Annotated in this window: 50 protein-coding genes (2 of these 50 only partly in view); 29 read left to right on the top strand and 21 right to left on the bottom strand. The window is 53.1% G+C overall.

What is annotated here, in order from left to right:
• The 8 genes from ACT3TR_RS11695 to exaC form a co-directional block, all read left to right on the top strand.
• Positions 1–72: the end of a TRAP transporter small permease gene (locus tag ACT3TR_RS11695; protein ID WP_096278328.1), read on the top strand. The gene continues 408 nt to the left of window position 1, outside the view; only the last 72 of its 480 coding nucleotides appear in the window; the start codon falls outside the window, past its left edge; the stop codon is at positions 70–72.
• The gene (locus ACT3TR_RS11690) at positions 62–1,366 is read left to right on the top strand and encodes a TRAP transporter large permease (protein ID WP_096278330.1); all 1,305 of its coding nucleotides are present in this window, start codon (positions 62–64) and stop codon (positions 1,364–1,366) included. The genes ACT3TR_RS11695 and ACT3TR_RS11690 overlap by 11 nt, the downstream gene beginning before the upstream one ends.
• A gap of 460 nt (positions 1,367–1,826) precedes the next feature.
• Positions 1,827–2,807: a TAXI family TRAP transporter solute-binding subunit gene (locus ACT3TR_RS11685; protein WP_096278333.1), complete on the top strand. Its 981-nt coding sequence runs from the start codon at positions 1,827–1,829 to the stop codon at positions 2,805–2,807.
• A 132-nt stretch (positions 2,808–2,939) separates the two neighbouring features.
• Positions 2,940–5,552 (top strand): TRAP transporter permease, encoded by a 2,613-nt coding sequence (locus ACT3TR_RS11680; protein ID WP_444625122.1) that lies wholly within the window; start codon positions 2,940–2,942, stop codon positions 5,550–5,552.
• 11 nt (positions 5,553–5,563) lie between these two features.
• The gene (locus tag ACT3TR_RS11675; RefSeq protein WP_096278335.1) at positions 5,564–5,992 is read left to right on the top strand and encodes a universal stress protein; all 429 of its coding nucleotides are present in this window, start codon (positions 5,564–5,566) and stop codon (positions 5,990–5,992) included.
• Between the two features lie 285 nt (positions 5,993–6,277).
• Positions 6,278–6,790: a molybdopterin-dependent oxidoreductase gene (locus tag ACT3TR_RS11670; RefSeq protein WP_255249091.1), complete on the top strand. Its 513-nt coding sequence runs from the start codon at positions 6,278–6,280 to the stop codon at positions 6,788–6,790.
• Positions 6,780–9,044, top strand: coding sequence for a hybrid sensor histidine kinase/response regulator (locus ACT3TR_RS11665; protein WP_096278339.1), 2,265 nt, complete (start codon positions 6,780–6,782; stop codon positions 9,042–9,044). The genes ACT3TR_RS11670 and ACT3TR_RS11665 overlap by 11 nt, the downstream gene beginning before the upstream one ends.
• 108 nt (positions 9,045–9,152) lie before the next feature.
• Positions 9,153–10,673 (top strand): acetaldehyde dehydrogenase ExaC, encoded by a 1,521-nt coding sequence (gene exaC / locus ACT3TR_RS11660; RefSeq protein WP_096278342.1) that lies wholly within the window; start codon positions 9,153–9,155, stop codon positions 10,671–10,673.
• Between the two features lie 77 nt (positions 10,674–10,750).
• Here the strand turns inward: exaC and betT are convergent, their stop codons facing one another.
• Positions 10,751–12,799, bottom strand: coding sequence for a choline BCCT transporter BetT (gene betT / locus ACT3TR_RS11655; RefSeq protein ID WP_096278344.1), 2,049 nt, complete (start codon positions 12,797–12,799; stop codon positions 10,751–10,753).
• A gap of 200 nt (positions 12,800–12,999) precedes the next feature.
• Positions 13,000–13,410 carry a hypothetical protein gene (locus ACT3TR_RS11650; protein WP_444625123.1) on the bottom strand — a complete coding sequence of 137 codons (411 nt, stop codon included), beginning with the start codon at positions 13,408–13,410 and terminating at the stop codon, positions 13,000–13,002.
• 163 nt (positions 13,411–13,573) lie between these two features.
• Between ACT3TR_RS11650 and ACT3TR_RS11645 the strand changes: the two genes are divergently transcribed.
• Entirely contained in the window at positions 13,574–14,524 is a 951-nt protein-coding gene (locus ACT3TR_RS11645; protein ID WP_444625124.1) for an alpha/beta fold hydrolase, read from the top strand.
• On the opposite strand, the gene ACT3TR_RS11640 is transcribed toward ACT3TR_RS11645, so the two are convergent.
• From ACT3TR_RS11640 to ACT3TR_RS11625, 4 genes are read right to left on the bottom strand one after another with little or no spacing between them, the layout of a single operon-like run.
• Positions 14,521–15,228 carry a response regulator gene (locus ACT3TR_RS11640; protein WP_444625125.1) on the bottom strand — a complete coding sequence of 236 codons (708 nt, stop codon included), beginning with the start codon at positions 15,226–15,228 and terminating at the stop codon, positions 14,521–14,523. The two genes, ACT3TR_RS11645 and ACT3TR_RS11640, sit on opposite strands and share 4 nt — an antisense overlap.
• 34 nt (positions 15,229–15,262) lie before the next feature.
• Positions 15,263–16,669: an ATP-binding protein gene (locus tag ACT3TR_RS11635; protein WP_444625126.1), complete on the bottom strand. Its 1,407-nt coding sequence runs from the start codon at positions 16,667–16,669 to the stop codon at positions 15,263–15,265.
• The gene (locus ACT3TR_RS11630; RefSeq protein ID WP_444625127.1) at positions 16,669–19,773 is read right to left on the bottom strand and encodes an efflux RND transporter permease subunit; all 3,105 of its coding nucleotides are present in this window, start codon (positions 19,771–19,773) and stop codon (positions 16,669–16,671) included. Before ACT3TR_RS11630 ends, ACT3TR_RS11635 begins: the two co-directional genes overlap by 1 nt.
• Positions 19,770–20,984, bottom strand: a complete 1,215-nt coding sequence (locus ACT3TR_RS11625; RefSeq protein ID WP_444625128.1) for an efflux RND transporter periplasmic adaptor subunit — start codon at positions 20,982–20,984, stop codon at positions 19,770–19,772. The genes ACT3TR_RS11630 and ACT3TR_RS11625 overlap by 4 nt, the downstream gene beginning before the upstream one ends.
• 172 nt (positions 20,985–21,156) lie before the next feature.
• Here ACT3TR_RS11625 and ACT3TR_RS11620 point away from each other — a divergent pair, with 172 nt between their 5' ends.
• Positions 21,157–21,744, top strand: a complete 588-nt coding sequence (locus ACT3TR_RS11620) for a TetR family transcriptional regulator C-terminal domain-containing protein (RefSeq protein WP_444625129.1) — start codon at positions 21,157–21,159, stop codon at positions 21,742–21,744.
• On the opposite strand, the gene ACT3TR_RS11615 is transcribed toward ACT3TR_RS11620, so the two are convergent.
• Entirely contained in the window at positions 21,741–22,544 is an 804-nt protein-coding gene (locus ACT3TR_RS11615) for a helix-turn-helix domain-containing protein (RefSeq protein ID WP_444625130.1), read from the bottom strand. The genes ACT3TR_RS11620 and ACT3TR_RS11615 overlap by 4 nt on opposite strands.
• A 175-nt stretch (positions 22,545–22,719) precedes the next feature.
• Here ACT3TR_RS11615 and ACT3TR_RS11610 point away from each other — a divergent pair, with 175 nt between their 5' ends.
• Positions 22,720–23,601 (top strand): alpha/beta fold hydrolase, encoded by an 882-nt coding sequence (locus ACT3TR_RS11610; protein WP_444625131.1) that lies wholly within the window; start codon positions 22,720–22,722, stop codon positions 23,599–23,601.
• A gap of 56 nt (positions 23,602–23,657) precedes the next feature.
• Here the strand turns inward: ACT3TR_RS11610 and fabF are convergent, their stop codons facing one another.
• Complete coding sequence (fabF, locus tag ACT3TR_RS11605; RefSeq protein WP_444625132.1) at positions 23,658–24,929, bottom strand: beta-ketoacyl-ACP synthase II; 1,272 nt, start codon at positions 24,927–24,929, stop codon at positions 23,658–23,660.
• Positions 24,930–25,017: 88 nt separating this feature from the next.
• Here fabF and ACT3TR_RS11600 point away from each other — a divergent pair, with 88 nt between their 5' ends.
• Positions 25,018–25,656, top strand: a complete 639-nt coding sequence (locus tag ACT3TR_RS11600) for a TetR/AcrR family transcriptional regulator (protein ID WP_441685745.1) — start codon at positions 25,018–25,020, stop codon at positions 25,654–25,656.
• Between the two features lie 175 nt (positions 25,657–25,831).
• Complete coding sequence (locus ACT3TR_RS11595) at positions 25,832–28,015, top strand: OsmC domain/YcaO domain-containing protein (protein ID WP_444625133.1); 2,184 nt, start codon at positions 25,832–25,834, stop codon at positions 28,013–28,015.
• A gap of 58 nt (positions 28,016–28,073) precedes the next feature.
• Here the strand turns inward: ACT3TR_RS11595 and ACT3TR_RS11590 are convergent, their stop codons facing one another.
• The gene (locus ACT3TR_RS11590; protein WP_444625134.1) at positions 28,074–28,976 is read right to left on the bottom strand and encodes a LysR family transcriptional regulator; all 903 of its coding nucleotides are present in this window, start codon (positions 28,974–28,976) and stop codon (positions 28,074–28,076) included.
• 100 nt (positions 28,977–29,076) lie between these two features.
• Between ACT3TR_RS11590 and ACT3TR_RS11585 the strand changes: the two genes are divergently transcribed.
• From ACT3TR_RS11585 to ACT3TR_RS11575, 3 genes are all read left to right on the top strand, one after another.
• Positions 29,077–29,292 carry a DUF2798 domain-containing protein gene (locus tag ACT3TR_RS11585; RefSeq protein WP_444625135.1) on the top strand — a complete coding sequence of 72 codons (216 nt, stop codon included), beginning with the start codon at positions 29,077–29,079 and terminating at the stop codon, positions 29,290–29,292.
• Positions 29,293–29,465: 173 nt separating this feature from the next.
• Positions 29,466–30,929: an alanine/glycine:cation symporter family protein gene (locus ACT3TR_RS11580; protein ID WP_444625136.1), complete on the top strand. Its 1,464-nt coding sequence runs from the start codon at positions 29,466–29,468 to the stop codon at positions 30,927–30,929.
• 39 nt (positions 30,930–30,968) lie between these two features.
• On the top strand, positions 30,969–31,988 hold the full coding sequence (locus tag ACT3TR_RS11575) for an asparaginase (RefSeq protein WP_444625137.1): 1,020 nt from the start codon (positions 30,969–30,971) through the stop codon (positions 31,986–31,988).
• 119 nt (positions 31,989–32,107) lie between these two features.
• Here the strand turns inward: ACT3TR_RS11575 and ACT3TR_RS11570 are convergent, their stop codons facing one another.
• Complete coding sequence (locus ACT3TR_RS11570) at positions 32,108–32,893, bottom strand: IclR family transcriptional regulator (RefSeq protein WP_444625138.1); 786 nt, start codon at positions 32,891–32,893, stop codon at positions 32,108–32,110.
• A 308-nt stretch (positions 32,894–33,201) separates the two neighbouring features.
• On the opposite strand from ACT3TR_RS11570, the gene ACT3TR_RS11565 reads away from it, so the two are divergent.
• Both ACT3TR_RS11565 and attM read left to right on the top strand, forming a co-directional pair.
• Positions 33,202–34,365: an iron-containing alcohol dehydrogenase gene (locus ACT3TR_RS11565; protein ID WP_444625139.1), complete on the top strand. Its 1,164-nt coding sequence runs from the start codon at positions 33,202–33,204 to the stop codon at positions 34,363–34,365.
• A 66-nt stretch (positions 34,366–34,431) separates the two neighbouring features.
• Positions 34,432–35,223, top strand: coding sequence for an AttM family quorum-quenching N-acyl homoserine lactonase (attM, locus tag ACT3TR_RS11560; protein WP_176483374.1), 792 nt, complete (start codon positions 34,432–34,434; stop codon positions 35,221–35,223).
• Between the two features lie 133 nt (positions 35,224–35,356).
• Here attM and ACT3TR_RS11555 read toward each other — a convergent pair whose 3' ends face one another.
• The 7 genes from ACT3TR_RS11555 to ACT3TR_RS11525 form a co-directional block, all read right to left on the bottom strand.
• Positions 35,357–36,586 (bottom strand): nucleoside recognition domain-containing protein, encoded by a 1,230-nt coding sequence (locus ACT3TR_RS11555; RefSeq protein ID WP_096278396.1) that lies wholly within the window; start codon positions 36,584–36,586, stop codon positions 35,357–35,359.
• Positions 36,587–36,673: 87 nt separating this feature from the next.
• Positions 36,674–38,011 carry a four-carbon acid sugar kinase family protein gene (locus ACT3TR_RS11550; protein WP_444625140.1) on the bottom strand — a complete coding sequence of 446 codons (1,338 nt, stop codon included), beginning with the start codon at positions 38,009–38,011 and terminating at the stop codon, positions 36,674–36,676.
• On the bottom strand, positions 38,008–39,276 hold the full coding sequence (locus tag ACT3TR_RS11545; RefSeq protein WP_096278400.1) for a ribulose-bisphosphate carboxylase large subunit family protein: 1,269 nt from the start codon (positions 39,274–39,276) through the stop codon (positions 38,008–38,010). Before ACT3TR_RS11545 ends, ACT3TR_RS11550 begins: the two co-directional genes overlap by 4 nt.
• A gap of 18 nt (positions 39,277–39,294) precedes the next feature.
• Positions 39,295–40,569, bottom strand: coding sequence for a TRAP transporter large permease (locus tag ACT3TR_RS11540; protein ID WP_441685726.1), 1,275 nt, complete (start codon positions 40,567–40,569; stop codon positions 39,295–39,297).
• Positions 40,566–41,096, bottom strand: coding sequence for a TRAP transporter small permease (locus tag ACT3TR_RS11535; RefSeq protein WP_441685724.1), 531 nt, complete (start codon positions 41,094–41,096; stop codon positions 40,566–40,568). Before ACT3TR_RS11535 ends, ACT3TR_RS11540 begins: the two co-directional genes overlap by 4 nt.
• 65 nt (positions 41,097–41,161) lie before the next feature.
• A complete protein-coding gene (locus ACT3TR_RS11530) occupies positions 41,162–42,148 on the bottom strand; it encodes a TRAP transporter substrate-binding protein (protein ID WP_444625141.1) in 987 nt (328 codons plus the stop codon).
• Between the two features lie 67 nt (positions 42,149–42,215).
• Entirely contained in the window at positions 42,216–43,043 is an 828-nt protein-coding gene (locus ACT3TR_RS11525) for a phosphogluconate dehydrogenase C-terminal domain-containing protein (protein ID WP_217990275.1), read from the bottom strand.
• Positions 43,044–43,274: 231 nt separating this feature from the next.
• Between ACT3TR_RS11525 and nanR the strand changes: the two genes are divergently transcribed.
• Positions 43,275–43,985, top strand: coding sequence for a transcriptional regulator NanR (gene nanR, locus ACT3TR_RS11520; protein WP_444625142.1), 711 nt, complete (start codon positions 43,275–43,277; stop codon positions 43,983–43,985).
• Here the strand turns inward: nanR and ACT3TR_RS11515 are convergent.
• The 3 genes from ACT3TR_RS11515 to ACT3TR_RS11505 form a co-directional block, all read right to left on the bottom strand.
• On the bottom strand, positions 43,982–44,914 hold the full coding sequence (locus ACT3TR_RS11515; RefSeq protein ID WP_444625143.1) for a lysine exporter LysO family protein: 933 nt from the start codon (positions 44,912–44,914) through the stop codon (positions 43,982–43,984). The genes nanR and ACT3TR_RS11515 overlap by 4 nt on opposite strands.
• On the bottom strand, positions 44,915–45,640 hold the full coding sequence (locus tag ACT3TR_RS11510; RefSeq protein ID WP_225734289.1) for a hypothetical protein: 726 nt from the start codon (positions 45,638–45,640) through the stop codon (positions 44,915–44,917).
• 92 nt (positions 45,641–45,732) lie between these two features.
• Positions 45,733–46,668 (bottom strand): 2-hydroxyacid dehydrogenase, encoded by a 936-nt coding sequence (locus ACT3TR_RS11505; protein WP_096278414.1) that lies wholly within the window; start codon positions 46,666–46,668, stop codon positions 45,733–45,735.
• A 307-nt stretch (positions 46,669–46,975) separates the two neighbouring features.
• Between ACT3TR_RS11505 and doeA the strand changes: the two genes are divergently transcribed.
• The 8 genes from doeA to ACT3TR_RS11465 all read left to right on the top strand — a co-directional run bounded on the left by doeA (position 46,976) and on the right by ACT3TR_RS11465 (position 54,697).
• Positions 46,976–48,175, top strand: a complete 1,200-nt coding sequence (doeA, locus tag ACT3TR_RS11500) for an ectoine hydrolase DoeA (RefSeq protein WP_096278416.1) — start codon at positions 46,976–46,978, stop codon at positions 48,173–48,175.
• A gap of 57 nt (positions 48,176–48,232) precedes the next feature.
• Positions 48,233–49,249, top strand: coding sequence for a N(2)-acetyl-L-2,4-diaminobutanoate deacetylase DoeB (gene doeB, locus ACT3TR_RS11495; protein WP_444625144.1), 1,017 nt, complete (start codon positions 48,233–48,235; stop codon positions 49,247–49,249).
• Between the two features lie 8 nt (positions 49,250–49,257).
• Positions 49,258–49,734 carry an Lrp/AsnC family transcriptional regulator gene (locus ACT3TR_RS11490; RefSeq protein ID WP_096278420.1) on the top strand — a complete coding sequence of 159 codons (477 nt, stop codon included), beginning with the start codon at positions 49,258–49,260 and terminating at the stop codon, positions 49,732–49,734.
• Between the two features lie 219 nt (positions 49,735–49,953).
• Positions 49,954–51,450 carry an NAD-dependent succinate-semialdehyde dehydrogenase gene (locus ACT3TR_RS11485; protein ID WP_096278422.1) on the top strand — a complete coding sequence of 499 codons (1,497 nt, stop codon included), beginning with the start codon at positions 49,954–49,956 and terminating at the stop codon, positions 51,448–51,450.
• A gap of 72 nt (positions 51,451–51,522) precedes the next feature.
• Complete coding sequence (locus tag ACT3TR_RS11480; protein WP_444625145.1) at positions 51,523–52,956, top strand: aspartate aminotransferase family protein; 1,434 nt, start codon at positions 51,523–51,525, stop codon at positions 52,954–52,956.
• Between the two features lie 138 nt (positions 52,957–53,094).
• Positions 53,095–53,772 (top strand): haloacid dehalogenase type II, encoded by a 678-nt coding sequence (locus tag ACT3TR_RS11475; RefSeq protein ID WP_444625146.1) that lies wholly within the window; start codon positions 53,095–53,097, stop codon positions 53,770–53,772.
• 61 nt (positions 53,773–53,833) lie between these two features.
• Entirely contained in the window at positions 53,834–54,181 is a 348-nt protein-coding gene (locus tag ACT3TR_RS11470) for a putative quinol monooxygenase (protein ID WP_444625147.1), read from the top strand.
• A gap of 48 nt (positions 54,182–54,229) precedes the next feature.
• A complete protein-coding gene (locus ACT3TR_RS11465) occupies positions 54,230–54,697 on the top strand; it encodes an S-ribosylhomocysteine lyase (protein WP_096278431.1) in 468 nt (155 codons plus the stop codon).
• A gap of 330 nt (positions 54,698–55,027) precedes the next feature.
• Here ACT3TR_RS11465 and ACT3TR_RS11460 read toward each other — a convergent pair whose 3' ends face one another.
• A complete protein-coding gene (locus ACT3TR_RS11460; RefSeq protein ID WP_444625148.1) occupies positions 55,028–55,516 on the bottom strand; it encodes a MarR family winged helix-turn-helix transcriptional regulator in 489 nt (162 codons plus the stop codon).
• A 155-nt stretch (positions 55,517–55,671) separates the two neighbouring features.
• Here ACT3TR_RS11460 and ACT3TR_RS11455 point away from each other — a divergent pair, with 155 nt between their 5' ends.
• A complete protein-coding gene (locus ACT3TR_RS11455) occupies positions 55,672–56,859 on the top strand; it encodes a hypothetical protein (RefSeq protein ID WP_096278435.1) in 1,188 nt (395 codons plus the stop codon).
• Positions 56,859–57,435, top strand: partial view of a Zn-dependent hydrolase gene (locus ACT3TR_RS11450; protein WP_444625149.1) — the 5' end (the start) only. It continues 662 nt past the right edge of the window; the window shows 577 of its 1,239 coding nt (coding positions 1–577); it begins with the start codon at positions 56,859–56,861; its stop codon lies off the right edge, out of view. The genes ACT3TR_RS11455 and ACT3TR_RS11450 overlap by 1 nt, the downstream gene beginning before the upstream one ends.

The raw sequence follows: 57,435 nt of genomic DNA, 5'->3' as shown, positions 1-57,435 counted from the left end.
GCCGCCATGCTCTGGCGGTTGGTACAGCAGACGCATGACCGTTTGACGGGGAGACTCTCCGATGAGCCCTGATGTATGGATGATTCTGGCCTTTGCAGGGTTATTGATTGCTGGCGTGCCGGTGGCATTTTCATTGGCGCTTTCCGGCGCGGTGGGCATCGTAATTGGACTGTCGCCGGATATGCTTGCCACGTTAGGCACTAATACCTACAACAGCATCGCTAAATATCCCCTGATTGCGATTCCGCTGTTCATTTTAACCGGGCTTATTTTTGAACGCTCAGGCGTGGCACTGCGGCTTGTGCGCTTTGCTCAGGCGTTGATTGGCCCCCGCCATGGTGGCTTGGCGTTAGTGGCGGTACTGGTATGCATGATTATGGGGGGCATGAGCGGTTCAGGGCCCGCCGATGCGGCGGCTGTCGCGATGGTGATGCTACCCAGTATGACCAAAGCCGGTTATCCCAAACCTTTCTCAGCCACGCTGATCGCAGCATCGGCTTCTACCGCGATTCTTATTCCACCCTCAGTGGCGCTGATTCTTTACTCGATTGTCGTGCCCGGCGTTGATCTACGTGCTCTTTTTGCGGCGGGTTTGTTTCCAGGGATTTTGGCGGGCATCGCGCTGTTAGTCCCTGCGATGATTGTTTCCAAACGCTATGGCTGGGAAGGCGGAACACCGGTGGAAGGCGCTGAGCAGCTCAGCGTGCGCACCACGTTTAAGCAGGCGATACCGGCGCTATTTGCACCGGTGCTGATTCTAGGCGGCCTGCGCTCGGGCCTATTTACACCGACAGAAGCCGCCGTTGTCGCGGTTGCATATGGGGCACTAGTTGGGCTGTTTTTCACCCGCGAGCTATCGCTTCGCGATTTGTGGGAGCTGCTCGGCGAAGCGGCGATTATTTCCGGTGTGGTGATGTTAATTATCGCCCTGGCGGGTATTTTTGCCTGGGCGGGGACAATGCTGGGCACCTTCCGTCATTTAGCGGAATGGGTGATTGGCCTGACCGACAACGGCGTATTACTGCTTGTTTTGGTGATGCTGGCGGTGTTGGTGGCGGGCATGTTGCTGGATGCCATCTCGATTTACTTAATCATGATGCCCATTCTGATTCCCGTGATGCAGCACTTTGAGTGGAATCCGGTATGGTTTGGCATTCTCTTAGCGATGAATATTGCGATCGGGCAGTTTACGCCGCCGGTTGCGGTCAATTTAATGGTGACCACCGAAGTGGCAAAAATTCGCTTGGAACAAACGATTGGGTGGGCGCTGCTGTTTGTGGTCGCGATGGGCTGTGCGCTGGCGCTGGTCGCACTGTTCCCCGCAATCGCGCTGTGGCTACCCACTGTGCTGGGCTATAACGTTTAATAAGCGCTTAGTCCCTGGCACATAAGAACCCTGGAGGTCGAGCAAACTGCGAAAATCATTATTCCCTATGCGAAAACGGTATGGGGTTTAACGCTTACTAAACGTTACCGGCCGTTAAACTACTATCTTCCGCGGTCATATGCGCTTTAAATGGACGATGAGGCGACGACTCATTGCCAAGCGTGCTTTTTCGTTAAGCATTTTGTTTTTCGCCAAACGTTTTGTTTTTCGCTAAAGTAGTAATAACAGGTAGCCATGCCGGTGCCTGTCACAGATTGTCTAAGCAATAGATTATCTGCAGATATAGCACGCCTTTAGAACAGGAGGCTTGCAGAGCAGAATGTCTTGAAATCGTTTTGGGGCACGAACACCTTAGGGAACGGTTCACAGGGTGAAACCAAAACGCGCGATGTTCACAACATAAACTACGCTAATAACATCAAGATAAAGAGGTATGTTCATGAAACGCCATGCATTTTCCACTGCCGCCTTCTCGGGTGCGCTCATTGCTGCAGCGACCTTCGCGTCACCTGCGGTGGCACAAGAGCGCTACATCACTATCGGTACAGGCGGCCAAACCGGTGTTTACTACGTCGTCGGCCAATCTGTTTGCCGTATGGTTAACCGTGGCAGCGACGAGCACAACATTCGCTGTAACGCACCGTCTACCGGTGGTTCGGTTGCTAACGTTAACGGCATGAAGAGCGGCGAGTTGGACATGGGCGTTGTTCAGTCTGATGTTCAATACCGCGCTTACAATGGCGAAGCCAACTTCGAAGAAGAAGGACCTTGGGAAGAGATGCGCTCGGTATTCACCATGCATGGTGAGCCGCTAACCGTGGTTGCTCGTGCTGATTCCGGCATTGAGACCATCAGCGATTTCCCTGGCAAGCGTGTCAACATCGGTAACCCGGGTTCTGGTCAGCGTAATACCATGGATGTGGTCATGGAGGCGTTTGGCTGGGACGAAGACACCTTTGCGCTGGCGTCTCAGCTAGATGCCGCCGAGCAGTCTGCAGCCCTGTCAGATAACAACATCGATGCGATGGTCTATGTTGTTGGTCACCCGAACGGTTCTATCCAAGAAGCCACGACTACCATCGATGCGCGCTTAGTGCCGGTGACCGGTGATGAAATCGACGCGCTGATTGAAGAGTACCCGTACTACACCCGCTCTGTGATTCCGGGTGGCCTGTACCGTGGTAACGACGAAGACGTTGAAACCTTTGGCGTTGCCGCTACCTTCGTTTCGTCAGCCGATGTTGATGAAGACATTGTCTATGAAACAGTGAAAGCAGTATTTGAAAACTTTGATCGCTTCAAGCGTCTGCACCCAGCGTTTGAAAATCTTAACGAAGAAGACATGATCTCTGACGGCTTAACCGCCCCGTTGCATGACGGCGCAGCGCGTTATTACCGTGAGCGTGGCTGGATCGAGTAAGTTTAAGCACCAGCGTAAAGATAGGTCGGTGAGTAGTATTCACCTCGAGTAGTAAAGCGCGGGCACCCTGGGTGTCCGCGCTTCTTGTTGAAAGCGCTGATTGTCAGCGCTGACCATAGGCAGGGCAAGCGTATGCGTGATGACAAACAACCTTCGGCGGTCGCTGAAAGTGACCTAGAGGATATGGTTGCTTCCAGCGACTCGGGGGCAAGAAAGCCCGCAGGCGTGCCGGGGAAACTGTTGGTAAGCATTGCAGCGATATGGTCGCTGTTTCAACTTTGGATAGCTTCACCGCTGCCGTATATGGTGGGGGTCGGTATATTTAATGCCACTGAATCACGCTCGATTCATTTGGCGTTCGCGCTGTTTCTTGCCTTTATGGCTTACCCCGCATTTAAGCGCTCACCGCGTGACCGCATTCCGCTTCAAGACTGGGCGTTGGCAGCGGTAGCTGCTTTTTGCGGTTTGTACTTATTTATTTTTTATGCCGATTTAGCACAGCGCCCTGGGCGTCCTATCACTCAAGATATCGTGATTGGCGTGCTTGGCATCATTATGTTGTTAGAAGCCACCCGGCGTGCGCTGGGGCCGCCGTTAATGATCGTGGCGGGATTGTTTATTGCCTACTCGCTGTTTGGCCCTTACATGCCGGGCATTTTGGCCCACCGCGGTGTGAGTTTGGGCGGTTTGATTAATCACCAGTGGCTGGGCACCCAGGGGGTGTTTGGTATTGCGCTGGGCGTTTCTACCAGTTTTGTTTTCCTATTTGTTCTGTTTGGCGCACTGCTTGAGAAAGCCGGTGCGGGTAACTATTTCATTAAAGTCGCTTTTTCCATGCTGGGCCATTTGAAAGGCGGGCCAGCCAAAGCCGCCGTCGTGGCGTCAGGGTTGACTGGCTTGATCTCAGGATCGTCGATTGCCAATACAGTAACCACGGGTACGTTTACGATCCCGATGATGAAGCGCGTTGGCTTCAGTGCAGAAAAAGCGGGCGCTGTTGAAGTTGCCTCCTCAGTGAATGGCCAAATCATGCCGCCGGTCATGGGCGCCGCTGCGTTCTTGATGGTCGAGTACGTGGGCATTTCTTACGTCGAAGTTATTAAGCATGCCTTTTTGCCTGCGATCATTTCCTATATTGCCCTTATCTATATTGTTCACCTTGAAGCCTTAAAGGCGGATATGAAGGGGCTGCCTTCAAGCAATCCTAAACGCCCTTTGCTGAACAAGATTCTTGGCTTTATGACCGGCCTGATTTTGTTGATGGCGCTATCGTTTGTCGTTTATTACGGCCTTGGCTGGCTCAAGCCGGTATTAGGTGATGCGGCCCCCTGGGTCGTGTCTGTGGGTTTGGCGGTCATTTATGTCGGGCTATTGAAAGTTAGTTCGAACTACCCAGAACTTGAGATGGATGACCCGAATACTGCGGTGTTAACGCTGCCACAAACGCGGCCGACGGTCATGGTGGGGCTGCATTACATCCTGCCGGTTGTCGTACTGGTGTGGTGTTTGATGGTTGAGCGCATGTCTCCAGGGCTGTCAGCATTTTGGGCAACCATGTTTATGATCTTTATTATGCTCACTCAGCGCCCCGTGATCGCTTTTTTTCGTGGCCACAGCAAGTTCGCGGCGGATGTCAAAGAGGGCTTTAAAGACCTTTGGGACGGTCTTGTGGCCGGTGCGCGCAACATGATTGGTATTGGTATTGCCACCGCTACCGCCGGTATTGTGGTAGGCGCCGTGTCTCAGACCGGCGTGGGCTTAGTGCTAGCAGACGTCGTGGAGATTCTTTCCGGCGGCAACCTGATGATGATTTTGCTGCTTACCGCGCTGTTAAGCCTGATTTTGGGCATGGGCTTACCGACCACGGCCAACTACATTGTAGTTTCCGCGCTCATGGCGCCGGTGATTGTATTGTTGGGTCAGCAGAATGGACTGATTGTACCGCTGATTGCCGTGCATCTATTCGTGTTCTACTTCGGCATCATGGCGGACGTAACGCCCCCGGTGGGGTTAGCCTCATTCGCTGCGGCCGCGGTGTCAGGAGGCGACCCCTTGCGCACCGGTTTCCAGGCGTTTTACTACAGCCTACGCACGGCGGCACTGCCGTTCCTGTTCATCTTCAATACCGATTTGCTGCTGATCGATGTCACGGTGACGCAAGGCATTTTGGTGTTTATTGTCGCGACCAGCGCCATGTTGATATTTGCGGCGGGTACGCAAGGCTACATGCTTGTTCGTAGCCGCTGGTATGAATCGCTGTTACTGCTGCTAGTGGCCTTTACGCTGTTCCGCCCAGGTTTCTGGATGGACAGAATTCACAATCCTTACGAGTCAATTCCGCCAACTCAGTTTGCCGAAGCGCTAGGCAACGTCGAGGATGGCAGTAACCTGCGCGTGCAAATCGCCGGCGTCAATGATTACGGTGATCCAATGACGACCTACGTTCTGGTTCCTGTTCCTAGCGGTGATTCGGGTGAAGAACGCATGGAGGCACTGGGCATGGAGCTCGTCGCGGATGGCGATAAAGCCATGGTCGACTTCATTGAGTTTGGCAGCCAGGCGGCTGAGTTAGGCTTTGATTTTGATCAAGAGATCATTGAAGTGCTGGCGCCCGTGAATCGTTGGACCAAAGAGTGGCTGTGGATTCCGGCGCTCATTATCTTTGGCCTGGTGGTATTGCTTCAGCGCCGTCGGCGAGTAAAACAAACCGACGAGCCTGACAGTAAACCAGCAGCAACGGTCTAAAGGAGGTCATCATGTATCAGAAAATTCTACTGCCTGTGGATCTCAACGAAGAGGCTTCATGGAAGAAAGCATTGCCGACAGCGATTACGTTGTGTGAAACCTTTGGAGCATCGCTACATGTAATAACGGTGTTGCCGGAATTTAAGCTGCCTATGGTTGGCGCTTATTTCCCCAAAGACTTTTCGAAAAAAGCGCATGAAGCCATGACAGAAACCCAGCATGCGTTCATTCAGGCCAATGTTCCTGAGGGTATTAAAACGCAGAGCATCATCGTAGATGGATCTCCCTGGGAGGCCATCATCAAGGTGGGTAAAAAACTCAACGTTGATCTGATTGTGATGGCATCTCACACCAAGCGAAAGTTTGTCGACTATGTGCTAGGCCCTAACGCCGAACATGTTGTCCATCACGCCAAAGTGTCGGTCATGATTGTGCGCTAGAAAGGTGCGGATGAACTGCGCGCCTTGAAGGCACAGATCTGAAGACATAGATCTTGAAGACATAGATCTTGAAGACATAGATCTTGAAGACATAGATCTTGAAGACATAGATCTTGAAGACATTGACCTTGAAGACATAGATAAAGTGGTACATCTTATAAACTCCGGGCGAATAGCTCGGAGTTTTTTTGTCACAAGATAACGCGATGTTACAACGGTATTGAATTCATGTCTCATTGCGCGCTGACGGCTTATTTACACAGTAATCAGATTGAGGTGACGGCGGTGAAAGCATCTTTAATAGGTTGGGCAATACTGATGCTTGGCGTACCTCTTGTGGGGTGGGCTAGCGCGTCAGAGCCGCTGAATTTGTCGAATGCCCCCGTGCTTCTGACGGTGAGTGGCAATATTGCGCTTGAGAACGCGGGGCATGAAGTGCAGCTTGATCTCGCTACGTTAGAGGCACTACCGCAGTATGAGTTTGCAACGAATACGCCATGGACTGCCGAGGTTAATCATTATCGTGGACCGTTAATGCGTGATCTTCTATCACATTTAAACGCCGATACCGATACGGTGCACGTCGCAGCGCTGGATGGCTATGAAGCCGATATACCAGTCAGTGATTTTGAGAAATACGAGGTTATTTTGGCATTAACAAAAGACGGCGCCGCTATTCCGGTTCGCGAGCTCGGCCCGCTGTGGATACTTTATCCTTTTGACCAGGATGATGCGCTGCTAAGCGAAAAAATGCGCTTTCGATCGGTATGGCAGGTTATGCACATCAATGTCCGTTAGCGGTTTAACCACGCAGGTATCAAGCCTACTGCGCTACCCGCGGCGACTTAAGTTCGCAGCAATCATTGCCGTACTATTATTCGCCGGTGCGTTAGTGGTGGCAACGCTGGCAGCCTGGCGACAGGATAATCTTACCCAAAGTTTGCGCGAAGATACTGCTTGGGTTGTTTATAAGCTGGACCGTGATGCGGTTCAACTGGTCAATCATGTACTGACATTGGATCATCAACCGCTAACGCCAGCGGAGCGCTATGCGCTTACCCTTCGCTTTGAACTGCTGTATAGCCGAATTACGTTACTCAACGAGGGAGACGTCAGCGCGTTATTACAAAATATCACGACTGCACGCGAGCTGTTTAGTCAGATCCAAACGCAGGTAGATGGGCTGGATATGATGTTCAGGGCTTTTGGGGTGCCTGACCACCGAGGCGTGTCACAGCCACTCCCGCTGGCGGCATTGGGAGATAAACTTCAGACACTGACGCGAAGTACCGAGCGTCTTGTTATTGCTATTAACGGCTACTTAGCGGAGTCGGCGACGGCAGAGCGAGAACAGCTCAGCCTGCTCTACAGACTTCTTATGACGTTGATCGTCGCAATGAGTTTAGCGGCCTTTTTGGTGGTCGCTTTTTTAGTACGTGAAACACGCGAAAGTGCAGCGATAAGGCGCGAGCAGGCACAGCTTGCTCTACAGTTGGAAGTGACCGCTAAACAGGCGCAGGCGGCGAACCAAGCAAAATCGGATTTTTTAGCGATCGTTAGCCATGAAATTCGCACGCCTTTGAACGGTGTCATTGGTATGAGCGAGCTATTGCGTGAATCTGTAAGTCCTGCACAGGTAGAAGACTACGCCTATACGATCCACGATAGCGCTAATCAGCTGCTATCAATGATCAATGAAATTCTCGATTTCTCGAAAATTGAGGCCGGGCACTTAGCCCTTCAAACATCGCCCACGGCTATTCGTTTACTGGTCGACAGCGTGGTGGAACTATTTACGCCGCGGATAAAAATGAAGGAATTAACCTTTAGCGTTGACGTGGACACACGGGTACCCGCGTGGGTGATGGTCGATGCAGGGCGGCTCAGGCAAATATTACTTAATCTTATCGCCAATGCGATTAAATTCACCGACTACGGTGGGATCAGCGTTCAAGTCTCCACTAAGTTCGATCAGCTAGTATTTGAAATTAGCGACACGGGATGTGGGCTGAGTGAACATCAGCAGGCCCGCCTTTTTGAGCCTTTTCAGCAGGCCGATGAGTCCGTGACTCGGCGTTTTGGTGGAACCGGATTGGGCCTGGCGATTTGCAAACGCCTAAGCGAGGCGATGCAAGGACGAATAGTCGTGTCGAGCCATCTTGGCCAAGGCAGTATCTTTCGGTGTGAGCTGCCCTTGGTGGAGGCTGATCCGGTGTCAGTGTCATTGCCCAGCGCACCTCAACAGGACTTTACTGGCATAACGTTGCTGCTAGTCGAAGATAACGCGGTGAATCGCAAAGTGGCGATTGGTTTATTATCCCGTTTAGGTTGCGATGTCGTGTGGGCTGAAAATGGCCAGGATGCACTTGCCATGGCTCAGTCTCAACAGGTGCATCTTATCTTTATGGATATCCAGCTGCCCGATATGGATGGCCTTACGGTCGCACAGCTTATGCGCGAGCAGGGTGGCTGGCTTGACAGTGTGCCTATCGTCGCTATGACGGCGGGTGGCGCGGAGGATGACCGCCAACGCTGTCTTGCGGCGGGCATGAGCGATTACCTTACCAAACCGCTGTCGCTATCTGCGCTAAGTAGCCTGCTGGCATCGCAGCTTTTTGCCACGCCCGACGCGGCTTCTCTGCCAGCGCTGCCGGTCTTGCAAACGCAGCTCGGCGCGCAGTCATTACTCAATACCGACACGCTGAACATGCTAAAAGCGACCCTAGGCGATGTGAGCTTGACGCAGCTGATCACGCTTTATCACCAGCAAGTAAGTGATTACTGTGAGCAGCTAACGGCCTGCCTAGCGCAGGCCCCTCTCAGCGATGAGCAGCAACAGCAGGTCGTACGTTTGGCGCACCAGCTGCGCGGCGAATCTGTGAGTATGGGAGCCGACAAGCTGGCCGACCAGGCGCAGCAGCTGGAAACATTAATGACAACGGATCCGTTCACTCAAAGCAAACGAGATGAGATATTTAGCGCGTTACGCTTAACGGCGTCGCACACTCATGCAGCGATGGAGAAATGGTGCCGTGAGCACCTATCAGGCTGAGCCTGTAACAGTGAGGGCTAGTACTGCCATTGTTGTATATCGCTACGGGCCATACTGAATAACACTGTAAGCTTGTTTTGAATAATCATAATGCTCAGGAGCCTTTCAATGATCTACGCCAACCCTAGTGACACTGGTTCAGTGGTGTCATTTGAAAAACGCTACGGCAACTATATCGGCGGTGAGTTTGTCGCCCCGGTGAAAGGCCAGTACTTCGATAATATTAGCCCCGTCAACGGCAAGGTGTTTTGCGAAATTCCTCGCTCTACTGCAGAAGATATTGATAAAGCGCTTGATGCGGCCCATAAAGCGGCGCCTGCATGGGGGAAAACGTCCGCCCAAGAGCGCAGTAACATTTTGCTGAAAATCGCCGATCGCATTGAGCAAAATCTTGAAATGCTGGCGGTGGCCGAAACTTGGGATAATGGTAAGGCCGTCCGGGAAACGCTCAATGCCGATATTCCTCTGGCCGTTGATCATTTTCGCTACTTTGCAGGCTGTATTCGCGCCCAGGAAGGCTCGGCAGCAGACATTGATGCCAATACTGTTTCCTATCATTTCCACGAGCCACTAGGCGTTGTAGGGCAAATTATCCCCTGGAACTTCCCAATTCTAATGGCTGTTTGGAAACTGGCGCCCGCACTCGCCGCAGGTAACTGCGTGGTATTGAAGCCCGCGGAGCAAACGCCTGCGTCGATTTTGAAAGTGGCGGAGTTGATTGGCGATTTGCTGCCCGCCGGTGTGTTGAACATTGTTAACGGCTTTGGTGCAGAGGCAGGGCAGGCGCTGGCGAGCAGTAAGCGTATCGCTAAAATTGCCTTTACCGGCTCTACCCCCGTTGGCTCACATATTCTTAAATGCGCGGCAGAAAATATTATTCCCTCTACCGTAGAGCTGGGCGGCAAGTCACCGAATATTTATTTTGCCGATATCATGAATGCCGAACCGACGTTTATTGATAAGGCGGTAGAAGGTCTAGTGCTGGCATTCTTCAACCAAGGCGAAGTGTGTACCTGTCCGTCACGTGCGCTTATCCAAGAGAGTATGTACGACGAGTTCATGGCCAAGGTGCTGGAACGCACCAAGCTTATTAAGCGCGGCAATCCGCTGGATACCGATGTACAGGTAGGTGCGCAGGCTTCTCAAGAGCAGTTCGACAAGATCATGTCGTACATGGATATTGCTCGCGATGAAGGCGCCGAGTTCCTCACCGGCGGTGAGAAAGAAGTTCTTGATGACAGCATCAACAGCGGTTACTACATTCAGCCCACGTTGTTGAAAGGCAATAACCAGATGCGCGTCTTCCAAGAAGAGATTTTTGGGCCGGTGGTGGCGGTCACCACGTTTAAAGATGAAGCAGAGGCGTTAGCGATTGCCAACGATACCGAGTTTGGTCTGGGCGCGGGCGTGTGGAGCCGCGATATTAACGTTGCCTTTCGTATGGGCCGTGGTATCCAAGCCGGTCGCGTATGGACCAACTGCTACCACCAGTATCCTGCTCACGCGGCTTTCGGTGGCTACAAGAAATCTGGCGTTGGCCGCGAAACGCATAAGGTGGCGCTTGAGCACTATCAGCAAACCAAAAACCTGCTGATTAGCTACGATATAAACCCGTTAGGCTTTTTCTAACGCTTAGATGCTAGCGACGCGCGTATGCGTGCAAAAAATCCCGACCATGTGTGGTCGGGATTTTTGTTTTGGCTGACTTACATCTGAGAGTCTTCAGGCGGCTCGCCTATCGTGCCGGGCATCGGTTGTACGTGGCCCATCTGCTTACCCGTCAGGGTAAGGAAATGCAGGTGACGCTCATACTCTGCTACCAAATCGCCAATCACTTGTCCACGGGTATAGCCGTTAAGGTCTTTATCCTGCCCCCCTTCCGCTAGGTACACGTCCAGGCGAACATAGAAGTCATCATCCGCTTGGATAAAGCTAGGGGTGCGCATGCGGTGAGGGCATACTTGGTAGACAAAGCTAGTGGCGTCGCCAAAGTCGACCTGCAACATCAGGTTGGGAAGCGTTTCCCCCTCAATCGCTTCTTCACTTACGTTGGCAGTTTGGCCACGGCGCTCAAGCTCCTGAGCAAACTGTGTCATCGCTGGGCGAATTGCATGTTCAATGGTGGCGGCTGCACCGGCGCGATTAGAGGTGTCAAGGGCGCGGTCTAAGCGTTCTTTCCAATCGCCGCCAGGCGCACTACCGGCAATCATGCGGCGTGCATCTGCCTTGCTACCTTCTAATTTCAAGGCTTTGTACATGCCCACCATCACCGCAAAAATAACCAGCGAGAAGGGCAGAGCGGTGATGACCACGGCGCTTTGCAGTGCATTTAAGCCGCCGGCCATCAGCAGAGCAATGGTGATCAAACCGATCATGGCTGACCAGAAAATACGCAGCTTCACCGGCGCATCGTGGTTCACGTCGCTCAGAATAGACGTGAAGTTGGCCAGCACCAGCGCTCCAGAATCCGCTGAGGTAATAAAGAACACAATACCCAGAACGGTGACGACTGCCGCGGTAATGCCGACATAAGGGAAGTACTCAAGCAGCGTGTAGATCGTGGTTTGGGGGGTGTTGAGCGCCTGCTCACCTAGCTCGACAACGCCTTGATTAGCGACCAGTTCTATACCGCTATTCCCGAATATCGACATCCAAACCATCATAAAGGCGAGGGGGATAAACAGTGCACCGGCGACGAACTCACGAATAGTACGGCCACGGGAAATACGTGCCAGGAATAGGCCCACGAACGGGGTCCAGGCAATCCACCAGCCCCAGAAGAAAATCGTCCACCACATTTTCCACTCTTGAGCCCCCTCGTCGGCGAAGGCGTAAGTGTCAAAGCTGGCACCTACAAAGCCCGATAGATAATCGCCAGCGTTGTTGACCACTTTATCCAGCAACATCAGCGTGTCCCCTGAGAAGAGTACAAACAGCAACAGCGCCAATGCCAGTAACATATTAAACTCTGACAGCCGGCGAATGCCTTTCTCAACGCCTGTAACCACGGAAATCGTCGCTAATATGACCACCAAGACAATCAAGATCACCTGCACGGTGAGGTTTTCCGGCACCCCGAACATGTAGGTGAGGCCGTAGTTAAGCTGTATTACCCCAATCCCGAGGCTCGTAGCAATGCCGAAGACGGTGGAGATCACTGCGGTAATATCCACCGCGTTGCCAATCGGGCCGTGGATACGTTTGCCTAGGATCGGATAGAGCGCACTACGGATCGCCAGCGGCAAGCGATGGCGGTAGCTGAAGTAGGCCAGCGCCATACCCATCAACACGTACAGCCCCCAGCCGGAGAGCCCCCAGTGCAGATAGGTTTGAACGACGGCGTTACGCATCGCTGCTTGGCTTTCCGGGGTTAAATCCGGTGGTGCCAAATAGTGGGCGACAGGCTCGGCAACGCTGAAGAACAGCAGGTCAATGCCGATCCCTGCAGCAAACAGCATGGCCGACCAAGAGAGTAGTGAAAATTCTGGTCGTGAGTGGTCAGGCCCCAGGCGAATACTGCCAAAGCGCGACATACCAATAGCCACCACAAATACCAAATAGGCCACTATGGCCAGCATGTAATACCAGCCAAACGTTTTGCTTACCCAGGCGAGTCCGGCATCAAAGAAGGCGCCAGCTTGCTCGGTGAATAACATGGTAAGCACCAGAAAGATCAGGATGCCAGCCACACTGCCGTGAAATACGACGGGATTGAGGCGGTCTCGGGAGGGATGAATAGGGTTGTCTTTCGCCATGCAGGCGTACTCCTGTGGTTGAAAGGTGGAGGTAAGATTTTATTTTGAATGAACGTTCAAATAAAATACGTGAATAACTGCTACCCTTCAAGTTTACGAGTGCCTGAAACTGCTTGAGTTAGTGCGGATTGGGTAACTTGCAGACGTGAAAACGCCCGGAAAACCGGGCGTTTTCAAGAAAGTAGCGACGCGGCGAATGTTTATTCGCTATCGGCACGTTCGTCGCTATTATCGTGGTGGCCGCGTTTGCCCCGATGTTCTTCATGCGCTTCACGCATGGCGTTGTGAAGTGCTTCTTGCTCTTCTTCGGTGAGAATGCCAGCGACTCGCTCTTTATGCTCTTCACGCAGCGCATGTATTGCTTCGCGATGTTCAGCGTGTGCTTCATTGAGCTCAGCCTGCTTATCAGCTGAGATTTCGGCGCGCTGATACACCTCTTGGCGACGCTCTTCCATACGTTCTTCCATGCGCTGACGATCAGCACCGGAAGCCTCATGGTCACCGTGGCTGTCTGCTTGGGCCGTTAATGTGATCGATGCTAACGCAGCAGCGAGTAATGCCTGGGCAAACAGTTGGCGAATTGACATTTTCTGAGTACCTGAAATTTTCATAGCATCTCTCCTGGTAAGTTGACGATGTCATTATCGCTAGGTGCAGTGCAAACTGCTTGCAGTTAGTGTGCAACAATCATGGTCTTATTGGCTTGCTGTAGATCGTAGCTAAGGGTAGTTCGTCAATAGTAGACAGGGACGCTATTCATTAAGGAGAAACATAATGTCGCGAATCGAGCTATCTCGCGTGTGGCAGCCGCGCTGCGCGTTCACCACTTTGCGCCGAGTAACCGGATTGGGTGCTCTTGCTTTGATGCTGAGTGGCTGTAGCGCCGCTCAGCATGTGGGCCAAAATGAGTCCGCGGTTAAGAGTGGTACGTTGCATGAACCCCAGCCCTTTACGCGCTTGGCGCCACGGACCTACACGCCTGATGATTGGCCGCAGGCGCTAAAGGCCGATGTCTATTTGCCTGATGAGTCGACTAGCGCCCTACGCCCTGCTGCCTTATTGGTTCACGGTGGAGGCTGGCGAAACCGTACGCCAGAAGACATGCAGAGCATTGCCGAACAGTTGGCAGGGCAAGGCTACGTGGCGGTTAATATTGAGCATCGTTTTGTGCCGGAGTATCGCTTTCCTACCCAGCTGCATGATTTGCAGCAGGCCATGGCGTGGATCCATGCCAATGCTGAAGAGTGGCAGGTAGATACTAACCGCATCGTAGGCGTTGGATATTCATCGGGGGCGCATTTGGTGAGCCTGCTGGCACTGGCTGGCGTCGAAGGGCCGCTGGCCGAGCCTTACGGCGGCGAGCAGAGCCGACTAGCGGCGGTGTTGGCGGGTGGGTTGCCAAGTGATCTGCTTAAATTCGATGACGGGCCCTTAGTGGTCGACTTTATCGGCGGCACGCGAGCTGAAGAAACCGAGGCATATCGCCTGGCGTCGCCCATTTACCATATTACCCCGCAGTCTCCGCCGTTTTTTATATTCCACGGCAAGTGGGATCGCCTCGTGCCGGTAGACCATGCCACGGACTTCTATCAAGCGCTGCAGGATAACAACGTCGAGAGCGAGCTTTATCTGCAAAGCTTTAGAGGCCACATTGCCAGCTTCTTACTGCGTGGCGGCGCTATTGATGCAGGCATTAAGTTTCTTAATCGTCAGGTAAACCCTTAACCTTCTGGCTGATACTTATAACCGACGCCATAGACTGAACGAATAATTTCTAGCTCTGGCAGCGCTTCGTGGATTTTCTTACGCAGCTTCTTGATGTGGCTGTCCACGGTGCGCTCTGAGACGATGCGGTTATCGCGGTACATGTGATCCATTAGCTGCTCGCGGCTGAAAATACGCCCCGGCGCCTGCATCATCACGCGCAGTAATTGAAATTCCACCGCGGTGAGCCCTAAGTCTTTCCCGTAAGCGAGCGCTTGCCAGCCATCTTCATTTAACACGACCGGTGCATGCTGAACGTTGGCAGGGGCGTTTGCTGCTGCCTGGCTACGGCGAAGTACGGCTTTGACACGGGCGACCACTTCACGGGGGCTAAACGGCTTGCAGATATAGTCGTCGGCGCCTAACTCTAAGCCTAGCAAGCGGTCGACCTCTTCTACCTTGGCGGTCACCATAATGATCGCAATAGTTGGCCAGTGCTGGCGAATCTCACGGCTAAGCGTCAGGCCGTCTTTGCCTGGCAGCATAATGTCGAGCAGCACGAGTGCCGGGGAGTGCTGTGCTAGCCACGGCATAACTTCATCGCCGTGGGCTAACGTCGTGACCGAAAAGCCATGTGTGGTTAAGTAATCCGCCATCAGGCGAGCAATTTTTGGTTCATCCTCAACAATCAGCAAAGAGGCCGCGTGAGACGCATCGTGAGACATAAGGAACTCGCTTAGCAGTGAGGGTGAAAGCCTATTAATGAGATGTCAGCAGAGGAAAGCGCAGCGTCCAGCGCAGCCCGCCCAGCGTAGAAACTGAGGGCGCTAGCGTTGCTCCGTGCGCATTGATTAGCGCACTGGCAATTGACAGGCCTAAGCCGCTGCCGCCACTGGACCGGTTACGTGAACCCTCTACACGGTACAGCCGCTCGGTTAAGCGCGCCAGTTCTCCCTCGGGCACCCCGGGCGAGCTGTCTTCCCAGGTAACGACTGCAAAGCCCTGCTGCGCGGTGAGCGTAACGCGCAGCTCTCCCGGTGGTTGGGTGTAGGTGCAGCTATTATCCAACAAGTTGTTCCATAGCTGATGCAGGCGCTGGGCATCGCCACGTACCATTATGCCAGGAGCGATCTGCTCCGTCAGCGTTAAGCCGCTGTCCATTAACCAGCGGTCTGCGTCGGCGAGGCGGCTGACAAGACAGTCGCTAAGGTCCATCGGCGCAAGTTGGATATCCAGCGCACCTGCATCGCTTTGTGACAGCAGGCGTAAGTCAGTGACTAGGCGTTCCAACTGGCTAACTTCTTGAGCAAGCGAGCTGAGGTTCTCCTGGTTGAGAGGTCGGATGCCATCTTGCATCGCTTCAATTTCCCCACGTAGAACGGCCAACGGCGTGCGCAGCTCGTGCGCCGTGTCGGACACCCAGCGTGCTCGGGCATCGCGGCTAGCTTCGAGCGTTGCGGCAAGTACGTTGAAATCTCGCGCCAAACGCGACAGCTCGTCGCGGCCACGCTCAGGCAATCGAGTCGTATAGTCACCTTCTGTCAATCGCAGCGTGGCGCCCGCGAGTGCCCGTGTACGCCGCCCTAACCACCAGGACAAGCCGCCCGCGAGCAGGAGAGAAGCCACACATAGCGATATTACGATCAGGGTAAGATTGCGCTGTTGGCGCTCAAGGAAGCGGCTTTCCATACGCTCCATCATCTCGCGAGGAGGTCGAAAGCCCAGCGAACCGATCGTTTCCTCGCCGCTGTGCAGGTTCAGCCAATGCCAATTGCCCGAGCCTGCCCGACCGCCATTGGCAGGCACTAAAAAACGGCCCTCTGCATCACGTAGCGCAAAATCTCGCGCTTCACCTAGCGGAGAGGGAGAATCTTGATGTTCTTGGCCTAGTTCAAAACGCACAATAGATGCCCAGCGTTCCGGGGATTGCTCCAACCACTCCCAGCTCTCTTGAGTCTCCCAGCGCGTGACGAGGCCGTCTGCCAGCAGTGTTGCCCGACGCTCTTGCGCTTGGTTGAGATAATCGTAAAAGCCGCGGTCAATGCTGTAGGAAACCGCCATAAACATGCTTACTGAGATGGCCACATTGACGCTCAGGATAGTCGCAAATAGTTTGAGCCCCAGCCGGGAAGGGCGCCATTGACGTAGTGGCCCATGCAGCGCCATCACTGAGCGCTTCCTTCTTGGTTAGGCTGACGCGGCGCGCTCAGCCGTTCTCGAACATTTTCCATGCCTAAGTAGAGGCAGGGCACCAGAATTAGCAAAATAGCGGTGGCAAACAGCATGCCAAAGCCTAGTGAAATCGCCATCGGAATCATGAAGCGCGCCTGCCGTGACGTCTCTAGAATCATCGGTGCCAGCCCTAGAAATGTCGTCAGCGTGGTCATCATAATGGGGCGGAGTCGACGCGTTGCTGCGGCCACAATGGCTTCTCTGGCTGCCATTCCCTCGCGGCGTTTGCGGTTGGCGTAGTCGATCAGCACCAGCGCATCGTTGATGACCACGCCGGAAAGCGCGAGCATTCCCAGCAGGCTGATAATGGAAAGCCCAAAACCCATGATCATATGACCGGCCACCGCGCCGACGATACCGAAGGGGATCGCTGCCAGTACCAGCAGCGGCTGCGAATAACTTCTAAACGGGATAGCCAGCAGCGCATAGAGCGCGGCAATCATTAACCACATGGAGGTTTTTAACGTGGCTAAGTTGTCGGCGGTGTCCTGCTGGCGACCGCCCATGCTGACCTCTAGCCCCGGCCAGGTCGCTTCCAGCGTGGGGAACACCTCGTCTTGTAACGTGGCGAGCACCTGGTTAATGGCAAGGTCGTTTTCAGAGTCCGCAGTGACGGTAATAATACGTCGCCCGTTAATGCGCTCAAGACTGCTGGAGGCTTGGCTAATGGTGATATCCGCAACGCGAGACAGGGGCACGCTCAGCCCGTCAGGGGTGCGTACCGGCATGCGGTAGAGGGCGTTCAAACTGTCGCGATTATTGTTAGGTAAGCGTACCTCAACGCTAATTTCGCTACGCCCTACGTATTGCTCTAGAGCGGTCGCGCCCTGTAAGGGGCCGCGCAGCGCCTGTGCTAAGTTGTTGCCGGTTAGGCCCAGCGAGCGTCCTTCTGATGAAAGGCGTATTTCTAACTGGGGTTTACCGTCGCCCAGGCCGCTATCGATATCGGTAAGCCCATAGCCGCTCAGCGTTTCGGCTAACCGTTCAGCGGCGGCTTCAAGCACCTGTGTATTGGGGTGTGAAAGTCGCAGACTCAGTGCCGCACCGCTGCCGGGGCCGCCTACATCGGCTTCAAAGCGCACTGATTGGGCGCCTAATAAATCGCCGGTTAGGTCGCGCCACTCGCGGGCAATTCGCGATGGCGGCCATGCTTCCAGGCTTTCGCTGGCAATGTCGAGGCGAACCTCTAGGCTTTCACCATCCAGGCGGCTGCGCGAGCTGCCAAAACTGAGCGTTTCTTCGCGTTCGCTAAGCTGCTCTGCGGCGTCAAGAAGCTGTTGGCTGAGTTCACGACTGATGCTGATATTGCTACCAATCGGCAGTGTGACCGTCGCCTGCACCTGGTCTGATTCGACGCGGGGCATGAGGGAAAACCCCAAACGCCCGCTCATTGCCCAGGAAAGGGCGACCAACAGCACCGCAATGCCCAGCGCAATGCTGAGCAAACGCTGGTTAAGGGCACGTTGTAGGAATGGCTCAAACTGATGGTATGTGAAATGGTGTAACCCACCTTGAAGGCGTTGGCGAAGTGCTTCTAATGGGCGCTGCCACGCAGGCGTATTGCGCGGCTTGCGACTATGTGCGAGGTGGGCGGGAAGAATCACCAGTGCCTCCAGCCAGGAAATTAAAAATACCGTGACCACAACGACCGGTACCGTCGCAAAAATAAGCCCCAGAAAGCCGGGTAAAAACAGTAGTGGCAGGAACGCGACGATATTAGAAAGAATGGCGAACGTCAGCGGCGTGGCAATTTCGCTAGCCCCTTTAACCGCTGCATCGCGCAGTGAATAGCCTTCTTCACGGTAGCTATAGATATTCTCGCCGACGATGATGGCGTCATCCACCACAATGCCCAGTGCGATGATAAAGGCAAACATCGACATCATATTCAGCGACACGCCAATCCAGGGCAGAAACAGCATTGCGCCTAGGAACGCTGTTGGGATGCCCAGCGTGACCCAGAATGCCAGACGGGCTTCCAAAAACAGCGCCATGAGTACTAATACCAGCGCTAGCCCCATCCAGGCATTTTTCAACAACAGGCTAAGGCGGGCTTCATATACCTCTGAACTGTCTCGGGAGATATCAAGGCTAACGCCCTCTGGCAGGCCTGAGCGTAACCGCTCAAGCTCACCGTTGACCGCTTCAGAGATGCTGGTCGGGGTTTGGTCGCCAATTTGATAAACATCCACTGAGAGCCCGGGTTGACCGTTATAAAACTCTTCGCGGTCGGTCTCGGCGAAGCCGTCGCTGACTGTCGCGATGTCGCCCAGCGCAATGGGAGATCCTTGTGCGCTGGTCAGAATGGGTAGCTCGGCGAAGGCCTCGGCACTATTACGCCGGCCCTGATAGCGAATAAGCCATTCGCCTTCTGCCGTCGTCAGCTGACCACTGGCAAGGTCAAGCGCCTCTTCGCCAATGCGAGTAGCCAGCTGCTGATGATCCAAGCCATAGCGCTCGATAGCTTCTTCATCCAGATGAACTTGAATCTCTCGTTCGCGGTTACCCGATAGCTCTGCGCGAGATATGCCGTCGGTCGCCTGGAGCTCACCGCGTATTTCTTCAGCGGCGTCGTGTAGCGCCTCTAGGCCTACTTGGCCATATACCTGCAGGCTCAGTACGCTTCGCGAGCGCCCCGCAAGGGTAAAGCGGGGTGGATCGGCGGCACTGGGCAAAGTGGTGATAGCATTTACCGCCTGCTGGATATCCTGATAGGCGCGCATCACGTCAACACCATCAATCAGCGAGGCGCTGACATTGGCGCTGCCTTCGCTGGCGGTGGCGGTCAGCTCATCAATGCCTTCTACATTGGCAATCGCGGCTTCCATCGGCAGCAGCAGGCTCTGTTCAACGTCTTCAGGCGTCGCACCCGGGTAGCTGATAGACACTTGCACCACTTCAATATCAAACTCAGGAAAGACTTCTTTCTTAATCGCCAGCGAGGCCATTAAGCCGCCCACAATAAACAGCACCATGAGTAGGTTAGGTGCTACCCCGTGATCGACCATCCATGCCAGTGGGCCACGCGGTGTCTTCATGACCCGTCTCCCTCTTGAGCCGGCGTGTCACTAGGGCGTCGGATGCGCACGAGCTGGCCTTCGCGGGGCTGGGTTAAGCCTGCGGTAACGACCCGCTGACCTGCGGTCAGGCCGCTGCGGATCAAGGCATCATCTTCTCCGCGATAAGCCAGGGTCACCGGCGTACGGCGCAGGCGATTCTCCTCATCTACCTGCCAAACGATATCGCCTGGGCGCAGCGCGGCAGAGGGTACTGAAATGAGCTGGTGCTGAATGGTTGGCTGGAATGAAACACGCAGAACATCACCCAGGCGCAGGGCAGGGCCATCGCTTTCTAGTGCGAGCGGGTCGCTAACGGAGATTAACAGCTGTGCCTGTAAACCGTTTTCTTCCAGGCTGGGTAACATCGATACCAGCGTGCCTTCACGCGTCGCGTCTTCAGACCAGCCGCGGCTGGTTAAGGTAATCTGGCTGCCCATTTCCAACCACTCGGTCCACTCGCTGGGCAGGGAGGCGCGTACCCAAAATTGCTCAACGCCCACTAAGTGCACTACTTCCGTTCCCTGGCTAAGCAGGCTGCCAGCACCCACTAAGCGCGCTTGTACCATGGCGCGCCATGGAGCCACCAGGGTGGCGCGTTCAACGTTAAGCGCTGCCTGATCTCGGGCCACTCGCGCCTGGGTCACTTGGGCCTGGGCTTGGCGCAACTGCGGTTCTCGCAGAACCAGCGCACGGCGCTCGGCAGAAAGCTGGCGGCCAAAAGACTCGTATTCGCTGCGTGCGCGCTGCTGCTCTGCCTGCTCTAGTGCCAGCAGGGCTTGGGCATTGGCTAGCTGCGCCTGCGCATCCTCAAGAGTAAGCGCGAGATCGGCCTGATCAATATAGGCGACCGGCGCCTGCTGCTCGACGACTTGTCCCGGCACAACGCCTGGTGCAAAGCGCTCAAGCTGGCCCGCCACCCGGCTGGCCAGCATAGTTTCTTGCTCTGCCTCGACGCGGCCAAATCCATATAGATGGGGCGCCTGGGTGCTCGCAGAAATGCTCATCACGTCTACCATGCTGGGCAGTGGTTCTGGTGGTGCAGTACGCTCAATGCGGGGTGGCTGAGTCATAATCCACCAGGCGAGCATGCACGTGCCGATAAGAATCAATAACGCAACTACTGCACCCAGACGAATACGGCCTTGCTGATAAGAGGAGTGAGACGACGAGAAGGAGCGTATTGAGGTCATTACCGCGCGTTATCCATGTGCTAAGAGCGAAAATTCCAGAAAAATGAGCGTATGATGCTAGCATCACGCATTGTTACGCAGCGATTAGTCAAGCAATGTGCAAATACCATGCAATTGATATCTAATTCACATTCATTTGGTATCAATAGACTCACTGGTCTACTTTAAACGTATGAAAAATACCGCAACGCGCGACAAGCTGATTGATAGTGGTGCCCAACTGATCAGCCAGCAAGGCTACAACGCAACGGGCATTAATGCTGTTTTAAAAACGTGCGGCGTGCCTAAGGGCTCTTTTTACCATTACTTCTCTAGTAAAGAAGATTTTGGGCTGGCAGTGATTGAACGCTTTGCCACCACGTATGACGCCTCGCTAGTGACGCTGTTGGAAGATAGCAACACGCCGCCTTTAGAGCGCCTGAGGCGCTATTTTGCATCAGGTCGTGACTATATGCATGAGTGTGATCACGCCACTGGCTGTTTGATTGGTAATCTTGGACAAGAGCTTTCAGGCCAAAGCGATACCTTCCGTGATGCGCTAAACCTTGTATTTCAGCGCTGGGAACAGCGGCTGGTGAACTGCTTGCAGGACGCTCAAACGCGGGGTGATATTGCTACTCACACTGCTCCAGAAGCGCTTGCTAGCTTTATTTTAACCGGCTGGGAAGGTGCTATTTTACGCGCCAAAACGTTGAAATCTGTCGAGCCCATGGATCATTTTGAAACTATTTTGTTTCAGCAGGTGCTGGTGTCGTCCTAATGGCGGGCACGAAAGTGGTGCTCATCAGCGGCCACATCGTTTTGAGTCGCGGCTATTAGAGCATCATCAATGGACGGATCATCCAGCGCTATTAAGCCACACTGCGTTAGTGCTTCGCGAAGACTCACCTGTTCATCCAAACGCTGATATACCACCCGCACACAGCAGGGCATACGTTCGCTGTTATCAGCTACGCCCATTTTTAACCCCGTTAAACGCGTCACCTGGCTCTGAAAGCTCGGAAACAGGATGGTCTGTGTGATTTCATGACCGTTAAGCGTTTCATGATCGACCAAGAATAGCCGGTCAGCCAGTTTAACTGCGGTGCCTACATAGCGATTGTGGCATGAGCGGTTGCCGAGCATGGCCTGCATCCGCTCGGTGCGCTGATAGACTACGCCACCCTCCCGTGCTTCTAAGCAAACTAAGGTACGCATTAACTGGCCTGGTCGAGACATTGAATGATAAAGCTCAAAGTAGCGGCCAATGTAGCGTTCCATGGTTTCACTGCCCCGCTGCACCAATGCGTTAGGCCAGGGTAAGGTTGCTGGGCTTGCTTCTGACGTTAGTTGGCCGGTTTGAACCAGTGTACGAAAGTCATGATGGGGAAGGGCGATATCCTCAGTAGTGACGCCGAAAAAGTGGCAAATGCGCTGCAGTGCTGCGTGACTGGGTCGATAACGTCCACTCAGGTAACGATTAAACTGGGCGCGATTGATCGTTAAACGCCGACATATCTCTGCAATAGACGGATAGTAACTGCAGAGCAGGCGCAGGTTGGCCACAAAGTCGTCATGCATGGGCAGCTCGGCTTCCTCTCTTGGTTTCGTGACTGCCTAATGTGATGCCTAACGCGTGATAGTGCAATGGCTTCCTCCCGCCAGGAAGCCTTCAACGTAGCGGCTTTCTGGTGAATAAGGTTATGCTAGCACTATATACAGCCAGCCGACTTTTGCAGTAAATCAGGAGCGTGTTATGTTTCATGGGTTTGAAAAAACGAAGCGTCGCGTTAACGGCATCGAAATGACTTTTCGCATGGGCGGCAGTGGCCCTGCGCTGCTGTTGCTGCACGGTCATCCGCAGACCCACGTGATTTGGCATAAAGTAGCGGCGTCGCTTGCCGAGCATTTTACGGTGATAGCGGCTGATCTGCGTGGTTACGGCGATAGCAGTAAACCTGACGATGATACCGAGCACCTCAACTATGCCAAGCGCACCATGGCGAACGACATGGCGGAGCTTATGACGGCATTGGGTTTTGAGCGCTTTAAAGTGCTGGCCCACGATCGAGGCGCCCGCGTTGCTCACCGGCTAGGCGTTGATCATGCTCAGCGAGTAACGCGGATGGTGCTGCTGGATATTGCGCCTACGCTGGCCATGTATCGTGGCACGTCAGAGGCTTTTGCACGCTCTTACTGGCACTGGTTCTTTCTTATTCGCCCGCAGCCGCTGCCAGAAATGCTGATCAGCAGCGATCCTGCCCAGTATCTAAAGAGCGTCATGGGAGCGCGTAGCGCCGGTATGGCGCCTTTTTCAGCCGAAGCGCTGGCGGAATACGAACGCTGTTTGTCACTGCCTGGTACCGCCACCGGTATTTGCGGCGACTACCGCGCCAGCGCCACGATCGATTTAGTGCACGACCAGGCGGACATTGATTCAGGCATTAAGCTGAGCTGCCCATTGAAAGTGATGTGGGGAGCTGAAGGGGCAATCGAAGCTTGCTTCGATGCCTTGGGCGAATGGCGCAAAGTGGCCTCTCACGTTGAAGGCAAGTCGCTTCCCTGCGGCCATTATATTGCTGAAGAACTTCCCGAGCAGCTGTTAGAAGAAGCATTACCGTTTTTGCTCAAGGCATAGCCCTTCAAAACTGGGCCCTTCAAAACTGGGCTCTGCAAAACTGAGCCCTTCAAAACCTAGCCCTTAATCTTGCTGATAATCAGCGCCGCGTTAACGCCTCCAAAACCAAATCCATTGCATAGCACATGCTGGGTGTCGTGATCGCGTGGGCTGGCGGTGACAAAATTTAAGTCCTGCATCCCGTCGTCGCAGTGCTCAAGGTTAATGGTCGGCGGCAGTTGGTCAGTCATCGCGGCCATGACAGAAAAAATGCTTTCTATACCTCCGGCTGCCCCTAACAGGTGGCCTGTAGACGACTTAGTGGCTGAAATCGGTATGTTGGGCAGCAGGGGGCCAAACACGTTGCGTAATGAGGCGATTTCAGCGCGGTCGCCAACCGGCGTGGACGTCGCGTGGGCATTGATATGACTAATGGCATCTTTGGAAAGACCGGCCATGCCAAGAGCTGCTTGAATTGCTAGGGCTGCCCCTGCGCCATCTTCTGGCCCGGCGGTAATGTGATGTGCATCCGCGCTGGTGCCGTAGCCGCTAATGACTGCCAGCGGGGTTGCGCCACGCGCAAGGGCATGATCAAGCGTTTCTATCACTATAACGCCCGCCCCTTCACCCATCACAAAGCCGTTACGGTCCTTGTCGAACGGCCTAGAGGCGCGCTCAGGTGTGATAGATTCAGTGGAAAGTGCTTTTAACGCGTTGAAGCTGGCCAGCGAAAGCGGGTCGATGCATGCTTCTGCGCCGCCGACGAGTGCCACATCGGCTTCACCGCTGCGGATAATGCGCATGCCATCGCCAATGGCTTGCAAGCCTGCCGCACAGGCCGTTACCGGGCAACCTAACGGGCCTTGAAAGCCATAGCGGATCGACAGGTTGCCGGCTGCCAGATTGGCTAAAAAAGCGGGTACGGTGAAGGGCGATATTTTACGATAGCCGCGTTCCACCAGCGTTTTTTGCGCTTGAGTTATGGTTGGGAAGCCGCCGATGCCCGAGCCAATAATCGTAGCTGTTCGGCGCTTTTGAGCGTGTTCCGATGGCTGCCAGTTGGCCTGTTGCAATGCTTCTTGAGCGGCGGCTAGTGCGTACAGGCTAAACAGATCCATTTTGCGGCGTTCTTTCGGGTCGGCAATGCTATCCAGATCAACCCCGCCAGCCGGGTCATTGAGGTGTTCAGGAACGACGCCGGCAATTTTGATGGGAATATCGCTGGTATCGAAGCGGCTGATCGTACTGATGCCGGACTGGCCTTCTAACAGTCGTTCCCAGCTTGTATTAACGTTGTTTCCTAACGGGCTGACCATGCCCATGCCGGTAATAACAATAGGTGATTGCATAGCGATTCCAGAGTTATTGATGTCGCCACCCTAGCACCAGACAAGATATGATCAAGATCATATTTTATTGGTATACGACGAGGTAACTATGCCTTATCCCCAAAGCCATAAATCGAAAACGAAAGCGCGTATTTTGGCCTCTGCTGCGGAGTTATTCAGCCGTAAAGGCTTTCAGAAGGTATCTATTGGGCAAATTATGACGCTCGCAAAGATGACCCATGGCGCCTTTTATACGCATTTTGCTTCAAAAGAAGCGCTCTACAACGAGTCAGTACGCCTTACGCTGGATAAAAGCAGGGCGGCAAGGTTGGTGAAAGGACCGCTATCGGTGCAACACTTGACTGATCTGGTCGCCAATTACTGCAACCTTCAAGAATTGGTCAGTAAGCATGAACCAGGACCGGAAGCTGTACTCTTCAATGAGATTGGCAGCGAAAAAGAAGAAATCCGTACCCTGTTTGAAGCATCTTATTCACGTATGAAAAAGATGCTCGAAACCCGCCTCATGGCGCTAGGGAAGTTGAAGAAACTGCCCTTCGCCAATGACCGTAACGTGATTGCTGATAAGGCTAGGGTCATATTGGCATCGTTGATAGGCGCTGTGGCCATTGCCAAAAGTTTGCCTGGAGAAGCCGAGAGCAAACAGGTGCTGACGGCAACGCAGCGTCAAATTTTACTAATGATGGGCGTTAGTGAAAACGAAGCAGAAAACATGCTGCATGGGTAATAACCCGCCTCGCAGATGATTTTTTAAACGCTTCTTAATATTTTATGGGCAAGCTGAGCGGGAGTTAACGTATACAAGACGAAACAGGGTAAAAACTGGATAATGGCAGCCAATCAGCCTACGGCCCTGTTTATTCAAATGCCTAGCCAAATTCATTACCCCCGGATGCTCGTACATGGAAATTAAAGTTAACTATCTCGATAACCTCCGGCTAGAGGCTAAGTTCGACGACTTTACGGTCGTTTCTGACCAGCCTATCCGCTATAAAGGTGATGGTTCGGCGCCGGGTCCTTTCGACTATTTCCTGGCGTCATCCGCCATGTGCGCGGCCTATTTTGTGAAGGTGTACTGCAACGCGCGGGATATTCCTACCGAGAATATTCGCCTCTCGCAGAACAACATCGTCGATCCAGAAGATCGCTACAATCAGATCTTTAAAATTCAAGTCGAACTTCCGGAAAATATTTCTGAGAAGGATCGCCAGGGCATCCTGCGGTCTATTGACCGCTGCACGGTTAAAAAAGTGGTGCAAGCCGGTCCTGATTTTCAAATCGAAACGGTCGAAAACATCGATGAAGATGCCCAGGCGCTACTGATGGGCGCGCCGGAAAGTGGCAGTACTTACATTGAAGGCAAAGACTTACCGCTAGAGCAAACCATCGCCAATATGAGCGCGATGCTGGCGGAACTGGGCATGAAGATTGAAATCGCCTCTTGGCGCAATATCGTGCCTCATGTTTGGTCGCTGCATATTCGCGATGCCGCCTCTCCCATGTGCTTTACCAACGGTAAAGGGGCGACCAAAGAGAGCGCACTTTGCTCGGCACTGGGTGAGTTTATTGAGCGCTTAAGCTGTAATTTTTTCTACAACGATCAGTTTTTTGGCGATGAGATTGCCAACAGTGAGTTTGTTCACTACCCCAATGAAAAGTGGTTCCTGCCGGGGCCGGGTGACGAACTGCCCGCTGAGATTCTCGATGATCACTGCCTAGCTATCTACAATCCCGAAGGCGAGCTGTGCGGTTCCAACCTGATTGATACCAACTCCGGTAACGAGGCGCGGGGCGTTGTTTCGCTGCCCTTTGTCCGCCGCTCTGACGGCGAGACAATCTACTTCCCCTCGAACCTGATCGAAAACCTGTTCCTGAGCAACGGCATGAGTGCCGGTAATACGCTGGTAGAAGCGCAGGTGCAGTGTCTTTCCGAAATTTTCGAGCGAGCGGTAAAGCGTGAAATTCTCGAACAGGAATTAAGCCTGCCGGATGTGCCGCAAGACGTGCTGGCGAAATATCCGAGCATTGTGGAAGGCGTTAACGCACTGGAGGCTCAAGGCTTTCCTGTGCTCATTAAAGATGCCTCTATGGGTGGGCAATTCCCCGTGATGTGCGTCACGCTGATGAATCCGCGTACCGGTGGTGTGTTTGCCTCTTTCGGAGCGCATCCAAGTTTTGAAGTGGCGCTTGAGCGCAGCCTAACCGAGCTGCTGCAGGGCCGCAGCTTCGAGGGATTGAATGACCTTCCTCACCCCACCTTCAACTCCCAGACCGTGTCCGAGCCCAACAACTTTGTAGAGCACTTTATCGACTCTGTGGGCGTGGTTTCCTGGCGTTTCTTTAGCGCTAAGCCCGATTTCGAGTTCTGCGAGTGGGATTTCTCTGGCAGCAATGAGGAAGAAGCCGAAACGCTATTTGGGATTTTCGAAGAGCTGGGTGCTGAAGTCTACATGGCGGTGCACGAAAACTTGGGCGCTCCTGTTTGCCGTATTCTAGTGCCGGGCTACTCAGAGGTGTATCCGATCGAAGATTTGATTTGGGATAACACCAATAAAGCGCTGGATTATCGGGAAGACATTCTTAATCTGCACCGTCTTGATGATAAACAGCTCAATGGTTTAGTGGAACGGCTGGAAGAAAGTCAGATAGATGATCATACGGACATCATTACGCTGATTGGCGTGGAGTTTGATGAAAACACCGTATGGGGGCAGCTTACTATTCTGGAATTGAAGCTGTTGACGAACTTGGCACTTCAGCAATATGACGACGCCTTAGAGCGCGTTGAAATGTTCTTGCAGTACAACGATAACACCGTCGAGCGAGGGCTTTTCTACCGTGCGATTAACGCGGTATTGGAAATCGTGTTGGATGATGAGCTGGCGCTTGACGACTACCTGCCTAACCTCACGCGCATGTTCGGTGCAGAGGCGATGGCGGCCGTGGTTGGCTCAGTCAATGGCGATGTGCGGTTTTACGGTTTAACGCCGACCAACATGCAGCTAGACGGCCTAGATCGCCACCTGCGCTTGATTGAAAGCTATAAAAAACTTCACGCTGCTCGGGCGGCTAACGTTGCTATGTAAACATTACCGGGCGTGCGAGTATCGCGATTGATTGGCTAGCGCTATACCGCTAGCCATTTCATTCTGCCGCATGAAACCAGCTTTGATGGCTGAGGAATTCTATTAGCTCTGTCCGGAAAAGCATGGCACGCGCAGAAAGGCTGCGGCGGTGGGGCCATACCAAGCAGATTTCTCTATGTTGACCCTGCCAGCTAGGCAGCACACGCACCAACGAGCCCTTTTGTAGGCTGTTAGCCACCATGCTGGCGGGCATCAACGCGATGCCCGCGCCTGATTGGGTGAGATTTAGGACAACATTCATATCATTACTGATATGGAAATGATGTTTGTGGCAAGCGTGGTGATTGCCTTCGCTATCCATCAGTTGCCAATCGCTAAACATGTTGGCCGCAACACTAGGGCAGGCCGCAAGTTCACTAATCGTGGCCGGTAGAGGGTGCTGCATCGCTGGGGATGCCACCAAAATGGGCTCTATATAGCCTAGGTATTTTTGGATCAGAGTAGTATCTTTCTGAGGGCCTGATCGCAGCGCAATATCGGCTTGCTGATCGCGAATGTCGATGATGTTGTTATCTAGTTCGATGCTCAGAGAAATGTCCGGATAGCGGTGCGTAAAATGCCGCCAAAACGCATCCAGCGGCCCGCTGCCCAAGTTGACCGGGGCCATTACTTTTAACGGACCGCTTAGGCTATGCAGTGCTTGATCCAGGTTTAAAATGCGTTGATCGAGTGCTACCACTAGCTCTTCGCACTCGCGATAATAAGACTCCCCATGCGGCGTTAACGTTAAGCCTTTGGTTGAGCGATACAGCAACTCTACACCGAGCGTTGCCTCTAACGCGCTGATGCGCCGCGAAACGGTGGCAATTGTCATATTAAGCTGAGCAGCTGCCGCCGTCAGGCTGTGCTGGTTGGCAGCGACGATAAATATTTTGAGATCATCAAGAGAAGGTGTTTTCATTTTGCATTTATGTAAAATTGGTTTTCATATATTGCCATATATTACATTTATAGATGTTTGTTAGCCTATCCGCACTCAAACACTCGTAATAGGGCCGCCCATGGAACACCGAATTATCTTCGCTATTCTTATGTCATTCACACTATCGCTGATTATGTCCGCCTGGGTCACCTACGTGAATATCGGTGCCCATACTGATTTTGTGGGTATTTGGATGCATGCGTGGCTATTAGCATGGCCGGCCGCTGGTATCATCGCTTTTATCTGCGGCCCCTTTCTGCATAAAGTCGCCCACCGCATAGCCAATAATCTCTAAAAACTCGCTTGATGCACTATGATGCACTCGTTGGTGCAGTCAGTGCATACAACTGCATCTGTGCACCAAGTTTAATTCTGCTCCACGCTTGGTAAAACGTTCTTCGCGCTTGATGATAGTAAAGCGACGCGCTTTCAAACATAACGCTAATACAAAAACGCGGAGAGAATCCCATGCTCGATATGCTCAATGACCTCCTGTGGGGGAAGATTCTACTAGTGCTGCTGGTGGGCGTTGGCGTCGGTTTTACCTTCGCTTCACGCTTTGTGCAGTTTCGCTATTTCGGTGAGATGTTTCGTATCCTAGGTTCGGGGCAAGTCTTTAAACGTAGCCAACACGGCCATTTAAGCTCGTTTCAGGCATTGGTGCTTTCGGTGGCGGGGCGTGTAGGTGGTGGTAATATCGCAGGTGTTGCGGTGGCCATTACTTTAGGTGGCCCAGGCGCGATTTTTTGGATGTGGCTGGTGGGGTTAATGGGCATGGCCACCAGTTTCTTGGAATGCACCCTGGCGCAAACATATAAAGAGGCCGAAGGCGATGGCACATATCGCGGTGGCCCGGCGTATTACATCGTTAAAGGGTTGGGTAAACAGTGGCGTTGGCTGGCAGCGTTTTACTCGGTGCTGTTGCTGTTGACCTTCGGCTTTGCCTTTACTGCACTTCAATCCTACGCAGTAGCGACTTCATTTGGAGACGCTTTCGGTGTGCCTGTGCTGTATACCGGGATTGCTCTGGCGATGCTGGTAGGCCTGATTATCTTCGGTGGCATTAAGCGTATTGCGCGTATTTCCGAGATTTTAGTGCCCTTTATGGCGATCAGTTATATTGCTATCGCACTACTGGTTATCGCCATGAACATTGGGGAAATTCCAGGTGTGATTGCGCTCATTGTAAAGAGTGCTTTCGGCCTTGAACCACTGATCGGTGGTGGAATTGGTGCGGCTATTATGATGGGTTTGAAGCGCGGCCTGTTCTCTAACGAAGCGGGCCTGGGTAGTGCGCCCAATGTGGCGGCAGTCGCCTACGTGCCGCACCCGGCCAACCAAGGTATCGTGCAGGCATTTTCGGTATTTATCGATACCGTCATTATTTGTTCTGCCACGGCGTTCCTGATTCTGCTCAGTGGCGTATACGATCCTGCGGCGGGCGCAGGTGTTGAGGGCATTGCCCTCACCCAGGCAGCGCTGGCCGAACACGTAGGTGAGTGGGGCCGCACTTTTGTTAGCCTGGCGCTATTGCTGTTTGCTTTCAGCACGATTTTGTACAATTACTACCTAGGCGAAAACAGCCTCAATTTTTTCAGTCGTGACAATCAGAACCTATTCAACGCCTTCCGCGTGGCGATCGTGCTTTTAGTGTGTTGGGGCGCGACCACTGATTTGGGCACCGTGTTTGGCTTTGCTGATGTCACTATGGGCCTTCTGGCCGTGGTCAACCTAATTGCGCTGATCCTGTTGTTCAAGTGCGGCTTGCGCATTCTCAAAGACTTCGATAGTCAGCGTCGGCAGGGCATCAAACAGCCGATTTTTGACGCTAACCAGCATCCGGACCTCCACCTGGATCCAAAAGCCTGGGAGCTAGAACCTGAAGAGGCTGAAGCATTAAAGCAGCGTCTAACAAGCGCGTCTGCCGAGTAAGGACTCGCTCAGCACGTATTAACTCAATCAGGAGTGCCCATGCCCCGTGTGCTAATACTCTATACCGGAGGGACTATTGGTATGCAGCCATCACCTCAAGGCTACGTACCCTGCGCGGGGCTGGCGGAACGCCTAGCGGCGCATTTGGCCCTGAGTGACCCTTACCGACTGCCAGCATTTGATGTAATTGAAATGCAGCCTTTAATTGATAGCGCAGAGCTAATGCCCGAGGCCTGGAACCGGCTGGTGGCACAGTTGGAATGCCACTGGGAGACTTACGACGCTTTTGTAGTGTTGCACGGTACCGATACCATGGCGTATAGCGCCGCAGCACTTTCGTTTATGCTCGATGCGCTGAACAAGCCGGTGGTTTTCACCGGCTCTCAAATTCCGTTGGGCGAGCCCCGCAGTGATGCGTTGAATAATCTCATCAGCGCGCTGCAATTGGCGGTGCATCCAGACACGCCCCGTGAGGTTAGTCTGTCTTTTCACGACAGACTACTGCGTGGCAACCGTGCCCGCAAAGTACGCAGCCTGGGCCTAGATGCGTTTGATTCACCAAATTTTCCTTGGCTAGGAGCATTAGGCATTGGCATAACGCTGAATGTTGATGCCGCCCTTCCCAGCGGCATGCCAAGTTTTGTACCTATCGACCTTGAACCTGATGCGGTGGCTGTCCTATCGCTGCATCCGGGCATGTCGTTGCGCCGTGCCAAGGCGCTACTGGCCGATGCCTCCTTAAGGGGACTGGTGCTCTACAGCTACGGTGTTGGTAACCCGCCCAGTTTTGAAGGTGAGCTGCTGAGCGCCCTAACGGATGCCAACGAACGAGGTGTAGCATTAATTAACGTGACACAGTGCGATCAAGGTGGGGTAGTGCAGGGAGCTTACGCTACTGGTTCTGAGCTAAATAAATCAGGGGTAATCGCTGGAAGAGATATCACCTTGGAAGCCGCCGTAGCGAAGCTAATCGTACTATTGGGGCGTGGGTTAGCGGGATGCGCCTTGCAGAAAGCGCTGAAGAGCGACTTGCGGGGTGAGTCTCGCACGATACGCTAGATCCGCCTTTATTAATTACCCAAAGAACCAGTAGCACACCGCTATCGCCGTGATAATACCTGCCGCATCGGCCACTAATGCACAGCCTAAGCCGTGGCGGATACGGTGATGCAACGGAGTTAACATCCAGCTCCTAGACGACGCGAAATATCGTTGCCTGCAATAACTAAATTATGCCCTAAATCTTTAATTGCTTCGGTGGTTGCTTCGCTACGGGTCAGCGATATGGCCATGCCGGCAACTGTATCGCCAGTATGGTTATGCAGCGATGTGCCCAAGCAAATCATACCTTCGCGAACCTGCCCGTCATCAATTGAAAAACCACGTTGACGGGTTTCATCAAGTTCACTGCGTAATTTCGTCAAATTGCGCACACTACGCGAAGTCAGTGGCCCAGGAAATTGATTAGAAAAAAGTTCGTGCAGGGCTGATGTGTCAAGTGCGGCCAGTAAGACTTTACCGGTCGCTGTAAAGGCCGCGGGCAGTCGCATGCCTATCCGAAATGTTGTGCCTAACGGTAAGTGGGCGTTGGAACAGGCAATATAGACAACGTCGCTTCCATCAAGCACCGTCATCGTCATTGTGTATTGGCCAAGGCTGTGGGCATCGACAAAATAGCTTTTAAAAATGTCTACCAGATCATTTTGGGCCAAAAAACCATTGGCCCAGCGCATAGGGTGTGGCCCGGTACTGAAGGTTCCATCGAAGCCTTTGGTTAAAAGCCCAACTTCGACCATCGTCAACAGAAGCCCATGAAGAGTGCTTTTCGGTAATGATAAAGCATGCCCTATTTCAGAAGCCTTGGGCTTCCTTGGTGATGCTGAAACAAAATCCATAATCGCAACCGCGCGGCGCAGAGCGGGCACCTTTGTCGTTCCTGCTTTGGGTGCTTCACCACCTTTCACCTCATTTCTCCTTATTGACTTTACGCGATACTTAGATGCATTGTTGAGTTCACTTTGCTGATTCAAGTTCATTATGATGAACTTTGTAGAAAGAACAAAGATAAATTAACGTCATCCACACCTTTTTAAAACGGCATACTTCATCTTGGATAAATGAGAACTCGCTTCAAAGCTAATCTCTTACGATGCTAACAGCTGTCATGGCGGCAAGACGTTGGTGCCTGTGTTAAGCGCTTTTAGAACGGGCATCGCTATTCGACAATTCCTAAAACGTTCATCCGATACATAAACACAAGATGGAGGAAACGATGACCACAACACCTTTTGGTTTCACCACTGTTGCCGACATTTATGTCGAATGGGGCGGTGCTGCTCGCCTAGGTGAATTACTCGGCGAGCGCTTTAGTGAACGCAAAGCATTGCTTGTCACGGATCGTGGGCTGATTGATGCGGGGCTTATTGCGCCAGTTGAAAAGACATTAAAAACACTGGGCTTTGATGTTTCGATTTTTGACGAAGTCGTTGCCGACCCGCCCGAGGCCGTCGTGCTTGAATGCGCTGAGAAGGCTCGCGCACAAAATATTGATATTGTGATTGGCCTTGGTGGGGGATCATCGCTTGATATTGCCAAGCTTGTGGCGGTTATGGTCGGTAGTGAACAACCGCTGTCTGACATGTATGGAATCGGCAATGTCATCGGTAAACGTTTACCGCTGGCCCTAATCCCTACAACCGCGGGCACAGGCTCCGAAGTTACCAATATTTCCATCATCACTACTGGCGAAACCACTAAAATGGGTGTTGTTTCGCGGCAACTTTTCGCAGATTTTGTCCTTCTCGATGCCGAACTAACGGTTGGCCTGCCGCAAATACATACCGCAGCAACCGGGATTGACGCGATGGTGCATGCCATCGAAGCTTATACATCCAAAATCAAGAAAAACCCATTGTCAGATGCCCTTGCTCGCGAAGCTCTGCGTCTGCTGGGCAGTAACCTGATTGCGGCATGTAAAGATGGTACTAACCGCAAAGCACGTGAAAACATGCTGCTGGGCGCCATGCTGGCGGGGCAGGCCTTTGCCAACTCCCCGGTGGCAGCGGTTCATGCTTTAGCTTATCCGCTGGGCGGACATTACCACCTGCCACATGGCTTGACAAACGCCCTGATGCTAGGGCCGGTCTTGCGTTATAACGCTAAAGTGGCGGCACCACTTTATGCCGAACTGGCTGATGTCATGAGCGTGCCGGGCGAGGGTGGCGATATTAGTACACGTTCAGAAGACTTCGTAAGTCATATGCTGGCTCTGATGGATGAAAGCGGCGCTCCACGCCGTTTGCGCGATGTCAATGTCACTGAAGACAGTTTGGCTATGCTGGCAAAAGATGCCATGAAACAGCTCCGTCTTTTGGTGAACAACCCGGTGGAAGTGACCGAAGAGGACGCATTAGCACTTTATCGCGAAGCCTATTAGGGCTTCATAAATTGACTGTTAAAAAATCTGGTCTCAACCAGCAACACAACAAGAAAGGTGAAAACCATGACTGACATTCGACTTTACATGTTTCAAACCGGCTCGCTGAAATGCAAAGTACACAATATCAAAATGAATGAAGGTGCTGGTGCCGATTATGAAATTCCGGTTCCATTTTTTCTGATCACCCATCCTGAGGGGCATACCATTATTGATGGTGGGAATGCCGTTGAAGTGGCCACTGATCCGGTTGGGCATTGGGGTGGAATTACCGACGTGTATTGGCCTGTGATGGAAGAGTCTGAGGGTTGCGTCGCCCAGCTTAAAAAAATGGGGATCCAACCGGAAGATATTCGCTATGTGGTGCAATCACATTTGCACCTGGACCATACAGGAGCGGTTGGCCGCTTCCCGAATGCGACGCATATCGTGCAACGTGAAGAGTATGAATATGCCTTTACCCCTGATTGGTTCGCAGCAGGTGGGTATATTCGCAAGGATTTCGACAAGCCAGATTTGAAATGGCAGTTCCTCAATGGAACAGAAGATGATCATTACGATATATATGGAGATGGCACACTGATCACCGTCTTCTCGCCTGGTCACGCGCCGGGACATATGTCGTTTAAGGTAAATCTGCCTAATAGCGGCCCCATGATTTTGACAATTGATGCGGCGTACACTACTGATCACTGGGAAGAAAAAGCATTGCCGGGATTTTTGGCATCGACTGTGGATACCGTCCGTTCTGTTCAAAAACTACGTGCACTCGCTGATAAAACCAATGCAACCGTTGTTACCGGTCACGATCCGGATGCCTGGGCTACTTTTAAGCATGCCCCAGAATATTATGATTAATACCAACGGATTATGCCAGCCCGTGCTTTCGGGCTGGCATGTGCACTTCAGGTGATCGGTTTTTATCATGAAAGCTGTGTTCATCGTGGTGGATTTTCTTCTTGAGATGTTCGCGGCTACTGGGCAGGAGAACCTACCCAAAGAACCAGTAGCACACCGCTATAGCCGTGATAATACCTGCCGCATCGGCCACTAATGCACAGCCTAAGCCGTGGCGGATACGGGTAATGCCTATCGCGCCGAAGTAAACTGCCAACACGTAGAAAGTGGTTTCGGTACTGCCTTGCAGGGTAGCCGCTAAGAGTCCTGCAAAGCTGTCTACGCCAAAGGTGTCCATGGTTTCAATCATCATGGCGCGTGCGCCGCCCCCTGAAAGCGGCTTCACAAAGGCGGTGGGCAGGGCGTCGACAAAGCGAGTATCCCAGCCAAATCCTTCGACGATCCAGCGTATGCCGCTTAGCCCTGCGTCCAGTACGCCGCTGGCGCGTAGCACGCCCACGGCGACCAGCATGGCAATCAGGTAGGGCAGCAGCGTAACAGTGAAGCTTAAGCCCTCTTTAGCTCCTTCAATAAAAGCGTCGTAAACCTTCACTCCGCGTAGCGCCCCTACCACTAGGAACATGATTACAATACTAAAGAGCGTAAGGTTGCCCACTAACGTGGAAGCTGCCGCCAGCGCCTGAGCCGACATCCCCGCAAGTGTCGTGAGTAATAAGCCTAAACAGAGCGCTGCCACGACGATATAGCCCAGCACCACCGGCTGCCAAAGCTTTATGCGCTGAACAATGGCCACCGCTAAAAGCCCCGCCAGACTAGAAGCCGTCGTCGCTAGCAGGATAGGAAGAAATACCAGCGTGGGATCAGCGGCGCCTTGCTGGGCGCGGTACATGAAAATGGTGACCGGTAGCAGCGTTAGCGATGAAGTATTAAGCACCAAAAATAGAATTTGCGCGTTGCTGGCGGTTTCAGAGCTGGGGTTCAGGCTTTGCAGCGAGTGCATGGCCTTGATGCCGATAGGCGTAGCGGCGTTATCCAAGCCTAGAATGTTAGCTGCAAAGTTCATGCTGATCAGCCCCATAGCGGGATGCCCGCGAGGAACTTCAGGCATTAAGCGACAGAACAGCGGGTCCAGCACTCGTCCCAGCAGACGAATCAGCCCTGCCTTTTCGGCAATCGAAAGAAATCCCAACCATAGCGTCATCGTGCCGAGCAGCACCAGAATGATGTCGACACTTACCCGGGCCATGTCGAAAAGCGACTGGACTAAGCGGGCGAACACTTCGCCGTCGCCACCCACCAACCACTGCCACATTGACGCTACAAACGCAGCGATAAAGAAGCTTAACCAAATTCCGTTGAGCATGGCGAGCGGGCATCCTGGATTACGGTAAGGAAGATGATGCTAATCCTACCGAATTCAGGGCGCGGCAACACTCTTGTAATCAAAGATCTAGGCGACTCCATCACGAATTGACATGAAATAGTTTTCGCTGCCTATCTGACCGCCTTTCAAGGCAACCTCCAAACCATCGAACGCTGGAAGGTCGCTATGAGCAGTGCAGAGCGGAGACCCCGGCGTTTCTGGTAGAGGCAGCCGGGTGGTCAAAGCATGTACCGCAAGCTGGTTGAGAGCATGACTTGATGTGTCACCGCCTGCGATCACTACGCGCTCAAGCCCGTGCGCGTACACCATCTGGCGCAATAGCTGGCCCAGCGAACGGCCAATAAGGTGGCGCGCTCTTTCTCCTCCCTGATGCACGGCCTCTGCATCACTGTTGGGGCCCATTGCGGTATATACAATGACGCTTTTGCCTTGGCTGAGCGCCTCATTAGCGGCTTCCTGAGCCAGGTACATGGCCTCTGCATGGGTACGTTCGTTGATCAGCTGGACGACATCGAGGGCAATTACGCGAAAGCCATTGGCTTCTGCGCTGCGAATTTGCCGTGCCGTCACTTCTGAGCAACTGCCGGATACTACTGCTAACTGCTCAACTGCCCCAGGTGAAGAGAAGCGCGGCGGGTTTTCGGGGATCAACATCTGCCTACGCCAAGTGCTTACTAGAGAGTACTCCACGGCAGAGGAGCCGACCACGAAGCTTCCTTTAGGGGAACACGTTCGCCATAGCTGTGTACCAACCTCAGCCTGTTGGTCGTGGGTCAGCGTATCGAACAATACTACGTCATTTTCTTGCATGAGCTGATCGACGCGAGTGTCGGTATCGGTTGAGTCGAGACAAAGAACATCTGCTAGACCGATGGAGAGCAGGGTCTGTTGCGCCAGATGATGCCTCAAGTCTGCCTCTTTCATAGGTGTTACAGGGTGCCTGCACATCACAGGATGACGATCAATTCGATGTATTTCGCTATCGAAGGCAGCGAAATGTTGTCCGAATACGGTGTAGCGTTTGAGCTGCGGTGCGCCAATCGCCAGAGGCACCGAGCGCTGCTTGAATAGCGATTTTCCTATTTCCAGCGCTTTCCCGATGCTGCCAATCGTCGGGGCGCTGTCGAACGTTGAGCACACCTTATAGTGACAAATCGTTGCATCGAGTGATTTCAACCAGGTGAGCGCACTATGGAGGTGAGACTCCATCCACTCGGGAGATTCACTGCGGCTAGTGCCCGCCAAGCCTACGGCAGTATAGCTGGCGAAAGGAGCCAGCTGCTGCGCCGTGGGAGGTGCCAGAAAAAGCACCGTTTTTACTCCGTGCAGGCTCAGTGCTTCCATCACATCGGTGGAGCCTGTGAGATCATCGCCATAGTAGGAGAGAAGTAGAGAGGTGCTCATTGGCCAAAAGCCTCTATGGCTTGGGCAAGTTCGCGGTGTTCGCGGGCATAGGTCGCCATGGGAATGTCTGTCATGGCCGCTTGCCATGCTTGGCGCAGACTGGCTACTCCGCCTGCAATGCCACCGGGATGAGCCATGATGCCGCCTCCGCAACAGTAAATAAGGTCGCTATTTCCGAGCGCTTGATAAGTATCAGTGACTTGGGCAGCGCTTTGTCCTGAAGAGAACACCGGCATGATCTGATAGCCGGCGTCTGGAGTCTCGAACATGGGGGTTTGGCAGGCACGAGCACTAGTAATGACGCTATCGTCCTCTTCGCTAAACTTGTTGCGCAGGCCATTCACATGGATATGATCGACCCCCGCTAAGCGCCATAATTTATGGTAGGCCGTAAACGCCATTCCTACATGTGGAGATCGGCTGAACATGCCCCAGCCTGCACGATGGCCATGCAGGGCTACTTCGCAATGACGGCGGAGGTATGTCACACCTGCTAAACCGACGCTGTTCACTGCCACCATGACACAGGTGCCACCGGCAGCCACCACATAGTCGTGCTGGGCGCGCATTTCGTCGATATCGCCACTGATATTGAAGGCGTACATGACCTTTTTACCGGTACGCTCCGCATGGGCGTTGATGATTGGCATGACGGCATCGACACGTGCCCGCAGCGGGTTATGGGGTCCGTTGGCCTGTAACTCATCGTCCTTGATGAAATCGATGCCACCCACCACGAGTTGCTCCACCATATTGGCAGTTTCAGCGACGGAGAGGCCCACACTGGGTTTGATTATCGTGCCGATCATAGGGCCGCTGGAAATGCCGGAGAGTTGCCGGGTACCCGTTATTCCGAACTGAGGGCCGGGGTAAACGCTTGCGAAGGAATCGGGCAACTCGATATCGAGTAATTTCAACGCAGAAAACTCTTTCAGCTCAAACAGGTTGCCGGCCACGGTCGATACTAGGTTCGGCAGTGAAGGCCCCATATTTTCCAGTGGCCATGAGAGCTTTACTCGAGCGCGTTGGAAAAGGGTATGACCTTGAGGCGCTAGATCAGCACGCATGGGTAGCGAGGGGGCATCGAGCGCGTCCAACATCTCGATACTCTCGACGATTGCACCATGAGCTTCACGTAAGGCATCTGTTTCGTTGGCAAGGCGGGTGAAAGTGCCTGAGGACTGCTCTCCTGCCATCACGTTTGCGGCATGCTCAACGTGATAAGGAGTTTCAATCATGTAGTGGGCGTAAATGCGTGTGCTCATCAATAAGGCTCCGGCAGATCAAAACAGAAGGTCGCGTATAAAGAGCGAAATCATCGGTACATAGGTAATCAGCATCAGGCAGGTGATCATGGTAAATACTGGGGGAAGCAAAAATCGGAACAGTTGCTCAACGGGCAATTTAGCTACCTGGGCAGCGGCAAATAAATTGACCCCCAATGGCGGAGTGAACATTCCCAAGGCCAAATTCACCACGACTACGATCCCAAAGTGCACTGGGTCGATGCCGAAACCAATCGCGATCGGAGCCAAGATGGGAGCAAGAATCAAAATGGCCGCAGAGGTCTCGATAAACATGCCAACCAGTAACAGCAGCATGTTGATAGCCAATAGGAAGGTGTAGCGGTTATCAAAGGTGCTCTGTGCCCAGGCACCAATATCACTGGCCAAGCCTGAACGTCCAATCACAAAACTGAGAATGGAAGCCGCGGCGATAATCAGCATGATCGATCCTGCAGAAAGAGCACTCTCGCGAAAAATACGCGGTAGGTCGCCAAGCTTTATAGTTCGGTATACCACCATTCCTAGAAACAGACCGTACAACACTGCAACCGCCGAGGCCTCTGTGGGGGTAAATATGCCACCGTAGATGCCGCCGATAATAATCACCGGCATCAATAGAGCAAGAAAGGCTCTCTTGAAGGCGGGCCAGGCGGGCGAGCGTAAATCGCCATCGTGGGTGCCGTAGCCTTTGATGCGGCACCAAATGATGACCATCATTATCAGAGCAAGGCCGATCAATAGGCCTGGCCCAAAACCAGCAAGAAATAGCTGAGTAATAGAGGTTTCTGTGCTGACACCGTAGAGAATCAATGGCACTGATGGAGGAATGATAATGCCCAGCTCAGCAGAAGAGGCTTGGATAGAGGCGGCCATAGGTGCCGGATAGCCCCTAGCTACCATGGCAGGAATCAAGATGGCTCCAATCGCAAAAGTGGTTGCCACGCTGGAGCCTGAGATAGCTGCAAACATCATGCAGGTCACTACACAGGTACAGGCGAGACCACCTTGAATACCACCAACCAGCGAGCGGGCAAATTCCACCATCCTGGCGGCGATGCCGCCATTGCTCATGATATGGCCGGCCAAGATAAAAAATGGAACTGCCATAAGCGGAAAGCTATCTAATCCCACAAACATACGTTGGGGAACGACCAGGAGGGGAACGCTGCTGAAGAAGTAAAGACCAATCACTGCGGTTAAGGCGATGGCAACCGCAATAGGTATCGACAGCGCAAACAGCGCGATCAACGCTGAGCCGATCGCCAGATTCATGGGGTTTCTCCTGCATCAGAACAGATAGGCTTTGCTTGGTGTTGGCCTAGATGATGCTGATATTCGGCGCAAAGCTGGCGTGTCACCACAGCGACGATGGCGACGGCACAGCCAGTGGGGATCGCGGCATAAAACCATGACATGGGGATTGCAAGCATGGCGATTTGTTGACCAGAAACACGCAGCGTAATCAGATAGCCTTGCCAGACCAGAATCGTCAGCAGCGTTAGGACGGCAGTACATACCAGACGCTGGCCAAAGATACGTAAGCGCGGCGGCAGGCGGTCCAGAAAAAGATCAATAGAGATCATGGCGCCATACCAAAATGCAGCTGCGCTGACCAGAAAAACGCTCCAGATGATGAAACCGCGTGCCAGGATTTCTGACCAGGCGGCCGGATCGCCGAGAATAAAGCGAGTAAACACCTGGTACGCGACTAATGCGACTGCCAGGGCGAGAAGGAGCGCGGCAAGATTATGGGCTAGCTTAATGAGGCCCAGGGTCAAGGTGTTCAGAAACGACAACATAAGCGACAACCTCATCGTTGGAGAAGAGGTGCCTCCCCGTGAGGAGGCACGCAGCAGAGGGCTACTCATTCGGTTGCGCGAATACGCTCTAGAAGCTCACTACCATACTGCTCGGCATAGCGCTCGTAGGCAGGCTCAACAGCCTCCCGGAACTGCTCGTAATTAATCTCGGTGACGACTTCCATGCCATTACTACGCAGCAACTCCACACCTTCCTCCTCAATGCGCTGGACGGCATCGCGTGAGGTTTGGGCAGCTACTTGTGCGGCTTGGCGAAACCAGCCCTGCTGCTCTTCATTGAGATCATCCCAATATATTTTCGACATCACTAATGCTGTGGGGGAGTAAACATGGCCTGTGAGCGTTAGGTAGTCCTGGATCTCCCACATGCTGTTTACCGTTAGAATGGGAATCGGATTTTCCTGGCCATCGATGGTGCCCTGCTGAAGGGCTGTAATGACTTCTGTCCAGGAGATAGGTGTTGGTGCAGCGCCTAGCGCCTTGAAGGTTTCAAGATGCACCTGATTTTCCATGGTGCGGATCTTCATGCCTTCCATATCTCCAGGTGTTTCAACCGGGCGCCTGCTATTGGTCAAGTGCCGAAAGCCGTTTTCGGCCCATGCCAGGCCAATCAAGCCTTCGTCTTCAAACTCGTCCAACAACGACTGGCCAATCTCGCCATCGAGTACTTTGTGGGCGTGGTCGTAATCGCGAAACAGGAAAGGAAAATCGAGGGCGTAAACAGAGGGTACGAAATTGCCGATAGGACCGGTTGAGGTCAGTGTCAGCTCAACAGAGCCGATTTGCAGCCCTTCCAGGACGTCTCGTTCACCGCCTAAGGCGCTGGCAGGGCGCAGGTTGATTTTAAACTCTCCGTCGCTAAGCCGGTCTACCTCGTCAGCAAACGCTTGACCGGCTTCGCCATAATGGGAGTTAAGCGGGGGTGTGAACGCAAGGTTCATCTCTTGTACCGCAAAAGACGAAGTACTAGCAGCCAGAGCAATGGTGGCGGCGATGGCGGCAGAGACTTGGTTGAGTCGGAAGGTCATCATCTTATACTCCAAATTGTTGTAATTAGTGTTGGTGTGATGTTGCTAAAGCGTTGTTAAGCAAACAGGGTCAGGTGATACGGCGAATGCTTTCGGCAATTTCTTCAGGCTCAAATACGCGCTTCCAGTCATCACGCATCAATTGCGGTTTACCATTCTCAATCGCCTTGTTGCAGGCATCGGAGAAAACGCCTGGCTGCTCATCGAAAATAACGGCAGCCAGAATATTCATGTGGCCTAGCAAGAAGTCGCGTGCGCACTGCTGGTCAACGCCGCGGGCGACGACTTCGTCCATTGCTTCCCGCATGACCACCAGTAGCGTGGCGCATACCGTTTCCGAAAGACCAGGTTCAAGAAGTGCCATCTGTTCGACTGTGACACGGTGAGAGCGAACAACCGGTGCATAGATGGTCTTAGCAATCGCTTCGCCCAGTGGATAGAGTTCTTCAGGTCCTTGCATCAGCGCATTGACAATGTGTTGCTTAGCCTTGGCCCCGCCAAAGTAATCGCGCTTGGCATCTAGATCTGTTTCATCATTGAAGATCGGTGGGTGGCAAGGGTGCGTGACGAAGTAGACCAGATCGTCACGGTTGGGCAGGTGGCCAGCAAAAGGGGCGGCGGCATCGAGTGTAATGACCATAGTGCCGCTGGCCATTAGTGGCGATAGTTCTTCAGCAACGCGCCCCACCAGCGTATCTGGAACCGCTAGTATCACCACCTGAGCATCAGGCACAGCCTGTTGGGCATCTACGCAACTGATACCCAGGCCTTCTGATAGGCGCTGGCGACCAGCGTCACTCAATTCCACATGGCTGACGGTGTAACCTGACTGTTTTAAGTTGCTCGACAGGCGGTAACCCATTTTTCCGCCTGCGCCGATAAGGGCAATGTTGGTCATAGAAGACTCCAGTGAAGGTTTTGTATGGCGTTAGCGATAAGTTCGCTGAGGTTTAAAAGGGTAAGTTTTTTGCTCAGTAACTGGTATGATGACATAATATCTATATCAGTCTGTCAAATGCTGCTTTGGTCGTATTTAAGTAAATTTTGCCAATTTTCAGCACAACAGCGCTAGACTGTTGACGTTCATTGGATAACCAAGTCGCTGTGTGGCTTGTGAGGAGAAATTGCCGTGCAACCAGCCCCTAAAATTACTCGTCGCAAGCTGTCAGATGAGGTGTTTGATCGGCTTTATGAAATGGTAGAGTCGGGCCAATACAAGCCTGGAGATACGCTACCTTCTGAGCGCGAGCTGATGGACCGCTACGGTGTGGGAAGACCGGCAATTCGTGAGGCGATGCAAACGCTTGAACGTATTGGGCTTGTCGAAATTAATCACGGCCAGCGCCCTAAAGTACTGCAGCCGACGGCGATGGGACTGATGTCGCAGATTGATTTAACCGCTCGTCATATGCTCGCTAGCTCGTCTCAGTCGCTTGAACAACTGAAAGAGGCGCGCACATTCTTTGAGCTGGGTATGGTGGAGAAGGCGATAGGACAGGCCTCTGTGGCAGACATTGCTCATTTGAGAGAGTTGTTAGAGCAACAATGCGGGCATTTAAATGGAGATGCTCAAGCCTTTATCGAGATCGATATGGCGTTTCATACCGCCATTGCCGGAATTACTCGTAATCCGATTTTTATAGCAACTAGCCAATCCATGCTGGGTTGGCTAGCGCGATTTCATGCTAGTTTGCTGCACTGGGAAGGCAACGAGGACATTACCTTGCTTGAGCACGCCAAAATTATTGACTGTATCGAGCAGGGGGAGAAGGCGGCTGCCGTAGAGGAAATGCGCAAACACTTAGAACGCGCGCGGCTGCTCTATTGCTTGAATAGCTAACCCGAGAGCGAAAGAAAGAACAGAATAAGCGGTGGGGAGAGCAGCGAGAGGATAAACCCGCTGACCACGGCAATGGGCACGCAGGCTACGCCGCCGTGCTGCTGGATCACGGGCAGCGTGAAGTCCATCGAGGTTGCACCGCCGTAGCCGATAGCAAGTGCGGTGTGGCGATGAATCACCAGCGGAATCAAGATAAAGGCGAGAAGCTCGCGAGTGAGGTCGTTGAAAAACGCTACGCCGCCCATTAGCGGGCCTAGCTGGTCACCGATAAGAATGGCGGAAAGTGAATACCAGCCAAAGCCTGATGCCATGGCAAGGCCTTCATTCCAACTCAGCGACAGCAGCGGGGCGGCGACTAAGCCGGCGAGCAATGAGCTGAGCGCTAGCGTAACGGCAATCGCCAGCCCCATCTTGTTAAGCAGTATCTGTTTTAGCGGCATGCCGGAATTGCGCAGCTGACAGCCAATCAATATCAGCAGCACATAGAGCACCCACTCGGCGAGTAAATCAGCGGTGTTGAACAGCGTTTCGCCAACGTAGGGGCCTGCCAATAGGCCAGCGGTAACGCCACCGGCCACCACCGCGACCAGCCATAGCGAGCCCTGCATCGCCGCTAGCTTGCTGGTGGGGGCATTTTTTACCACCGGTGAATTAGCGGTATGCAGAGGCAAGCGCTGCGATAGCCACCAAAGCGCCGATAGGTTAAATAGCGTGGTAATGCTAAACAGCAGCAGCGCATTGCCGCCTAAGCGAGAAAGCTGGCTGATGAGATTTTCAAGACCCGCCAAGCTAATACCCATAAACAGCAGAATCAAATAAACCGAGCCGCTAACGGCCCGGTTTATTTGGCTCTGTACGCGGGTAGAACGAACCGGAACCAGGTAGCCCAGTATCAGCGGGAGTAAAACAATCAGTAAACCCGAAAGCATTTAGGGTGCCGTGCCCCCATTTGGATTGAAGTTAGTTAATGTCAGCTGTGTTTCGCGGCTACCCTCTTTTTGGTATACGGCTGAGAGAATCAGGCCGGGCCAGTCGGGGTGAAAGCTGAGTTTTAGAAGGCGATCAGGCTTCTCAATATCAATCAGAGAGACTTCCAGTGCCTCAAACTCACCGGCGGGTAATCCCATGCTTGTCGGGTCGGTAATGAGTTGCTTCTCAACATAGTACTGAAAATGCTCATCGCGCCCTTTGTTATCCACAAACTCAATCTCGCAGGGCGTGCTTTCGGTGCAGTTTTCGTGACCCGCACGTCTTGACAGGTCAAACAGCGCCGTTTGACGGTCCAAGGTGGGTATCTCACTCTCGTTTAGCTGATAGCTATCGCCCATGCCCAGCAGGGAATAGCTGCTGCTATAAAGCAGTGAGTGAGCGGTGTCGTCGCGGAGTGAAAAGCGACTGAGTTCCTGGCCGCGCACGACGGCAATCGAAAAGCGCATATCGCTTAACCAATGACTACCTTCGTTAGACAGCCGATGCGTAATAGTGGCGCCAGGCCAGCCGCGAACTTCAAGCCGGTACTGGGCTTCAAAGGGCTGCGGATCCTTAAATGTTGGCTCGTTTTGCGCTAGCGCCACAGCGCTTGAAAAAAGCCCAATCAGGCTGAGTGTCGCTCCTGCCAACCGTTGGGCAGCGGATCGTGCTAAGACATTGACCAAAGGCCCTTCCTCCAAAAAAACGTACCGTCTTAAGAGCCTTTCGCTAGTACTTGGTTCATCGAGCGCCAGTATATCGGGGCTGGGGGCTTGCGTCAGTAGCCCGCATCAGGATTAACCGTTGTAAGGTGATCGCCCGCTTCAAAGGCATGTAAATAGGAAATCACCTGATCGATAGCATCGTTAAGCGGCGTAGGACCCGCCATATGAGGCGTGATGATAACGTTAGGATGCTGCCAAAGCGGATTAGTGGCGGGCAGCGGTTCTTCGTGGAACACGTCCAGGAGTGCCCCCCGGATGTGGCCCGGCTGGCCAGCGTGCCCCAGCGCTTCGAGCAGTGCCTGTTCATCAATCAAGCTGCCGCGGCCGGGGTTAATAATGCTGGCCCCTTTAGGCAGCAGGGCCAGCCGCTCGGCGTTGAGAATGTTTTTCGTAGCGGCGGTGTCAGGCAAAATAGTGATGAGGCTTTGCACCTGGCCAAGCAGCTCAGTTAGCCCGTCATCGTCGTGAAAACAGTGCACGCCGCTGATTTTTTTGGGCGAACGGCTCCAGCCCAGTACCGGAAAACCTGCCTGCTGTAGCGCGCTGGCGACGAAGCTACCAATCGCGCCGAGACCTAACACCCCCACGGGCCACTGAGATTTTTCCACGACCCCTTGTGGTTGCCACGTAGCGCTTTGCTGCTGCTCTGCGTAGCGGTCCATGCTGCGATAGAAATGCAGCACGCCATACAGCGCATAGTCCGCGATCAGGTCGCCCATGCCTGCATCGCGCAGCTTTACAATCGGTACGTTGCTGGGAAGCCCGGGCGTTTTAAGCAGATGGTCCACTCCCGCGCCTAAATTAATGATGCCTTTGAGCTGGGTCTGCTCCTGCAGTAAATGAGCAGGCGCTTTCCAAATGGCGAGGTAGTCTGCGTGTTTGCGCTCTTCCGCTGGCGCCTCGCTGGTCAGTACGGTGGCCTGGGGTAACGCTTCAGAAAGCGCTGCTTGCCACTGCGCAGCCTCATCAATGTGTACGACAATTTTCATCTCGTCTCCCGTTATCTAAGCATGTGATGACTCAGGCTATCATGGTGAGCGATCAATACCGTTGCAAGCTCGCATAGCCCGAAGAGTGCGCATAGTCCGAAGAGTGCGAAGAGTACGAATAATGTGATCATATGCACTTTTTGTCATAAAGCCTTTGACCGCCAACCAAGGGTGGGTGCTAGTATCGGGTCAAGACGACATTGGCGGGGCTGCTGCGGCGGTAGTCAGGTCGATCCTGTGGCTCAGCGTTGCATGCCTTTTTAGGCCCAGCGCTGGTTCTTGGTGATCTTTAATGGCGAGTTGCCCGATGACTCAGGTTTCCCTGCCTTTCGCGCGCGAAGAGTACGCTAGTCGCCTGTGGAAAGTGCGCGCCGAAATGGCCAGTCGTGGTATTGACGTATTAATCGTCAGTGACCCTTCTAATATGGCTTGGCTGACCGGCTACGACGGCTGGTCGTTTTATGTGCATCAGTGTGTGCTGGTGGGCCTTGAGGGCGAGCCTGTATGGTTCGGGCGGCGCATGGATGCTAACGGCGCCCTGCGTACCTGCTGGATCGATCCTGACAACATTACTTACTACCCGGATTACTATGTACAAAATCCGGATATGCATCCCATGGAGTATTTGGCGCAGTCGATCATGCCTGATCGCGGCTGGCATCTGGGTGTAGTGGGTATGGAGATGGATAACTACTACTTCTCCGCCAAGGCCTATTTAAGTCTGCTCAAAGAGCTTCCTCACGCGCGCTTTATGGATGCCAATGCGCTGGTGAACTGGTGCCGAGCGATAAAATCGCCCCAGGAAGTGGCTTACATGCGCATTGCCGCCAAGATTGTGGAAGGCATGCACTCACGTATTTTAGAAGTCATCGAGCCTGGCCTGCCGAAAAGCAAACTGGTGTCAGAGATTTATCGCGTCGGCATTGAAGGTTTTGTGGATGAAAACGGCAAAGTATTTGGCGGTGATTATCCCGCCATTGTTCCTATGCTGCCCACCGGCAAGGACGCCGCGGCGCCTCATTTAACCTGGGATGACACACCCTTTCGTAAAGGCGAAGGCACCTTCTTCGAGATTGCCGGGGTGTTTAAACGCTACCACGCGCCTATGTCACGCACGGTATTTTTGGGTACACCGCCCACCGATTTTATCCGCGCTGAATCGGCGCTGTTAGAAGGCATTGAGAAAGGTCTCGCCGTCGCTAAGCCGGGTAACCGCACCGCAGATATCGCCATGGCGCTGGGGGCTGCGATGGACAAATACGGCTTTGACCGCGGCGGCGCCCGCTGTGGTTATCCCATCGGCATCTCTTATCCGCCTGATTGGGGCGAGCGCACCATGAGCCTGCGCCCCTCGGATGACACTATCCTGCAGCCCGGCATGACATTTCACTTTATGCCGGGGCTTTGGGTAGAGGACTGGGGTCTAGAAATTACCGAGAGTATTTTAATTACCGACGATGGTTGTGAAACGCTGGCCAATTTTCCGCGCCAGCTATTTGTGAAGTAATTATTAATGAGCGTCGCGGTTAAATAAATTGTACCCCGCCACCTAAAGGAATTTTTCATGACGATGCGACCAAGCCCTATTGCCGCCACCGTTGATTTTGATGCCGATGGCGTACAGCACGGTTTTTTAAAGCTCCCGATTTCCACCGATGAGTCCGCTTGGGGCGCGGTGATGATCCCCATCACTGTGGTGAAAAATGGTGATGGCCCGACGGCGCTGCTGACCGGTGGCAACCACGGCGATGAGTACGAAGGCATTACCTCGCTGCTGAAGCTCTCTTCATCGTTGCAGGCGCAAGACGTAACGGGTCGCGTGATTATCGTTCCGTGCATGAACACGCCCGCGGTCATGGCGGGTAAGCGCACTTCCCCGATGGACAAAGGTAACCTGAATCGCAGCTTTCCCGGCGACCCTAACGGTAGCGTTACGCCGCAAATTGCCGACTACTTCACGCGCGTACTGGTGCCGATGGCGGACGTAGTGCTTGATCTGCACTCCGGCGGCCGCACGCTGGATATTCTACCGTTTGGCGCCTCTCACGTGCTGGATAATAAGGCCCAGCAGCAGTCCGCTTTGGAAGGCGCAAAAGCCTTCGGCGCTCCGTACGCAATGGTGATGTTTGAGCTGGATGCGGAAAAACTTTTCGACACCGCCTGCGAGCGACAAGGCAAAGTGTTTGTGGCCACTGAGCTTGGCGGCGGCGGTACGTCTACGCCCCAAAGCATGGCGATTGCCGAGCGCGGCGTGCGTAATTTCTTAATTCACTATGGCCTGGTAGAAGGCACGGTTGATATGCCGGCAGAAGGGCAGGTCTACCTGGATATGCCCGATGCTAGCTGCTACGTACAGAGTCAGCACTCCGGTGTGTTAGAGCTGTTGGTCGCATTAGGGGATGACGTTAAGAACGGCCAAACGATTGCGTACGTATACGATATGACCCGCAGCGGCACTGATCCGGTTGCTTATAAAGCAGAGCGCGACGGTATCTTAATGGCGCGTCGTGCGCCTTCGTTAATCAATATGGGGGACACCCTGGCGGTGATTGCCGATGTTGTTGAACGCCTGGAGGCGTAACGCCCGGCATGATGAAACTTGATCGTTTTGACCTGAAAATTCTCGACATTCTCTCCCAAGACGGGCGAATCACTAAGTCGAAGCTGGCCGAGGCGATTAATCTCTCGATCAGCCCCTGCTGGGAACGCGTAAAGCGCCTTGAAAAGGCTGGCATTATTGAAGGCTACAGCGCGCGTATCAATAGCGAGGTGCAGGGGCCTCGCAACCCGGTATGGGTTCAAATCGAACTGAAGCAGCATAACGCTGAAAGCTTTGCTCGCTTTGAAGCGCTGGTAATGGAGACGCCAGACGTAACGGAATGCGTGGCGGTTGGCGGCGGTGTGGATTACCTAGTGAAGTTTGAAGCCCGAACCATCGATAGTTATCAGCGTCTGATGGATAAGTGGCTAGTGTCTGAAGCAGGTATAGAACGCTATTTTACGTATATTGTGACTAAAACCGTCAAGCACGCGCCTATTGGTATCGATACTGACGGTGTCATTTAATAAAGCGCTTACTTTTTATTGCGAACCACCAAAAAAAACCACTGTTAAGCGCCCGCTGACAAAAAAAGTCGCGTGATAAGCCTTGGTTTTCAAAAACACTTCGTGGCTACTCTCCGTTAACCTCTATGCATTCGATGGCAAGGCTGATGAGCGCTTGCTGACAATGCCACACAGCTATTGCAGTGCTCGGTTAGCCAGGCTGCATGAGGAGAGGTTTCCATGACCACACTATCGACCACGCTTGCCAAGCGCCTGGAAGATTCGCGACTGTTTCGGCAGTACGCCTATGTGAACGGTAAATGGACCCACGGCGAAGGCGGTCGAGAAGAAGCGGTTTATGACCCTGCTACCAATGACACTATTGGCCATATCCCACTGCTTGAAGCCGCGCAGATTACGGCCGCTGTTGATGCTGCTGACGCTGCTTTCGTGCAGTGGCGGGCGCTACGAGCCGACGAGCGCTGCGAGCGTTTGCTAGCTTGGTATGACCTGATTCAAGCCAACCGTGAAGACCTCGCTACGATCATGACGCTGGAGCAGGGCAAGCCTTTGCCCGATGCTCGCGGTGAGGTCGAGTACGGCGCAAGCTTTGTGCGCTGGTTTGCTGAAGAGGGCAAGCGCACCTACGGTGAAACCATCCCCAGCCATATTCCGAATGCGTCGTTGGGCACTATTAAAGAGCCTGTCGGCATCGTGGCGATGATTACGCCCTGGAACTTTCCGCTGGCGATGATTACGCGTAAAGCCGCGGCGGCGCTGGCGGCTGGCTGCCCTGTGATCGTCAAGCCTGCCAATGAAACGCCGTTCTCGGCGCTGGCGTTGGCGGAGCTGGCTGAGCGCGCGGGGATTCCGGCCGGCATTTTTAACGTTGTACTGGGTGACCCTGCGGAAGTCTCGAAAATCCTCTGCGCCGAGTCACGTATTCGCGCGCTCTCATTCACCGGTTCCACTCGGGTGGGGCGGCTGTTGATCGAACAGAGTGCGCATACCGTTAAGCGGCTTTCTTTGGAGCTGGGTGGCAACGCACCGTTTATTGTTGGTCCAGATATGGATCCAAAGCAGGCTGCCTACGCGGCGATTGACGCCAAGTTCCAAACGGCAGGGCAAGACTGCCTGGCGGCCAATCGCATTCTGGTACACGAGTCGATCCATGATGAGTTCGTAGAGCAGTTCAGCCAGCGTATGGCGGCACTCACCGTAGGCAATGGCCTGCACGGCGAGATAGATCTTGGCCCACTAATTCACCGTCAGGCGGTGGAAAAAGCCGCTGCGATTGTTGATGACGCTGTTTCTAAAGGCGCCACCATGATTGGCGGTGATCAAAGCAAAGCGCCAGGTGAGAACTTCTTTATGCCGGTACTGCTAACCGGCGTCACGGCGAAGATGAAGGTGTGGCGAGAAGAAAACTTTGCCCCCGTGGCAGGCATTACCGCCTACAGCACGGACGATGAAGTCATTGAAATGGCCAACGACACTGAGTACGGGCTTGCCGCCTATGTCTACACCCATGATATACGCCGTATATGGAAGCTGATGCGGGCGCTGGAGTACGGCATGGTCAGCGTTAATTCAGTAAAAATGACCGGCCCGCCGGTGCCCTTTGGCGGTGTAAAACAGTCAGGCCTAGGGCGCGAAGGCGGCGCCACGGGTATCGATGAATATCTGGAAACGAAATATTACTGCCTAGGCGCGCTGGGTTCAGCGTCTGGCAGCTAGTCGCCAAGTTGAAAACAATTTAAAAATACCTTCCCCGTCATGCGGGGAGGCTTACTGTACAGAGAGAACGCTATGAGCTTGCATCAGGATTTAATCGAACGCGACCGTAAAGTTACCTTCCATGCGTCTACCCACCTGCGTGACTTTGCTCACGGTGATTTGCCGGGCCGTGTGATTACCGGCGGTAAAGGCATCAATATTGTCGATAAAGATGGCCGCGAGTTTATCGACGGCTTTGCGGGCCTCTACTGCGTGAACATTGGCTATGGCCGCACCGAAGTTGCCGAAGCGATCTATAAGCAGGCTTTAGAGCTTTCTTACTATCACACCTACGTGGGCCACTCTAACGAGCCTCAGATCGAGCTTTCCGAGCGCATTATTAAAATCGCGGGCATGAACATGTCCAAGGTTTACTACGGTATGTCCGGAAGCGATGCCAACGAAACCCAGCTTAAAATTGTGCGTTACTACAACAACGTGTTGGGTCGCCCACAGAAGAAAAAAGTCATCTCGCGCATGCGTGGCTACCATGGTTCGGGTATTGCATCGGGTTCGTTGACTGGCCTGAAGGCGTTTCATGATCACTTCGATTTACCGATTGACACGATTCGGCACACCGAAGCGCCGCATTACTATCTGCGCGCCGCCGAACAGCACGGCATGACGGAGCTAGAATTTTCGGCCTACTGTGCTGACAAGCTAGAAGCAATGATTCTGGAAGAAGGCCCGAATACCGTCGCTGCCTTTATCGGCGAGCCGGTACTGGGTACGGGTGGGATCGTACCGCCGCCGGAAGGTTATTGGGATGCGATTCAAACCGTGTTGAATAAGTACGACGTGCTGTTGATTGCCGATGAAGTGGTGTGTGGCTTTGGCCGTACCGGCTCTGACTTTGGCAGCCATCACTACAACATGAAGCCGGATCTGGTCACTATCGCTAAGGGCTTGACCAGCGCCTATCAGCCGCTTTCTGGTGTGATTGTCGGTGAAAAAGTGTGGCAAGTGCTTGAGCAGGGCACCGGTGAATACGGCCCTATCGGCCACGGCTGGACCTATTCTGGCCATGCGCTAGGCTGTGCTGCCGCGCTTGCCAATCTGGATATCATCGAGCGTGAGAACTTGGTGGGTAACGCCGCTGAAACCGGCGCTTATTTTCAGCAACAGCTAAAAGCTAACTTCGAAGGCCACCCGTTGCTGGGTGACGTGCGCGGTGTTGGCCTAATGGCCGCGCTAGAGTTCTCGCCTGATGCTAGCCAGCGCCTGCATTTCGAGCCAGCGCTCAAAGTCGGCCCGCGCGTTGCCGCTGCTGCCATGGAAGAGAACCTGATAGCTCGGGCGATGCCGCAAGGGGATATTCTTGGCTTTGCGCCGCCGCTAACCATTAACCGTGGCGAAGTAGACGAGATGATTGGTCGTGCCAAGCGCGCCATCGACCGCGTTACCGATGAGCTTACGCGCTCAGGTGATCTTAAAACCGGCAAACAAGAAGCTGCGTTTACGGTTTGATAACCTGCTTTAGCCGCTTAAACGCCGCAGCCCAGCGCTGCGGCGTTTTTATTTTTGAAGGGGGCGGCTATGCTTAATACTCTTAATGTTGAATTCAGCCGTAAGGTAAGCCATTCGATAGTGAAGGAGTAGCCAACGATGCAACCGGTATTAGCCTTTGATGTATACGGCACGCTGATCGATACCCAGGGAGTCACAGTTGAGCTAGAAAGGCGCTTGAAGGATGCTGCTAAAGTAGATGAGTTTGCCCGCCGTTGGCGCGACAAACAGCTTGAATACAGCTTTCGCCATGGCCTGATGGGTGCCTATGTGCCGTTCTCCGAATGTACGCGCGAAGCGCTAGTGTTCGTTGATCGTGCGCTGCATACCGGTCTTTCTGATAATGACCACGATCACCTAATGGCCGTATATGGAGAGCTGCCCGCTTTCGACGATGTAGTGCCAGCGTTGGATCAACTTCGCGGTGCGGGCATTCGCTGTGTGGCATTTTCGAACGGCACTGCAGACGCCGTATCTAAACTGCTCACCCGCGCAGGCGTTGAGAACCACATGGACGATGTCATTAGTGCCGACGAAGTGAAGCGCTTTAAGCCCGACCCCGCCGTGTATTCGCATTTGCGTAGCCGTTTAGAAACCAGGCCTGAGCAAACGTGGCTGATTTCCAGTAATCCGTTTGACGTGATTGGAGCAACCCATGCGGGGTTGCGCAGTGCCTGGATCCGCCGCAGCTCCGATGCGCCTTTCGACCCATGGGGAATAGAGCCGGATATGACAGTCACTGATTTAGAAACACTGGCTGATCGACTTATTGGTTAGGTTGGTAACCCGCTTCAACAAGTCGCATAATGACGTCCAATTACTGCCTTAGGATACGAACATGTCAGAGAAAATTTACTGCGTTGCTGGCTTTAAGCCTAAGCCGGGCAAAGAAGAAGCGGTATTCAAAGCGCTTCAGTCATTAGAGCCGAATACGCACCGTGAAGACGCCTGCATTCACTACACAGTGACGCGTCAGATCGATAACCCCTTCGCTCAGGGCACCGGCTACCCGATCGTTTTTCATGAAATTTGGGCCAGCCGTGAAGAGTTTGAAGCCCACTGTCAGCGTAAAGAGATTCAGGATTTCTTTGCTAAGCACGTTGAATCGCCGGATGGTGATATTGAAGATGCCAACGTGTGCGTCTATACCGATGAACCCTTGAATTTTGACGCGCCGAAGGTTTAATTTTAGCGTGTAGATTAGGCCTAACAGCAACGCTGAAAAGGAGCCAAAATGACTGAGAAAAAAATGAACGTCGAGAGCTTTAACCTGGATCATACCAAGGTGAAAGCCCCGTACGTGCGGCTAGCGGATATTAAAGAAGGCCAGAACGGCGACCGTATCCATAAATACGATTTGCGGATCTGCCAGCCTAATAAAGAGCACATGGAGATGCCCGCGCTGCACTCCCTTGAGCATTTAATGGCTGAGTTATCACGCAATCACACGGATAAAGTGGTCGATATCAGCCCGATGGGCTGCCAAACCGGCTTCTATATCGCGATGATTAATCACGATGATTACGACGGCGTACTGGCCATCATCGAACAAACGCTGAACGATGTGCTCGTCGCGACCGACGTACCCGCCTGCAACGAAATGCAGTGCGGCTGGGCCGCTAGCCATAGCTTGGAAGGCGCCCAGGAGCTTGCGCGTAACCTGCTGGCCAAACGCAGCGAATGGACCGAAGTGTTTGCTTAAGCTCTAGCTAACTCCAGAAAAGCAGTAAGCTGAACGCCTTCTGAGCATATAAGCCAGGAGGCGTTTTTATTATCTGTACATTAACGGATACAAAAATGCCCACCCACGGTGACATGCTGGTAGAGGGAACGCATTTTCCCGCGAGAGAGGCTTTAATAAGCTGCTTTTCGCTTGGCTTAAAGCTTGTGTTAATGCGCGTGGCTATTGCTTTCGCCAGGGCCAAACGATGTGTCGGAGCTGACCCAGTGCGCCATACACGTCAGCCGTAAAACGCTGTTTAATATCGCCGGCGCTTACGCAGTTGTGATTTAGCTCTATTCTGGGCCGATCCTAAAATACTTCGAGCGCTGAGGAGTCATTCAACGCGCCACTATTAATGATCTTTCGGCACAGGCTCAGAAACGTTTTTCGTTCTAAGTCTGTTAGCGCGCCAAATACCTCTTCTTGGCGCCGAACCACCTTATTTTTGATCTCTGAAAGCAAGGCGACGCCTTCGGTGGTAGGAAAGAGCTGCTTCGCCCGCGTGTCATTACTATCGACTTCGCGTTTGATCAGGCAACGATTTTCAAGAAGTTTGATAGCTCGGCTGATTGAGTTCTGTGGTCGCGGGAAGAGAATCTGTACGTCTTTTGCCAGAATGCCTGGGAAATAAGTGACTGCATAAAGCGTTGACCACGCATTTACTGGCATATCGTAGTTTTTTTCGATGAAGCGGCTCGTCACTTGGTTATTAGCCAGTACTATGTGACTCATCGCCATCAGGTAGCACAGATCCGAGGAGAAGACCTCCTCAAGCATTGAAAACCCTTTGTCAGTCATCCTTGATACCCCTTTCAACAGTATTAATACCACCTCATACCACCATACTCTTGCAATATAAATCCATGTGGATCTATATTGAGTTTTAGCGCGCAGCATATTACAAGTTGAAGGCTACTCAGCGGGCTGCGTTCAAACCGAGAGGAGGGGTTCTCATGCCACAACTAGCAGCCTTCGCAATACTTGTGTTCATTCTTTACATTGGCGATGTTGTCGCTTTACGTACCAAATCCAAGCTGCCTTCCGTTTTTGTATGCGCCGTCTTATTTTTGATCGGTTATTGGACTTTTTTTCCCGAAAATATAGTTGAGATTGCGGGCATTCCAACACCCGTAGTTTATCTCGCTATATATCTGCTAATTACCAATATGGGAACGTTGCTGTCGATCGATGAATTGAAGCGCCAGTGGCGAACGGTCGTCATTGCGCTTTCCGGTATCGCCGGCATAGCAGCAATTCTATTCACTGTGGGACGGCTTTTCCTTGATTACCAAACAGTAATTGTAGCAACTCCTCCACTAACCGGCGGCATTGTGTCCTCACTGATCATGTCGCAGGCGGCTTCTGAGGCCGGTCTCGAAAGCCTTGCGGTGCTTGCTATCCTGATATACGTGATGCAGGGGTTCATCGGCTATCCTCTAACGTCGATGATGCTACAACGAGAAGGGCGTCGCGTTCTCAGCCTTTATCGCGCCGGTCAATGGACAGTCAATGATGCTGCAACCAGTTCGACATCGAATGAAAATCCGATGCCGCGCCTCTTTCAAAAGCTGCCGCCTGCTTATAACACGGTTTACTTCAAGCTTTTCCGGCTAGGGGTTGTTGCCTTTCTGGCGTGGGGTGTAGCTCAACTGCTTCAACCTTTTTTCGATATCAGCCCCTTTGTACTTTGTCTGATTGGTGGCGTACTCGCATCTTCATTTGGCTTTCTCGAACGCCAGCCTCTGCAGTCGGCAAACTCTTTCGGCTTTATCATCATGGTGTTGATGCTGTTTATTTTCGGTGGCCTTAATCGGGCAACACCTGAAATGTTGCTTGATCTCGCAGGGCCCATGTTTGGGGCGATTATTATCGGCATCGTTGGCATGTATATTTTTTCATACATTGCGGGCAAAATTTTTGGGATGACGCCAGCTATGGCCTTTGCCTGCTCACTGACAGCGCTTTATGGGTTCCCCGCGGACTACGTTATTACTAATGAAGTAGTCAACACACTTACCGACGATGAGAAGGAGCGCGCAGCACTTTCTGCACATATGATGCCTTCTATGCTGGTCGCCGGATTCGTTACGGTGACTATGGTGTCCGTTGTTATAGCAGGTATTTTCACAGGATTGATCTAATGACACAGCAGCACATTAATGAATCCCGAGTCCAGGATATGATCGAATGTATAGCGCAATTCACCTCGACACCTGGTAAGGGAACTACTCGACTTACCTACAGTGCAGAGCATAGGGATGTCCGCGATTATCTACTGAGTAAAATGAAAGAGGCAGGGCTTAAGACGAGAGAAGATGCCGTTGGAAATATTTTTGGACGGATTGAAGGTAAAAAACCAGATCTTCCGCCTGTGTTAGTGGGGTCGCACTTCGATTCTGTTCCGAACGGCGGTAGCTTTGATGGCCCGGCTGGGGTGGTCGCCGGACTTGAGACCGCTTTTGTTTTTCAAGAACTTGGCATAAAACCTGAACGGCCTGTCGAAATTATTGCGATGATTGAGGAGGAAGGTGGCCGTTTCGGTAGCGGACTGTTGGGGTCTCGGCTTCTGACGGGGCAGGTCAAACAGCAGGAATTGCATGAACTGAAAGATCAAAATGGAATCTCCGTCGCGCAGGCGATGTCGGACTTTGGGTTAGATCCTTCAAGGTCTGGTGAGGTGGTGCTTTCCGCAGGTTCCCTTCACGCCTTTCTGGAGC

This window comes from Halomonas sp. AOP12-B1-6 (assembly GCF_052379225.1).
GTDB lineage: Bacteria > Pseudomonadota > Gammaproteobacteria > Pseudomonadales > Halomonadaceae > Vreelandella > Vreelandella casei.
Note: the sequence above shows the minus strand (reverse complement) of the source record. Positions and strands in the feature narration are given on the sequence as shown.

What these genes read in the sequence shown, in the direction of transcription:
- betT (WP_096278344.1), bottom strand. Translation starts at nt 12,799, where the DNA reads ATGGCGAAAGACAACCCTATTCATCCCTCCCGAGACCGCCTCAATCCC.
- ACT3TR_RS11635 (WP_444625126.1), bottom strand. Translation starts at nt 16,669, where the DNA reads ATGGCGCTGCATGGGCCACTACGTCAATGGCGCCCTTCCCGGCTGGGG.
- ACT3TR_RS11545 (WP_096278400.1), bottom strand. Translation starts at nt 39,276, where the DNA reads ATGAGCACACGCATTTACGCCCACTACATGATTGAAACTCCTTATCAC.
- ACT3TR_RS11590 (WP_444625134.1), bottom strand. Translation starts at nt 28,976, where the DNA reads ATGAAAACACCTTCTCTTGATGATCTCAAAATATTTATCGTCGCTGCC.
- ACT3TR_RS11640 (WP_444625125.1), bottom strand. Translation starts at nt 15,228, where the DNA reads ATGTCTCACGATGCGTCTCACGCGGCCTCTTTGCTGATTGTTGAGGAT.
- attM (WP_176483374.1), top strand. Translation starts at nt 34,432, where the DNA reads ATGACTGACATTCGACTTTACATGTTTCAAACCGGCTCGCTGAAATGC.
- ACT3TR_RS11585 (WP_444625135.1), top strand. Translation starts at nt 29,077, where the DNA reads ATGGAACACCGAATTATCTTCGCTATTCTTATGTCATTCACACTATCG.
- ACT3TR_RS11615 (WP_444625130.1), bottom strand. Translation starts at nt 22,544, where the DNA reads ATGCATGACGACTTTGTGGCCAACCTGCGCCTGCTCTGCAGTTACTAT.
- ACT3TR_RS11485 (WP_096278422.1), top strand. Translation starts at nt 49,954, where the DNA reads ATGACCACACTATCGACCACGCTTGCCAAGCGCCTGGAAGATTCGCGA.
- doeB (WP_444625144.1), top strand. Translation starts at nt 48,233, where the DNA reads ATGACGATGCGACCAAGCCCTATTGCCGCCACCGTTGATTTTGATGCC.
- ACT3TR_RS11600 (WP_441685745.1), top strand. Translation starts at nt 25,018, where the DNA reads ATGCCTTATCCCCAAAGCCATAAATCGAAAACGAAAGCGCGTATTTTG.
- ACT3TR_RS11665 (WP_096278339.1), top strand. Translation starts at nt 6,780, where the DNA reads ATGTCCGTTAGCGGTTTAACCACGCAGGTATCAAGCCTACTGCGCTAC.
- ACT3TR_RS11565 (WP_444625139.1), top strand. Translation starts at nt 33,202, where the DNA reads ATGACCACAACACCTTTTGGTTTCACCACTGTTGCCGACATTTATGTC.
- ACT3TR_RS11690 (WP_096278330.1), top strand. Translation starts at nt 62, where the DNA reads ATGAGCCCTGATGTATGGATGATTCTGGCCTTTGCAGGGTTATTGATT.
- ACT3TR_RS11610 (WP_444625131.1), top strand. Translation starts at nt 22,720, where the DNA reads ATGTTTCATGGGTTTGAAAAAACGAAGCGTCGCGTTAACGGCATCGAA.
- ACT3TR_RS11680 (WP_444625122.1), top strand. Translation starts at nt 2,940, where the DNA reads ATGCGTGATGACAAACAACCTTCGGCGGTCGCTGAAAGTGACCTAGAG.
- ACT3TR_RS11645 (WP_444625124.1), top strand. Translation starts at nt 13,574, where the DNA reads ATGTCGCGAATCGAGCTATCTCGCGTGTGGCAGCCGCGCTGCGCGTTC.
- ACT3TR_RS11490 (WP_096278420.1), top strand. Translation starts at nt 49,258, where the DNA reads ATGATGAAACTTGATCGTTTTGACCTGAAAATTCTCGACATTCTCTCC.
- ACT3TR_RS11470 (WP_444625147.1), top strand. Translation starts at nt 53,834, where the DNA reads ATGTCAGAGAAAATTTACTGCGTTGCTGGCTTTAAGCCTAAGCCGGGC.
- ACT3TR_RS11650 (WP_444625123.1), bottom strand. Translation starts at nt 13,410, where the DNA reads ATGAAAATTTCAGGTACTCAGAAAATGTCAATTCGCCAACTGTTTGCC.
- ACT3TR_RS11515 (WP_444625143.1), bottom strand. Translation starts at nt 44,914, where the DNA reads ATGCTTTCGGGTTTACTGATTGTTTTACTCCCGCTGATACTGGGCTAC.
- ACT3TR_RS11630 (WP_444625127.1), bottom strand. Translation starts at nt 19,773, where the DNA reads ATGAAGACACCGCGTGGCCCACTGGCATGGATGGTCGATCACGGGGTA.
- ACT3TR_RS11525 (WP_217990275.1), bottom strand. Translation starts at nt 43,043, where the DNA reads ATGACCAACATTGCCCTTATCGGCGCAGGCGGAAAAATGGGTTACCGC.
- doeA (WP_096278416.1), top strand. Translation starts at nt 46,976, where the DNA reads ATGACTCAGGTTTCCCTGCCTTTCGCGCGCGAAGAGTACGCTAGTCGC.
- ACT3TR_RS11505 (WP_096278414.1), bottom strand. Translation starts at nt 46,668, where the DNA reads ATGAAAATTGTCGTACACATTGATGAGGCTGCGCAGTGGCAAGCAGCG.
- ACT3TR_RS11580 (WP_444625136.1), top strand. Translation starts at nt 29,466, where the DNA reads ATGCTCGATATGCTCAATGACCTCCTGTGGGGGAAGATTCTACTAGTG.
- ACT3TR_RS11465 (WP_096278431.1), top strand. Translation starts at nt 54,230, where the DNA reads ATGACTGAGAAAAAAATGAACGTCGAGAGCTTTAACCTGGATCATACC.
- ACT3TR_RS11685 (WP_096278333.1), top strand. Translation starts at nt 1,827, where the DNA reads ATGAAACGCCATGCATTTTCCACTGCCGCCTTCTCGGGTGCGCTCATT.
- ACT3TR_RS11555 (WP_096278396.1), bottom strand. Translation starts at nt 36,586, where the DNA reads ATGCTCAACGGAATTTGGTTAAGCTTCTTTATCGCTGCGTTTGTAGCG.
- fabF (WP_444625132.1), bottom strand. Translation starts at nt 24,929, where the DNA reads ATGCAATCACCTATTGTTATTACCGGCATGGGCATGGTCAGCCCGTTA.
- ACT3TR_RS11620 (WP_444625129.1), top strand. Translation starts at nt 21,157, where the DNA reads ATGAAAAATACCGCAACGCGCGACAAGCTGATTGATAGTGGTGCCCAA.
- ACT3TR_RS11575 (WP_444625137.1), top strand. Translation starts at nt 30,969, where the DNA reads ATGCCCCGTGTGCTAATACTCTATACCGGAGGGACTATTGGTATGCAG.
- ACT3TR_RS11480 (WP_444625145.1), top strand. Translation starts at nt 51,523, where the DNA reads ATGAGCTTGCATCAGGATTTAATCGAACGCGACCGTAAAGTTACCTTC.
- ACT3TR_RS11595 (WP_444625133.1), top strand. Translation starts at nt 25,832, where the DNA reads ATGGAAATTAAAGTTAACTATCTCGATAACCTCCGGCTAGAGGCTAAG.
- ACT3TR_RS11530 (WP_444625141.1), bottom strand. Translation starts at nt 42,148, where the DNA reads ATGATGACCTTCCGACTCAACCAAGTCTCTGCCGCCATCGCCGCCACC.
- ACT3TR_RS11540 (WP_441685726.1), bottom strand. Translation starts at nt 40,569, where the DNA reads ATGAATCTGGCGATCGGCTCAGCGTTGATCGCGCTGTTTGCGCTGTCG.
- ACT3TR_RS11455 (WP_096278435.1), top strand. Translation starts at nt 55,672, where the DNA reads ATGCCACAACTAGCAGCCTTCGCAATACTTGTGTTCATTCTTTACATT.
- ACT3TR_RS11625 (WP_444625128.1), bottom strand. Translation starts at nt 20,984, where the DNA reads ATGACCTCAATACGCTCCTTCTCGTCGTCTCACTCCTCTTATCAGCAA.
- ACT3TR_RS11475 (WP_444625146.1), top strand. Translation starts at nt 53,095, where the DNA reads ATGCAACCGGTATTAGCCTTTGATGTATACGGCACGCTGATCGATACC.
- ACT3TR_RS11550 (WP_444625140.1), bottom strand. Translation starts at nt 38,011, where the DNA reads ATGAGCACCTCTCTACTTCTCTCCTACTATGGCGATGATCTCACAGGC.
- exaC (WP_096278342.1), top strand. Translation starts at nt 9,153, where the DNA reads ATGATCTACGCCAACCCTAGTGACACTGGTTCAGTGGTGTCATTTGAA.
- ACT3TR_RS11535 (WP_441685724.1), bottom strand. Translation starts at nt 41,096, where the DNA reads ATGTTGTCGTTTCTGAACACCTTGACCCTGGGCCTCATTAAGCTAGCC.
- ACT3TR_RS11460 (WP_444625148.1), bottom strand. Translation starts at nt 55,516, where the DNA reads ATGACTGACAAAGGGTTTTCAATGCTTGAGGAGGTCTTCTCCTCGGAT.
- ACT3TR_RS11675 (WP_096278335.1), top strand. Translation starts at nt 5,564, where the DNA reads ATGTATCAGAAAATTCTACTGCCTGTGGATCTCAACGAAGAGGCTTCA.